We start from the raw sequence: 57,671 nt of genomic DNA, 5'->3' as shown, positions 1-57,671 counted from the left end.
TTGATGCTCTATGGAAAGGCGTACAAGATGGTGCAATTAATGTAATTGCTACTGATCATTGTTCATTTAATCTAAAAGGCGATAAACAAAAGGGGATTAACGATTTTACAAAATGCCCTAATGGAGCTCCTGGCGTTGCTGAACGAGTAAGGGTGATTTTCTCTGAAGGCGTTATGAAAAAGAAAATTTCAATTAATCGTTTTGTAGAACTTTTATGTACAAAGCCTGCAAAGATTTATGGACTTTATCCTAAAAAGGGTTATTTGATTCCAGGTGGGGATGCTGATATTACTATAATTGACCCAAATTCTGAGTATACTCTTACAAGAAGTATGCTTCATGGAGCCGTAGATTACACATGCTTTGAAGGCATGACAATAAAGGGAGATATTGATATTGTAATACAGAGTGGTAAAGTAGCTTATAAAAATAATAAGTTTTTAGGGAAAAAAGGTGATGGAAAATTTATCAAGAGAAAAGTAATTGAATAAGATTAGATTGTTTATTTAATATATTAAGCACATCAGCCATAAGAGTTGGTTGCATGCTTTGAATTATTAACAGAGGCATATTTGCATTGTAATGTAAATATAAGACGATAAGGGAGATTTTAATATGAATGTATATGATGATTTGGATTTTTTTAAAAGGCTTATTAAAGGGATTGCGGAAGAGTTTGGGCCAAATTGTGAAGTTGCGATTCATGATCTAAAAGCAGGATATGAACATAGCATTATAGCGATTGAAAATGGTCATGTTACAGGACGTAAAGTTGGGGATGTTGCATCGCGAATTGCAATGGAAACAATTCACTCAAATCTTCAGCATAAAGACCATTATAGTTATAGTACCCGTACAAATGATGGACGTATTTTGAAATCTACTACTATATGTATTCCAGATGAAAATGGTAAAGCGAAAGCACTTCTTTGTATTAATTATGATATCACTCAGCTAATGGTATCTAATAAGATTATAGAAGATTTTGTTTCAATAAAGGAAGTAGAACGCAGTGATGAAGGTGATGTTACAATTCCAACTGATGTTAATCAACTTCTTAAAGATTTAATTGAGGAATCATATCAATTAATTGGCAAACCTGTTGCAGTTATGACTAAAGAAGATAAAATGAAAGCCATTAAATATTTAGAGAGTAAAGGTGCGCTTTTAATTAAAAGATCGGGAGATAAAATTTCAAAGTTCTATGATATTTCAAAATATTCACTTTACAGCTATTTAAATAACAATGAGGATTAAATATATTACTGTAAAATATTTAAAAGGATTAATAAAAAATTGAACAATTAGTCTTTCATCCTGTAGATTATTAATTTAATAAGTAATAATTCTGTACAAATCAGATATATATAATAATAGAACTCATATGTAAAATAAATAAGCTTAGATGAAATATATTACTGGCATATATAAATTGATTGAAAATACCAATATATGGAATATAATTGGAATTGATCAACTAGTCAGTTAGTGATAATAAAAATAATAAATGACTAGTTTGTCAAATTAACAATATAGTAAACGTTTCCTTAGAGATTTATATTTAATTTATAAAAGTGACCCTTTGATCATTAGTAATGTATATTTTGGGTACATGAAAGAAAATTACATTTTTGAATGTGCCTTATTAGGAGGTCTTGTGATGCAAGATGAGTATATTGTTAAAGGCAATATTATTTTTACTAAAGAGTTAGGTAAATATGAAATATTTGAAAGTGGATATATTATTATTGATGGTAAATTTGTTAAAGGTGTTTATAAAGAGCTGCCTGAAAAATTCAGTAAACTAAAGATTTTAGATTATGGACATGCACTTATAATACCAGGATTTATTGACATCCATTCACATGCACCACAGTTTCCAAATCTAGGATTAGGACTAGATAAGGAACTTATGCCATGGTTAGATTCATATACCTTCCCAGAAGAAAAAAAATATTCAGATATAGACTATGCAAAAAAAGTGTATTCTGCTTTTGTAAAAAGTTTATGGAAATATGGCACTACAAGATCTTGCGTTTTTGCTACCATTCATAAGAATTCAACAAAGTTATTAATGGATTTGTTTGCAGAAGCAGGATTAGGTGCATATGTAGGAAAGGTTAATATGAATAGAAATGCACCAGAATATTTATTAGAAAGTACGGAGGAATCCATTCATAATACCAAAGAACTATTAGATGAATATGGGCAAAAATATGAATTAGTGAAACCTATTATTACACCAAGATTTGTTCCAACATGCAGCTTTGAGCTCTTAAAAAGTCTTGGGGAATTATCAAAAAAATATAATGTTCCAGTGCAATCTCATTTGAGTGAAAATTTGAGCGAAATTAGTTTTGTGAAAAAACTACATCCCAAATTAAAAAACTATGCAAGTGTCTATAATGAAGCGGGATTGCTTGGTGATCTTCCTACTATAATGGCCCATTGTATTTGGTTAGAAGAAGAAGAAATTGAACTAATGGTGAAAAAAGAAGCTTTCATTGCCCACTGTCCTAATTCAAATAACAATTTATCAAGTGGTATTGCACCTATTCGAAAATTGATGAAAAAAGGGTTAAACATAGGACTTGGAACAGATATATCAGGTGGACATAGTGTATCGATGGCGAATGTAATTGCTAGTTGTGCTCAGGTGTCAAAGTTAAAATGGCTAGAAAGTAATAAAGAAGACAAGCCTTTGACCACAGCAGAATTATTATATTTGGCAACAAAGGGCGGAGGAAAATTTTTTGGTAAAGTGGGAAGTTTTGAAGAAGGATATGAATTTGATGCCTTAATTATTGACGATAGCAGTCTATCCATCTTCAAGCCATTATCAATAGAAGAAAGACTTGAAAAATTTATTTACACCGGTGATGACAGAAATATTAAGGAAAGATATGTAGCAGGTAAAAAGATAGAAGAGCCCAAACAATATTGAATATTTTTATACTAAAATTTGATTAACTAGTCAATAAGTATTGACTTATATTCATTTCGGTGAGACATACGCATAAGTTCAGGTCTTAGCTGGGGTATCTATAATTTAAACAGAAAAAAATAGAAAATAGGGGGATTATTTATGAGTGATAAAATGCAACGCATTCCTTTTGAAAAAATGTTAACTTGGATTACTAGAGAGTTAAAAGAAAAAGAATCTATTTTTGGCGTGCATAAAGATAAATTTTATTATAATGAAACTGGAAAATCAATTACTTTATTTAATGAGAAACTTTCATCACCAATTGGACCGGCAGCAGGTCCCAATTCGCAATTAACACAAAATATTGTTTGTGCATATTTAACTGGAAGTCGTTTTATTGAATTAAAAACAGTACAAGTTATCGATGGAGAAGATATTACAGTGTCTAAACCTTGCATCAATGCACAAGATGAGGGGTACAACGTAGAGTGGTCTACAGAATTAAAAGTGTCAGAAGCCTTTGATGAATATGTAAAAGCCTGGTTTTTACTTCATGTCTTAATGAAAGAGCTCAAATTCGCAAAGGAAAGAGATTTTATGTTCAATATGAGCGTTGGATATGACTTGAAAGGCATAAAATCTTCTAAAATTGATACTTATATTAAAGGGATGCAAGACGCTTCGTCTACAAAAATTTGGACAGAATGTCAAGAAACACTTCTTTCTCATATAGATATGTTTTCTGAATTTACAAAGGAAGATTTGGAAAAAATTTCACCAACTATTTGTTCATCTATTACTATCTCAACACTTCATGGTTGTCCTGCTAATGAAATTGAAAGCATTGCTAGCTATTTTCTTGAAGAAAAGAAATTAAATACTTATATTAAAATGAATCCTACATTACTAGGAGAAAAGTTTGTTAAAGAAACTTTAACAGCTATGGGATATGACTATATAGTTCTTAATGGACATCATTTTACAAATGATTTGCAGTACTCAGATGGAGTTGCAATGCTAAAACGTTTGAAGGCGGTCGCAAATAACTTAAATTTAGAAATAGGAGTTAAACTAACTAACACACTGCCAGCTAAAATAATTAATAATGAATTACCAGGGGAAGAAATGTATATGTCAGGACGTGCATTATTCCCACTATCTATATCTTTAGCAAGTAAATTAGCTAAAGAATTTAATGGTGATTTACAAATTTCTTATTCAGGTGGGGCTGATTTCTTTAATATTGATAAAATATTATCTACAGAAATTAGTCCAATAACATTTGCTACATCTATCTTAAAGCCAGGTGGTTACGAAAGAATAACTCAAATGGCTAAAAAAGTTGAGAAGCAGCTTAATGGTAAAATTTCTGGAATTAATGTAGAAATTCTGGAGGACATAGTCAAGGAAACTATTAATGATAAACATTATCGAAAAGAACTACGACTTGTTAATAGCAGAAAACTTAATTCTAACCTTGAATTTTATGATTGTGCAGTTGCACCTTGCTCTGTAGGATGTCCAATTAATCAGCAAATCCCACAATATACAGCTTTAGTAGGACAAAAAAAATATGATGAGGCTTTTTCAATAATTGCCATAGATAACGCGTTACCGGCTATTACATCAACTATTTGTAATCATAAATGCCAGACTAAATGTACTAGACTTGATTATGATGAATCTGTTTCAATCAGAGATTTAAAACAAATTGCAGTTTTAAATGCACAGGATAAATTTATTGAGTCTATTGAACCAACAGATATTAGAACTGGGAAAAAAGTTGTTATTATTGGAGCTGGTCCTGCAGGTCTTTCATTAGCTCTTTTCTTAAGGAGAAATGGTGTAGATGTTACTGTAAGGGATAAAAAGGAGAGTGCATTGGGTGTCGTAGAACATGCTATACCTGAGTTTAGAATTTCTTCTGAAATGATTAAAAAAGACTTGGAAATGGTTAAAAAGCAAGGAGTAAAATTTCAATTTTGTGTAGATGAAAATATTAATTTGAAGGAATTAAAAAAGGAATATGATTATGTAGTGTTAGCCATAGGAGCATGGAAACCTGGAAAAGTTTCACTAAGCGATTGCGATAATAAAGCAATTAATGCTATTTCATTTTTAGAAAAATATAAGAAACAAAAAGGAAATATTGCTTTAGGTAAAAAAGTTTGTGTTATTGGAGGAGGAGATGTTGCCATGGATGCAGCACGCTCAGCTAAAAGAGTGAGTGGTGTTGAAGAGGTTTCTATTATATATAGAAGAACTAAAAAATATATGCCAGCGGATAATGAAGAAATAGAACTTGCTATTTCTGAAGGTATTTTACTTAAAGAACTCCTTACGCCAATTTCTATTAATGATGGAAAACTTACTTGTGAAAAAATGATCTTAGGTGATAGAGATGCATCCTTAAGAAGAAGTTCTGTAGGTACTGGAGAAATAACAACATTAGATGCAGATACAGTCATTATAGCAACAGGTGAAAAAATTGATAGTAATTTGTTAAGACAAAATGAAATAAATTTGGATTCTAATGAGTTTCCTATTGTTAACGAAAAATTAGAAACAAATATTGAAAATGTATATATTATTGGCGATTTAAAAAAAGGTCCATCTACAATTGTTAATGCAATAGCAGATGCAAAAATAGTTACAAAAGATATTCTAGCAAAAGAAGATTTGAGTTCTGATTTTAAGCAAAAAGGTTATTGTACTGATGAAAAGATATTATATGGAAGGAAGGGAATATTAGGAGATTTAAAGTCTTGCGAGGAAGAGGCTGATAGATGTTTAGGGTGCAAGAACATTTGTGAATTATGCGTTGATGTTTGTCCTAATAGAGCAAACGTAATGATTAATGTAAACAGTGATTTTGTTTCTAATCATCAGGTTATACATTTAGATGGTATGTGTAATGAGTGCGGTAATTGTGGTATTTTTTGTCCTCATAAAGGAAATCCATATAAGGATAAAATAACAGTTTTTTGGAGTAAAGAAGATTTTGAAAATAGTGATAACAAAGGATTCTTTATTGAAAATTTAGAAAAAGGAATTTGTCTAGTAAGAACTGAAGAAAGCGATATTATAAGTTATACTGCTTCGCAGCAATCAAAAGTTTCAAAAGAAATGGCTAGTCTAATTCAAACGTGTATAGATAAGTATGATTATATCCTTTAGTATTAAAAATTAAATAGATAGCAAGCGAAGAGGTTATGTACCATTACAAGAGGGGGAGTGTATGGCAAGGATTTAGAAAATTGAAACAACAATAAGGCACATGAATTTGTTATTTATTTGATTGTGCCTAACACTAGCTATAATTTTAAGGAGGACATTTCATGAAAAAAGATGTAACCAAACAAAAACCATCATTTTTGGAGAGTTATTTTCACTTGGAAGAAAATAACTCAAATGTAAAGACAGAAATACTTGCTGGAATTACTACTTTTGTTACAATGGCATACATTATATTTGTTAATCCTAATATATTAAAAATAGCTGGTATGAATTCTGCAAATGCAGTAGGAGATGCAGCAGCACAGTTTAGTGTAGGCTCTGATCCAATAGTATCATCAGTTTTCGTAGCTACTTGTCTCGCAGCTGCCATTGGCACATTAATAATGGGGCTGTATGCAAATCTTCCTTTTGCTCAGGCTCCTGGTATGGGTCTTAATGCATTTTTTACGTATACTGTATGTTTAACCTTAGGTTTTACATGGCATCAGGCTTTATCATGCGTATTCATGTCAGGGGTATTATTTATACTTATTACAGTAACATCCATACGAGAAAAGATAGTTGATGCAATACCTCAAAATCTAAAATATGCAATTTCTGGAGGTATTGGTCTCTATATAGCTCTTATTGGATTGAAATCTGGTGGTGTAGTAGTGTCAAATCCAGCAACACTAGTTGGATTCGGAAACTTTGCAAATCCAGGAACACTGCTTACTATAATAGGAATCATAATAACTGCTGTTTTAATGGCTAGGGGGATTAAGGGTTCAATTTTAATTGGAATAATTGCAACTACAATAATAGGAATTCCATTCAAAATCACATCACTTGAAAATTTACATGTTTTCAGTGCACCACCATCACTTGCTCCTACATTTGCAGCATTTGATTTTGCAGGACTTTTTTCAAAAGGCGGCACATCAATAGGAGGCGCATTTCTTAGCGTTATAATGGTTGTTATAACTATTTGTTTAGTTGATCTTTTTGATACTATCGGAACTCTTGTAGGTACAGCTACAAAAGCAGGAATGGTTGACGAAAACGGTAAGGTTTTAAGAATGAAAAAAGCATTGATTTGTGATGCAGTAGCAACAACTGCTGGTTCAGTTTTAGGTACAAGTACCATTTCAACATATATTGAATCTACAGCCGGTGTTTCAGAAGGAGGAAGAACTGGACTTACTTCAACAGTAGTTGGAATATTATTTATTTTATCATTATTCTTCTCAGGCCTTGTTGGTATAGTTCCAGGACAAGCAACAGCTCCAGCCCTTGTAATAGTAGGTGTTTTAATGATGTCAGCAATTGTTAATATAGATTTCAGCGATTTTACAGAAGCAGTTCCAGCTTTTTTTGCTATATCATTAATGGCTTTTTCTTATAGTATAGCTAATGGAATTGCAGCTGCTATGATTTTTTATCCAATAACCAAAATAGCTACAGGCAGACCAAAAGAAATCCATCCAATAGTATATATACTTGCAGTATTATTCATTCTTAGGTATATTTTACTTCCATTTGAATAAAATCATGGAATAGTAACTTATATACAAGTTAATGATTATTAGGAAGTATATTATGAGTTAAAACATTAGTAATCACAAAACTTGCGAGATAAGTTAAAATGCCTATTCAAAACAAGGTAACTAGGTGTTTAGATTTAATAAGTCACATTCAAAAAATAATCATGGCAACTTTGGATTTGTTATTTATTTTCAGTGTCTAAAACAAACTATATCACCTAGTTCAGCCAATATGATATTTTCTATTAAAGATAGAACAAGTATCTGTAAGTTTGAAATATTCACTATTGGGAGAGTTTACGAATGCTAGTTATCGGATAAGAGGAAAATCAATTGGATAAACATAAATTTCTACATAATAAAATGTTACAAGAAAGATGGGATTAATTATGTCTGGTGACGTTAAAGAAAAAATACTAAAGGCTACAATGAAAGTGGTTTCAAAAGAGAAAATTAGTGGTACTCGTATGCATATGATTGCCAATGAAGCGCATATGAGTCAAGCAAATTTACATTATCATTTCTCATCTAAAAATGATATATTGATTTCTCTTTTAGATAAGATACAAGAAGAATTTTCTAATGATCGAAAGAATTATATTAATTTGGAAAATAAAAGTGTAGTTGAAAATATCAGAGGTTTTTTTGATCAAAAAAAGAATGATATTCTCAACAAAAAGGAATTTGATTATACCCAGATTGATTATTGGGTGCAAGGAACAGTAAATGAAGAAATAAAACTAAAATTTAAAAATACATTTGAAATTTGGCGTGACAATATTCGTGAAGTTTTATATAAAGGTGATCAAATCGAAGATAAAGATATGATGAATTTGGACATGTTACCGTACTTAGCAGTGTCTTTAATGCTAGGTGCTTCACTGCAATATTTAATTGATGAGGGGAAATTTGATTTAGATCAATATTTTGATCTAGCAGAAGAAGTGATATTTGGGCAAATTCAAAAAAATAACAAGCTAATTTGGCTTAGCATAAAGTAATTAAACTTTTAGTAAGATAAGAATTAATTTAATAGGAGGAATTATAATGGAAAAAATATTATGGAAAGAAAATACATTGCCTAAAACTGATAAAGAAGAAAGTGTAAAATTTCTTAATAAAGAAGAAGTATCAAAGGCAAAGAAATTTCATGAAAGTTTTTTAGAATATGATGAAACACCATTAATAGATTTAAAAGAGTTAGCTGAAAAGATTGGATTGGGAGGAATATATTTAAAGGATGAATCTTATAGATTTGGATTAAATGCATTTAAAGTGTTAGGTGGCTCATTTGCTATGGGGAAATATTTAGCAGAAAAGTTAGGTGAGGATATAGACGATTTACCATATGAAAAAATGACTTGTAAGGAAGTTAAAGATAAGCTTGGAGATATAACTTTCGTAACAGCAACAGATGGTAATCATGGAAGAGGTGTTGCATGGACAGCTAATAGATTGAAACAAAAATCAGTAGTTTTCATGCCAAAGGGCTCTTCAATTAAAAGATTAAATAACATAAAGGCAGAAGGTGCAGAAGCTAGTATTACAGAACTAAACTATGATGATGCCGTAAGACTCGCAAATAAATATGCAGAAGAACATAACGGTGTAATTATTCAAGATACTGCATGGGAAGGCTATGAGAAAATACCTGTATGGATAATGCAAGGGTATGGAACAATGGCTTTAGAAGCAAGTGAACAATTAAAAGCACTTGATGTTTTAAAGCCTACTCACATTTTTGTACAAGCTGGTGTTGGTTCACTCGCAGGAGCTGTTCAAGGTTTCTTTGCTTCGCAATATGGAGACGACTGCCCCAAAACTGTAGTAGTAGAATCAAATCTTGCTGATTGTTACTATAAATCAGCAATAGCAAATGATGGGGAAGCAAGAGCAGTTGGTGGAGATATGCAAACAATTATGGCTGGACTTGCTTGTGGAGAAGTTAACACAATTGGTTTTACCATACTAAAGAATTATTCAAAGGCATTTATTTCATGCCCTGATTGGGTAGCTGCTAAAGGAATGAGGATTCTTGGAAATCCATTAAAGGGAGATACAGGCGTAATTTCAGGTGAATCAGGAGCAGTAACGACTGGTGCTTTATATGAAATTATGACTAATGATGAGTATAAAGATTTAAAAGAAGCTTTAGAGTTAGATGAAAATTCTAAAGTGCTTTTATTTAGCACAGAAGGAGATACAGATCCAGAGAAATATAGAGAAATAGTTTGGGATGGTAGATATTAATAATTAGATCACAATGAATGTTCTATAAATAACCAAGTAGTTGTTCAAAATTTAAAAAGGCGAAAGCTGGTATAAAAAGGTATGGAGGAGTTTTTATGAAAATTGTAGGTAATGGAAGACTAATAACTCAAAACAAGGAAAATCCATTTTTTGAAAATGGTGCATTAGTTATAAATGATGGTAAGATAATTGATTATGGAAATACTGGTGATATCTTAGATAAATATAATGAGGCAGAATATATAGATGCAAAAGGAAAAGTTATCATGCCAGGTCTTATAAATACTCATGGACATATATATAGTGCATTTGCAAGAGGTATGAACTTAGATGGTCCAACATCTAAAAACTTCTTAGATATATTAAATAATTTATGGTGGAGATTAGATAAAAACTTATCTTTAGAAGATATAAAGTATAGTGCTTACACAACATTAATGGATAGTTTAAAGTTTGGAGTAACAACATTTTTTGATCATCATGCAAGTCCAAATGCTGTTAAAGACAGCCTTTTTACAATTGGAAAGGTAGCAGAAGAACTTGGGATAAGAACTTCGCTTTGTTATGAAGTATCTGATAGGGATGGAGAAGAAGTCTTAGAAAAGGGAATTAAAGAAAATGTAGATTATATAAATTATTGCAATGAAAAGCATGATAATATGAAGTCTGCAATGTTTGGTATGCACGCAAGCTTTACGTTATCTGATGAATCCTTAAAAAAATGTGTAAAGGAAGCTGAAAAGCTAAATTGTGGATATCATATTCATGTAGCTGAAGGATTAGCAGATGAAGAGCAATGTATAGAAAAGCATGGCAAGAGAATAGTAGAGAGACTAAATGATTTTAATATATTGGGAGAAAAAACAATTGCAGTACATTGTGTACATGCAAATGAAAATGAGCAAGAATTACTTTTAAATACAAATACATCTGTAGTGCATAATCCAGAATCAAATATGGGCAATGCAGTAGGTGTATCACCAGCGCTTGACCTTATAAAGAAAGGTGTAACTGTGGGACTTGGAACAGATGGTTATACTCAAGATATGTTTGAATCTATGAAGGTTGCCAATATAATTCATAAGCATAATTTAAAAGATCCATCAGTAGCTTGGGGGGAAGTACCTTTAATGCTATTTGAAAATAATAGAAGTATTGCGGAAAGGCATTTTGCAGGAAAATTTGGGATTATTGAAAAAGGAGCTAATGGAGATGTGATAATAGTAGATTACAATCCATTAACGCCAATGAATGAAAGCAATTGCAATTCACATATCTTATTTGGAATGATGGGAAAATCTGTGGATACAACTATAGTAAATGGAAATGTTTTAGTCAGAGATGGTAAGCTTCTTAATGTTAATGAAGATGAAATATTAAATGAAGCTAGAAAAGTAAGTCAAAAGCTATGGGATAGAATTTAATCAAAAAATATTTTGGAAATGAATATCTTTGTTAAAAGTAAGTGTAATGAAAATAAAATATAACAAGATTAGGAGAATTAAAATTGAAAAAAATAATCAATACACAAAAGGCACCAGCAGCAATAGGACCATACTCCCAAGGAGTAGTGGTTCAAGGATTAGTATATACTTCAGGTCAACTACCATTAAATCCGGAAACAAAAGTTTTAGAAACTGAAATAAAAACAGCGACTAAACAAAGTTTAGAAAATTGTAAAGCCATATTGGAAGAAGCAGGAACAAGTATGGATAAAGTATTTAAAACAACTGTATTTGTAAAAGACTTAAATGATTTTGCAGCAGTAAATGAAGTTTATGGAACATATTTTAAAGAAAATCCACCAGCAAGAAGTTGTGTCCAAATTGCTAAATTACCAATGGATGCAATTATTGAAATAGAAGTCATTGCAACAATGGAATAATATTACGATAGATTTGTAAAAAGTGATAAGAGAATGGTGAGAATATTATTAAGAGAATATTTACGGTAGAAGGTGAAAAAATGTTTGAAGACATATACAAGCAAATATTAATTGAAGTTAACAACTGTAATCAGTGCGTAATGTTAACTTATCTTGATTTGCATAGTGAGAGACAAGGTTCCATTGTCAGAAAAGTTATTTTAACAAAGGAAGATATAGAAAAAAAGTCTCTTTCACTTAGCGATTATATTTACGAAAAAATATGTAGTTGTTTAGAAAGTGGGAAACTTGAATCTTTTAATATAGAAGAAAATGAGACTATTTTAATTGAACCATTCATCCCTAAACCACGTTTAATTGTTTTTGGTGGCGGTCACATAGCAAAACCTTTATCAGAATTTGCATCAAGAGCAGGTTTCTCTATTATGGTTATAGATGATAGACCTTCCTTTGCTAATACAGTGCGATTTCCTGAAGCAGAAAAAGTTATTTGTGAAAGTTTCGAGAAATCCTTTGATTTAATTAACTTAAAGAAGTCCGATTATGTAGTTATTATAACAAGAGGGCATAGATATGATGGAGTTGTTTTGCGTCAAGTCTTAAATCATGACCTTAGTTATGTTGGAATGATAGGCTCAAGGCGCAGAGTAAATGCTATGAGAAGCGAGCTATTAGAGGAGGGCTTTTCTAAAGAAAAGCTGGAATTGGTTAATGCTCCAATAGGTATAGAGATATATGCTATTACTCCAGATGAAATAGCTATTTCTATAGTAGCTCAGCTTATAAGCTTTAAAAATAAGGGGGCTATGAGTAAGTTTGGTAAAAATTTTGCCATTCCAGAGTTTGATGCAGAAATATTAGAAAATATATCTAAAAAATCATCAGAACCTAAAGCACTTATAACTATACTGTCTTCTAAAGGATCAGTTCCTAGAAAAGCGGGAGCTAAAATGTTGACTTATCCTGATGGCAGAACTATCGGAAGTATAGGCGGAGGATGTAGTGAATCTGGTGTATTGCAAAAGGCAAGAGAAATTATGCGAGAAAAAGGTTTTTATATAGAGAAAGTTGACATGACCGGTGATGTGGCCGAATCTGAAGGTATGGCATGTGGTGGAACTATGGAAGTGCTAATTGAAATAATTTAGGGAAAGTTAATTTTTTAACATTAATTAATACTAAATTTTATTGAGGAGGTTGATTATGTCACAAAATAATATTAAAAAAGATGACAAAGTAAATGAGATGCTACCAGTAAGTCAGCTTGCTATTTTAGGATTACAACATGTACTAGCAATGTATGCAGGTGCAGTTGCAGTACCATTAATAATTGGCGGTGCTGTAGGTTTAACACCCGAGCAATTAGCATTTTTGGTGGCTGCAGACTTATTTACTTGTGGTATTGCAACTTTAATACAGGCAATTGGGATAGGTCCGTATGTTGGTATTAAGTTGCCAGCAATTTTAGGTTGTACATTTGCTGCAGTTGGTCCACTAATTATTATTGGTAAAAGTTTAGGAATGCAAACAGCGTATGGTTCTATAATAGTAGCTGCAATTATTGTTGTATTAGTAGCGCCATTGTATGGAAAGATATTAAAGTTTTTCCCTACTGTTGTAACAGGAACAGTAGTTACAATGATAGGTCTTTCTTTAGTAAATGTAGGGGTTACTAGTATTGGTGGCGGTTCAGGAGCTAAAGATTTTGGAAGTGTAGACAACCTTATACTAGGATCATTTGTAATGATAATTGTTTTAATATCTAATAAATTTCTAAGGGGATTTTTTCAAGCAATTTCTGTTTTAAATGGTATTATTTTAGGAACAATAGTTGCAGCATTTATGGGAAAAGTAGATTTTTCAGTAGTAACAAATGCAAAATTGATAAGTATTGTTCATCCTTTTAATTTTGGATTACCTAAATTTGATATTGGTTCAATAATTATGATGACATTCGTTATGTTAACAGTAATGATTGAATCAACAGGTACATTTCTTGGAATTGGCAAGGTTTGTGAAAAGGTTATCACTGAAAAAGATATTGTACGTGGACTTAGAGCAGAAGCAATTTCAACATTTTTAGGAGGTATCTTTAATTCATTCCCATATACAACATTCAATCAGAACCTAGGACTTTTAGCTTTAAGTAAAGTAAAAAGCCGTTTTGTTGTTATAGCATCTGGTATTATTCTTATTTCACTAGGATTGATTCCTAAATTTGCAGCATTAGCTACTATTATTCCTCAGCCTGTTATAGGCGGAGCTACAACAATAATGTTTGCAATGGTTGCAGTCGCAGGTTTTCAGATGCTTCAAAGTGTAGATTTTAATAATAATGCAAATATGATGATTGTTGCTTGCTCTATTGGTATAGGTCTTGGAATTACTGCTGTACCTACTTTACTTGACCAAACACCAACGTTTTTCAAGTCCATTTTTAGTAGTGGTATAGTTTCGGCATCAGTAACTGCCGTAATTCTAAATGCATTTTTGAATCATGGCAATAGGAATATTGAAAGCAATATAAAGCAAAATTCAGTTTCAGAATGAATCTTACAGATATCTGGCATACAACTTAGAGTTATTTGATAACTTACCAAAATCAAATACATTTTTGTTTCTCAGGACTATGAAAATTTAAATGGAAGCTTACACTAACATTAGCTTGATCCCAATTTCATTGTGAAAAGCTAATGCAAACAAGCTTCCATTAAGTACTTATATAAGCTTATTTTCAAATGCCTGCTCCACAAAAATGTACTTGATTTCTAGTGAAGATATGAACTTAAAGTTTTAGCAACGTTGCAAATATGTTCATCTAATAAGTTGAATTCACAAGTTATTTATCTATATATTAAAATGTTAGAAACTATACTTAGCAAGTTCTTTTGAGAAATAATTTGCTAGAATTTATTTACAGATTTATACTATTTATAGTAAATACTGTTAAAAGATATGAAATGGGAGGTTATTTATGTTTAGATTAAATATAAATGGTAAGGATGAAGTATCTGAAATTGATAAATCTTTAATGTCATTTTTAAGAGATGATTTGAGAATCACTTCTGTAAAAGATGGTTGCAGCGAAGGGGCATGTGGAGCATGTACCGTTTTAGTAGATGGGAAAAAAGTAAAGGCTTGCCTCCAAAAGATATCAAAATTTGAAGGAAAAAAGATTTTAACTGTTGAAGGATTAAGCTCTAGAGAAAAGGAAGTTTATGAACATTGTTTTGCAGAAGCAGGTGCAGTTCAATGTGGTTTTTGTATTCCTGGAATGGTAATCTCCGCAAAATCATTATTAGATATTAATCTTAAACCAACAAGAATAGATGTGAAAAGAGCAATTAATGGAAACCTTTGTAGATGTACAGGCTATAAGAAAATTGAAGAAGCTATTTTAATGGCGGCAGAATATTTTAGGGACAATCTTAAAATTCCAACTGCTCCTACTGAATTGAAAATGGCACAGAAATTTAAACGTGTTGATGCAGCTGAAAAAATAAATGGGACAGGTATTTTCGTAGATGATATCGAAATACCTGGAATGTTATATGTAAAAGCAGTACGTACAAAATATCCAAGAGCTATTATAAATAAAATTGATATAAAGAAAGCAGAAGCGCACCCAGACTGCGCAAAAGTCTTACTTGCAAAAGATGTTCCAAACAATAAAATTGGGCATATAAAGCAGGACTGGGATGTAATGATTGCTGAAGGAGATACAACTAGATATGTAGGGGATGCATTGGCATTAGTAGCAACTTACCATAAAGACAAACTTGATGAAGTATGTCAATTAGTTGAAATTGACTATACTGAATTGGAACCCATTACTTGTCCGACAGATGCTTTAAAGGCAGATGCACCTCTAATCCATTCTGATGGAAATATTATGAGCCGTGATATTCTAAAACGGGGTAATGCTAATGAAGCAATTAAAAATTCTAAATATGTTGTAACAAGAAAATATAAGACACCATTTCAGGAACATGGATTTATGGAGCCAGAATGTGCAATCGCCATGCCTGAAGGAGAAGATGGCATATTGTTGTATTCTGGTTCTCAATCTGTTTATGATGAGCAACGTGAGATTTCAAATATGCTTAAAATTCCAATAGAAAAGGTACATTGTCATGCACAACTTGTTGGAGGCGGATTTGGTGGTAAAGAAGACATGAGTGTTCAGCATCATGCAGCATTAATGGCTTGGTATACGAAAAAACCATGTAAAGTAAAATTCTCGAGACAGGAAAGTCTGGATTATCATACTAAACGTCATCCAATGGAAATGGAGTTTACAACAGCTTGCGATGAAAATGGTTATTTGACAGCTATGAAAGGTGTTATTATTGCCGATACAGGTGCGTATGCATCTCTTGGTGGGCCTGTATTACAAAGAGCATGTACTCACGCACCTGGACCATATAATTATCAGAATATTGATATCCTAGGAATGTCAGTTTACACAAACAATGTTGTATCTGGCGCATTTAGAGGCTTTGGTGTAATACAAAGTTGCTTTGCTACTGAAAATAACATTAATTTACTTGCTGAAATGGTCGGAATTTCACCATGGGAAATTCGTTATCGTAATGCAATTCGTCCTGGTCAGGTTTTGCCAAATGGTCAGATAGCAGATGAAAGTGTTGCTATGGCAGAGTGTTTGGAAGCCGTTAAGGATGTATATGAATCAAATCCATATGCAGGTATTGCTATTGGATTCAAAAATAGCGGAACTGGTGTAGGTAATAAAGACATTGGGCGTTGTATTTTATCAATTGAAGATGGAAAAGTTCATATTCGAACTTCTGCAGCATGCATGGGGCAAGGAATTGCAACAATGTGTACTACTGTATTATGTGAGACAACTGGGTTAGATCCGGTTCTTATAATACACGAAAGACCAGATACTATTCGTACACCTAACTCAGGAACTAGTACAGCTTCTAGACAAACTGTAGTAACTGGAGAAGCTGTAAGACGAGCATCTGAAAAATTGAAAGCAGAATTAGATAAAGGCTTAGGACTTGATGATTTAGAAGGCAGAGAATTTTATGGAGAGTATTCTGCAAAGACAGACCCAATGGGATCTATAAAAGAAAATCCAATTAGTCATGTGAGCTATAGCTATGGAGCTCAAGTTGTTATCTTAAATGAAGAAGGAAAAGTTGAAAAAGTAGTTGCAGCATATGATGTTGGAACACCTGTTAATATTCAGTCTGTTGAAGGTCAGATTGAAGGTGGTATGGTTATGGGATTAGGTTATGCTTTGACAGAAGAATTTAAAATTGAAGGAAGTTATCCTAAAACAAAACTAGGCACGCTAGGACTTATTAGAGCTACTGAGGCCCCTGAGCTTGAAGTTATTCTTGTTCAGAGCAAAAATAAAATTCCAGAGACTTATGGTGCCAAAGGTTGTGGAGAACTATGCTTGATTCCAACAGCTCCAGCTTGTTCTCTTGCTTATTACAGATTAGACGGAAAATTCCGATCTCAGTTGCCACTAAAAGATACATTTTATAAAAAACAAAAGAATAAATAATATATAAAAAGAAGTATTTATTCTTTTGTTTTTAAGAAAGGGAGATTCTTAGATGAAAACTAATGGCATTATAGTGGCTGCTGGTTTATCTAGCCGCATGAAGGCATTTAAACCACTCCTGAAATTGAAAGAAAAAACTATAATTGAGTGCAGTATTGATAGTATGTTTCATGCTGGGGTAAATAAAATTGTTGTAGTTTTGGGATTTAATGCTGAAGAAGTTGAGAATTTACTACGTAATAAATATGATTGTTCACAATTAACATTTATATACAATGAAAAATATGCTGAAACGGATATGCTTGCTTCTGTTAAGCTTGGAGTATTAGCATTGGATAACTGTGATGCCTTTTATCTTCTTCCAGGAGATATGCCAGCAATTAAAACAAAAACTTTCCTTATGGTGAAAGAGTCCATAAGCAGAACAGGTGCTATGGTGGCTTTTCCTACTATTAATGGACAACGAAAACATCCACCTTTGATTTCTTGGAAATGCATAGATTTTATTATTAATTTTCATGGAGATGGGGGGCTTAGAGAATTATGGAATCAGCTTGAAGACCAAATAGTAACAGTTCCTGTTGAGGATTTTGGGTGTACGATAGATGCAGATACAAAGGAAGATTACAATAGGTTGGTACATTATATGGATGAAAAGAATTGAGATTTTAATATATTAAAATTGGATTTTAAGTAAGGAAATACATCGCAAATATTTTTGTAAGATAACATAAAGTTAAAGACTTTGAAATTTTGCAGAAAATAATTAGTAGATATATGGGAGGCGCTATGCATGGAAAAAATAAGTGAATCTGTAAAGAAAAAGGATCATGAAACTAAAATAAGGGGTAGTGCTCTTTTCGTGGATGATCGTGTGATGGATGGTATGCTTTATGGTAAACTACTGCATTCAGCAAAGGCAAAAGCACGAATCACCAATATTTCGATTCCTAAATTACCGGAAGGTTATTTTGTTGTTGATAAGAAAGATGTAACAGGTGTAAACCGTGTCCATATTGTTGAGGATGATACTCCAGTTTATGCTGAAGATACTGTAGAGTATGTTGGAGAACCGATTTTAATGGTTGTTGGACCTGAGTTTAAAGAAGTTGAAAGAATTTTAAATGAGATTATTGTAGCATACGAAGAAGAAGTTCCTATTTTGGATATGCGTAAGTCTGATACAGTTTTTTTCCATTACAACTATGCAAAAGGGGATATAGATAAGACGTTAAAAGAAGCTGATCATGTTTTCATAGAAACATTTCAGACTGGATATCAAGAACAAGCTTACCTTGAAACTCAGGGGATGATTGCTTATCCCCATGATGGAAGAATGACTGTACGAGGTTCTATGCAATGTCCATATTATGTTTATGGAGCAGTTTCAAAAGCATTGGGTTATGAATCAAAGGATATACAAATAATTCAAGATGTTACTGGTGGAGGATTTGGAGGAAAAGAAGCATTTCCTTCAATACTTGCCTGCCAGGTTGCAGTTGCTGCTAAAAAGGCCAATAGACCTGTTAAGGTTATATTTGATAGAAGAGAAGACATGGAGTTTACTTCAAAACGTCATCCATCTATATCTACCTATAAGGTGGCTATTAAGAACGGCAAGATTACTGGCATGGACATTGATGTTTTATTTAATAGTGGTGCATACACTACACTTTCTCCAGTTGTTTTACAGCGTGGCTTAATTTGTGCAAACGGCGTATACCGTGTAGATAATCTCCGCGTTGAGGGACGTGCTGTTAAGACCAATACTGTACCTTGTGGCGCATACCGTGGATTTGGTGCACCACAGACGTTCTTTGCAGTAGAAATGATTATGGATCATATTGCAAAAGAAATGGGTGTTGATTCCCTTAAGCTTAAGGAAGAATATATTGTTAAACAAGGTGATTCTACATCTACTAGTGGTAAATATCATTTCCATGTACCTCTACCTGAAATGATTGAACAGATTGATAAACTTTGCAATTACCGTGCAAAACGAGACCAGTATAAGATTCAGAATGGCAGATATCGTAAAGGTATTGGAATGTCTTTATTTTTCCATGGATGTGGTTTTACTGGCAGTGGAGAACGTGATTTCATTAAAGCAGTTGCAAAAATAAGGAAAAATTCAGATGATACTGTAGATATTCTTGCAAGTAATTCAGATATAGGTCAAGGTCTTAAAACTACTTTCTCTAAAATTGTTGCGGATACCCTTGGTATTTCATATGAACAAGTATTTATCAATAATCCAGACACAGATATTGTTCCTGATTCAGGTCCAACTGTTGCAAGTCGTTCGCTTATGACAGTTGGAGAATTATTAAGGCGTGCAGCAGAGAGACTTAAGAAAGAATGGAAAGCAGGAGAAGTTCAAGTTATAGAAGAACATTTCGTTGAACCTGATTTTGTGATTCCATTTAGTCTTGATGAATTTAAGGGAGATGCATATCCAACATATTCTTGGGGAGTAAATGCTATTGAAGTGGAAGTAGATACACTTACTGCTACCACAAAGATACTAGGAGCATGGGGCAGCTTTGATGTTGGTGTTCCTATTGACATGAATATTATACAAGGACAGATGCAGGGAGGATTTCTTCAAGGGATTGGATATGCATCTATGGAACAGATGGATTACAACGATAAAGGTGTGATTCGAAATAATAGTTTTAGTGATTACATTATTCCTACAGCAGTAGATGTACCAAATCTAGTTACTGAAATAATCAATAATCCATATACACATGGTCCATATGGAGCAAAGGGTGCAGGTGAGCTACCTCTAGTAGGTGCAGCTCCAGCTTATGTTGAAGCTATGGAAAATGCCATTGGTGGAAATCTAAATAAAGTTCCATTCACAACAGAAGATACAATGATGGTTTTGCAGGAGGTGCATAAATAATGATAAAATTTATTCTTAATGGCAAAGAGGTCACATCAAATTCCAAAGCAAATGAGCGCTTACTAGATGTACTTAGAAATGAATTTCGTATTACTGGCGTAAAGTGCGGTTGTAAAGAAGGTGAATGTGGAGCTTGTTCTATAATCCTTGATGGCAGGTTAGTTAATTCTTGTATGGTGGCTATGGGCAGTATTGAAGGCAGTACAGTTGTCACTATTGAAGGCTATAGAGAAACTGAACGTTTTGCAGTTATTGATAAGGCATATGCATCAGTTAGTGCGGTGCAGTGTGGTTTTTGTATTCCAGGCATGATTCTTGCATCTGAATGTATCCTTAACAAGAATCCAAATCCTACAGAAGCAGAGATTCGCGAAGGCATTTCTGGAAATCTTTGTAGATGTACTGGTTATAATGCCATAGTTAAGGCTATTGGCATTGCAGCAAAGGAGGGGAAAGGATTATGGTAGATTGTTATAAACCAACATCTTTAAAAGAAGCATTGGACATCCTAGCAAAGGAAAGTGTTACACCTTATGCTGGAGGTACTGATTTAATGATTAAACCAGATGAAAATGCCACATATTTATTCCTTGATAAAGTAGCAGAAATGAAAAATATTGTAGAAGATAAAGAATATATTCGTATTGGTGCAGCATGTACTTATACTGATATTATTGAAAATAAACTTATTCCAGCAGTACTGAAAGAAGCAGTTTTACAGATTGCAGCACCAGCAATAAGAAACTTAGGTACTGTTGGTGGAAATATATGCAATGGTTCTCCAAAGGCTGATAGTGCACTGATCTTTTTTGCCACTGACTCTAAACTGCGTCTTGCAAATAACAGAGGGGAACGAGTAATTCCTATTTCTGACTTTTACCTTGGAAGAAAGAATACTGCGATTGAGAAAGATGAACTCCTTATTGAGATTCTAATGAATAAGAATAATTTAAATAATTACTATTACAAGAAGGTTGGTGAAAGAAATGCTTTAGCAATTTCAAGAGTTTCTTTTGTTGGCATAATTAATATAGTCGATGATAAGGTTTTTAACTTTAGAACAGCATTTGGTGCAGTAAGTGATGTTGTTATAAGCCGTTCAGATATTGATGCAATGCTTATAGGAAAGACTGTTGAAGAAGCTAAGGCTCTAAAGGATAAGTATCTAGCAGCATACGAAAAGGAAATTGTTCCAATAAGGGGTAGAGTATCTGCAAAATATAGAAAAACTGTGTGTATGAATTTATTACGTGATTTTCTTGAAAGTAATGGAATTTAACTTATATAAGATTCTGGCATTAAGTGGAATTTTATTTAGGCGGGATTTGATTCCCGTCTGAATCTTAGTGGCTAGAGATAAGATAAAGTTAAATAGAATATAAGCATTTAATCTCAACAGGATTGAATGCTTTTTATTATCATTATTAAAATTGTTGATAAATAAGGAGATATTCCAAACCGATATAATAATAATCCATAATATGTATTTTTAGGGTTTAATTATTTTATAAAAACGTGTAGAATAATATTGTATTAAAAGTAAAATATAACCAATTAATTTAAGGGATCAAATTGGAATCTAATAACCCAAATATAAGATACTAATCAATTTGTTAAAGTTTGAATGATATGTACAAGCCTATTTGAGTTTTGTGGAAGAATAAGATAATACTACTTAAGTAGAGCAAGAGGTATAGATATGAAGAGTAAAGAGAAGAGAACAACAGGCGGTATAATTGTTGCCGCAGGAAAAACATCAGAAAGAAATGGATTAAATCCATTATTGAAAATTGGTTCTATTACTGTAGTAAAAAGAATTGTTTTAACTTTTCAAAAAGCTGGAATTTCACCAATTGTGGTGATTACTGGATATAAAGCTGAAGAAATAGAACATCATTTAGCTGATTATGGAGTTGTATTTTTGCGAAATGATCAATATGAAAACTCGCGAAAGTTCGATTCTGCAAAGATAGGACTAGATTTTTTACAGAATAAATGCGACCAGGTATTATTCACTCCAGTTAATATTCCTATGTTTACACCAGAGACGCTTCAAATGATGATAGAATATGATGAAAAATTACTTTCACCAGCATATCGTGGAAAATCTGGGCATCCCCTTTTGATATCGTCTGAATTGATTCCTAAAATTCTAAAATATAATGGGAATATGGGATTACGAGGAGCCATTGAAAATATTGGAGTTAAAAGACAATGGATAGATGTAGAAGATGAAGGTATTCTATATGATACTGATTATATTGACCGATTAGATCAACTTTTAATAAAACATAATAAACATATACTTCATCCCTTTGTTAAAATCAGCATTGAAAAAGAATCCTTGTTTTTTGATTCGAGAACAAAATTGCTTCTAATTCTGATTCAGGATACCCACTCTGTACGAAGTGCATGCAAACATATGGCATTATCTTATAGTAAAGCATGGAGTATGTTAAATCAATTGGAACAAGAACTAGATTATGCAGTAGTTGAAAGAAAGCATGGTGGGAGCAATGGTGGGAAAACTTATCTTACAAAAGAAGGTACTGAATTTTTGGAAAAATATCAGCAATTTGAACAGAATGTACACCAGTATGCAAAGAATGAATTTGAAAGGTTATTTTAGAAGTTGCAATAGATATGTAACAAAATCTTTGAAAAAAATTTTACTTATAATTCGTTATACTTATACAAAATTACCAAATAATGATGGAGGAACAAAAATGAAAAAGATTAAAACTACAGAAGCTGTAGGTAATGTAATTTGTCATGATATTACACAAATTATCAAAGGAGAAAAAAAAGATGTTGCGTTTAAAAAAGGGCACATTGTTACTGAAGAAGATATTCCAGTTTTATTATCAATAGGTAAAGATAATCTTTATGTATGGGAAAAAAAGGAGGGGATGCTTCATGAAAATGAAGCAGCAGAAATTCTCTGTAAAATATGTAAAAGTGACTATATGAGTGCAACTAAGGTGAAGGAAGGCAAAATTGAATTAATTGCGGCAGAAGATGGTCTGTTTAAAATTGATATTGAAAAGCTTCGTAAAATAAATTCTCTTGGCGAAATGATGATTGCAACACGCCACAGTAATTTTCCTGTAAAAAAAGGTGATAAATTAGCAGGCACACGTATTATTCCTCTTGTAATTGAACAAAAGAAAATGGACGAGGCAGTTAAATTGGCAGGTGATAAACCATTAATGGAGATTCTTCCATTTATCCACAAAAAAGCAGGGATTGTAACTACGGGTAATGAGGTTTTCTATGGAAGAATTAAAGATACATTTGGGCCTGTTATTAGAGAAAAGCTTGCAGAATATAATGTTGAAGTTTTAGGGCAGAAGATTCTAAGTGATGATCCTAAATTAATTACAGAAGCTATAAAGGATTTTATTAAAGAAGGTGCAGAATTAATAATATGTACAGGTGGAATGAGTGTAGACCCTGATGATACAACCCCAACTGCAATTCAAAATACAGGCGCAAAGATTGTTTCCTATGGTGCTCCTGTGCTTCCAGGTGCAATGTTTTTACTAGCATATTACAATGGTACACTTCCAGTTATTGGACTTCCAGGCTGCGTAATGTATGCCAAGAGGACTATTTTTGATTTGGTTCTTCCAAGAGTTATGGTAGATGACAAAATAACTTTAGAGGATATTGCAAACCTTGGGCATGGTGGATTGTGTCTTTCATGCGATATTTGTACATTCCCTAATTGTGGTTTTGGGAAATAAGACTAACAAAGCTTAATCAAGTGAAACTTGATTAAGGTGGGGCTTGATCCCCATATGAATATTAGATAAATATTACAAGGTCAGCCTGAAAGTGTTCCTATGGCTCAATATCTTGGATAAGTATTTAAAAATTATCTGTGATAAACTTGGTTGATATGAGGTGAATAAAATGGTAGATAGTAGTGGTAGAAATATTGAATACCTTAGAATTTCTGTTACAGATAGATGTAATCTTAGATGTGTATATTGTATGCCGGAATGTGGAATTGAAAACTTAGAACATGACGAAATACTTACTTTTAAGGAGATTATGCTAATAGTTAAAACTGTTTCACAGCTTGGTATTCACAAGATCAAAATTACAGGAGGAGAACCCTTAGTACGAAAGGGGATTGTAAATTTAGTTAGAAGAATCAAAGATATTGATGGCATTGAAGAGATAACAATGACCACAAATGGCGTACTTTTTGGTGACATGGCAGATAGTTTAGCTGAAGCTGGTCTTGATAGTGTAAATATCAGTCTTGATACATTAAATAGTACAAACTTTAATAAAATTACTCGTAGAGACTGCTTAGATAAAGTGAAGTTTGGATTGAAAAAAGCAGTGGAGCTTGGGTTGAAAACAAAAATAAATTGTGTCCCAATATCTCAGTTAAATGGTGATGACTTAACAGATATATTGAAAATTGCTAAAGAAAATCCAATCGATGTGCGTTTTATAGAACTTATGCCTATTGGTTTTGGAAAAAGTTATTCACCTGTTTGTAATGAACAAATATTTGAGCAGATAGAACAGAATTTTGGAACTCTTCAGAACTCAAAAATTAAACATGGTAATGGACCAGCTGTGTATTATAATTTATCAGATTTTAAAGGAAGTATTGGCTTTATAAGTGCAATTTCAAATGAATTTTGCGACACTTGTAATCGTATTCGTTTGACTGCTGATGGAAATTTGAAATTATGTCTTCATTATAATAATGGAGTTGCATTAAAGTCTCTTCTACGTAGTGGAATAAGTAAAGAACAATTAAAAAGAGTTATTGAAAATGCAATATATAATAAACCAAGTCACCATGGCTTTAATAGCAGCAACACGGAAAATATAGAATTAAAAAACATGGTTCAAATAGGAGGATAAATACTGTTGGAAAAGTTATAGCAGTATGCATCAATAGAATGTAAAAACTTAGGAAGTATAAGATAGGAGAATAGGAAAAATGGAACTAACTCATATAAATGAAGAAGGAAGAGCAAGAATGGTTGATGTATCTGAAAAACTTGATACTGTGCGAGAAGCAGTAGCAATTGGAACAGTTTCCATGAAAAGAGAAACCATTGAAAGAATAAAAGAAGGTACTATTTCAAAAGGAGATGTATTATCAGTAGCGCAGGTAGGAGGTATAATGGGTGCTAAAAATACTCCACAAATAATACCAATGTGCCATCCTATAATGATATCTGGCTGTGATATAAGTTTTCGAATTGACGTTGAAAACAATAAAATTGAAATAACTGCAACTACTAAGACTGTAGGAAAGACAGGCATTGAGATGGAAGCCCTTACTGCTGTATCCACTGCAGCATTAACTATTTATGATATGTGTAAGGCTATTGATAGAGAAATGGTTATAAACAATATTATGCTTGTTAAAAAAAGTGGAGGGAAATCAGGCGTATTTGAAAGGAAGGGATTATGATGAGTAAGGTTATTGCAGTGAATATAAGTGAGAAAAAAGGTGTTATAAAACATCCTATAGAAAAAGGTTTTTTTAGAGTTAATCATGGTCTCGATGGGGATGCTCATGCAGGAGAGTGGCATAGGCAGGTAAGTTTGCTTGGAACTGAAAGTATTGATAAAATGAAATCATCAGGAGTCGAAGGACTTACTCCAGGAAAGTTTGCTGAAAACATCACTACTGAGGGAATAGTTTTATATGAACTTCCTATAGGAACAAAGCTTAAAATTGGGGATGTTACGCTAGAAGTTACGCAGATAGGAAAGGAATGTCATTTGGGCTGCGAAATTAGAAAATTGGTAGGAGATTGTGTAATGCCTAGGGAAGGAATATTTACTAAAGTACTAGAAGAGGGGTATATTAAAGCTGGAGATAATATTATAATAGTTTAAAATAAGAAAAATAACAATTCAAGTGATATTTTTGAATTGTTATTTTTTTCTACTGTCTTAAGCTATTCCATAACCATATTTTTCAAAGATCTTTTTACAAGTATCAGTAAATAAGAAATCTTCAAATGCTTTTGCGGCATCAGCATTTTTACTAGCCTTAATTATTCCGATTGGATATGTAATCGGTGAATGCTTGTCCTCTGCTATTGTTTCTATAATTTTAGCATCTTTACTGCTTAACGCATCACTTTTATATACAAATCCAACTTCAGCATTTCCAGAAGTCGACCAGGCAAGTACTTCTTTTACATCTTTTGCAAAAACAAGTTTTGATGAAATAGAATCTTTAATACCAAGCTTAGTGAAAACTTCATCAGCATATTGTCCAGCTGGTACACTTTTAGGTTCACCAACAGCTATCTTTTTAACCTTATCACTTGTTAGATCAGAAAGACCGGTTATAGTAGTGTCGCTAGGTCCGACTAAAACTAAATCATTTTTAACTAAGTCTTTTTTAGTATTTTCAAGTAATAAAGATTTGCTGTCTAATGCTTTCATTTGGATTTGACCAGCGGAAATGAAGATATCACAAGGAGCACCTTGTTCTATTTGTTGCTGTAGAGATCCAGAAGCACCATAGTTAACAGTTAAAGTAACATTTGGAGCAGTCTTTTTATATTCGTCTTGTATATCTGTTAATGCTTCTTTTAAACTAGCAGCAGCGGAAATATTTAATTCTATTGAAGCTTCAGTAGCAGATTCCTTTTGTGGAGTAGTTGATGCCTTTTGAGCTCCGCAACCAATAAGTGACGTTATTAATAAAACAGTTACTAAACTAAATAATCCTATTTTCTTTTTCATAAATAAAACCTCACATTCATAAAAATATTTCTATTATGATTATGTTTTGTTATGTTTGGATGTGTTTCATTACGTTTTGCTTGTTGCTTATTATACTAGCATTTATTCATAAGAAAAACAATATGTAATTGTAAAAATAAGTACTTGAATAGAAATATTGACAAAATTATTATCAAAAAATAATTCTTTACAATACTAGCATAGTGGTATATGTGCGTATATTTATGATACATTATGTTGTAGATATCTAATTTAAGAATTTAACTGACACTTGGAACATACCGATTTGGGCAGGTTTAGCATAAGTCTAAGTTTATATTTGTTTATCTATATTTAGAAAATATATTATTAAATGCTAGAAATTCTCAGCTCTAAATGTTAGAATAAATTATTATACGGAGGAGGGAAGTTCTATGAATAATGAAGAATCCCTAACGGCAGTAGATGTCGCTGAACTATTAAAGATAACTAAAAATACAGTGTATGAAATGGTCAAAAGAGGTGAATTACCTGGATACAAAGTAGGGAAAAAGCTTAGAATTGATAAAAAGGATGTTGAGAATTACATCAATAGTCAAAAGGTAACAAAAGGTAGCAATAATCAGATTAAGATATTAATAGATGAGCCAGTAATAGAAGAAAACCTAAGTAATATAAAAAAAGTGGAAAATTCAAATGATATTATAATATCAGGGCAAGATGTGATTTTAGATGTTTTAGCAGAAAAAATTATGGAAAAGGCAAATGATATAAGGGTACTTAGGTCTAATACAGGAAGCTATTCAGGTCTATATGACTTATATAATGATAAAATTTCTATATCGTCAGTACATTTATGGGATGGAGATACCAATGAATATAATACTGCTTTTGTAAGAAAACTAGTTCCAGGTATATCTTGTTTAATTATAAACCTTGCTTACAGGAATGTTGGCTTTTATGTTCCAAAAGGAAATCCAAATAAAATAATTAATTGGAAAGACTTGATTAAACAAGATATATCCATGATAAATAGGGAAAAAGGTTCTGGAATAAGAATTTTGCTTGACGAGAAATTAAGAGTTAATAATATAAATAGAGAACAAATTAAAGGATATAATATTGAAAAACAATCCCACTCTGCAGTAGCAAGAAGTATTGCAAGAGGGGAAGGTAATGTTGGGATAGGAAATGAAAAGGCAGCTAATCAGGTTGATGGGATTGATTTTATTAAAATTCAGGAAGAAAGATATGACTTAGTTATCAAGGAATCTGATTTAAAATATCCTATATATCAACTTATAATTGGAACTATTCAAAGTGAAGAGTTTAAGAGGGAAATTGAAAGTTTAGGCGGATATGATTTAAAAGATATAGGCAAAATACTTGATAAAACATAAATAATGATATAGTATAAGATTAATATTATAATTTTATGCAAAGGCGCAGTAATTTTACTGTGCCTTTTTGTTATTAAAAAATAAGGTATATGAAAGAAAATAATAGATGATGATTGATTATTTTTTGAATATATCTAAATAAAGGAGTGATGGTATATGGATAAAATAGGAGTATTTTTAAACGAAAAAGATCTTATAAGTTCTTTTGAAGAAGCACGATATGTAAAAATATTTGCAAAAGAAAAACATTTATGGAAAACAAAAAAAACTATTTTAATTAATAGGGCAGGTGGTGAAAAATCAATAAATGAAATCAGACAGGAATACAAAAATGTAATTAATGAAATGGATGATTGTAAAATTATAATAGTAACAAAGGCTTTTGGAATTCCGTATAGTGTATTTTATATGGGGGATTTTAGTGTTTGGGAATTGGAAGGAAACCCATTTGATTATTTTGATGAAATTATTAAAAATGAAATGGTACAAGAGGAGAATGAAAATAAAGAAGTTGAAATTGCTAAGAAACTTGGTGATGGATATTTCATGATAGATCTACAGGAATTAGAGCTGATAAATCCTGAAATAACTTCTAAAAAGGCAATAATTCCTTATTTAGAAAAAGAAGATGTAAAAAAAATAGAAGTACGCTGTTGTCATGTACCGCCTTGGCTGGTTGCAAAAATGGACAAGGGTGAAATCTTATTATCCATTAATGAGATAAAAAGAAATGATTATATGGTAACTGTACAGAAAAATGTTTGAGGCACATGAAAAAAATAATAGACTAGGAGGCGAATTTATGGAGAAAATAATAACTAAGTATGGTATTTTAAATGATGCTATTATTGCTGAGTATTATTCCACTGGGGAACCAGAAGCGTATAAGGTGGAAGAATACAGCGAATTAAAAGTTTTAGACTATAATTTAGTACCGTTGCATGGATTTGTAGATGAAAGAAGAAAAGAATTTCCACCAGTAAAGGTATTTAAGAATGGCAATATTAAGAGTATTTCATTAAATGATTTGACAGTAATAAATACTAGTATAGGTGTATTTGAAGTTGAAAAAATAACATTCTATGAAGATGGTGAAATAAATAGATTGTTTCCTTTGGATGGAAGATTGTCAGGGTATTGGACTGAAGATGATGAATATAAATTAGCAAAAGCTTATAAATTTAGTTTTGATTTTTCATCATTTGAAGCTAAGATTATGTCTCTTCATTTCTATGAAACACAAGAACTTAAAAGTATCACATTGTGGCCAAAAGAAAAAATTAAAATAAATGTTGGAGAATGTAATTTCGCAGGGAGAATAGGAGCCTCTTTATATAAAAGCGGAAAAATAAGCTCCTGTGAGCCATTAATTGCAACAAATATAAAAACACCAATTGGAAAAATCGAAGCTTATGACGTTAATGCAATGGGAATTCATGGGGATAGTAATTCTTTAGAATTTTATGAGGATGGAAGCATAAAATCTCTTATCACATCTACTAACACAATTACAATTAAAACATCGGAAGGTGACACGATTTTTCATTCTCCAAAAAAAATTAGATTGTATTCTAACAGTGAAGTTCTGGATACGATAACTTTAAAGGTGGAATTTATTGATGATAAGGTCATAATAGATAAACAATATGAATATGAGATTAAAGAAAATAAATTTGAGATTAAAGCATTTGGAGAAAGACACTTTACCCTTAATGGAGATAGAAATAAATAATTCTCATTAAATTTAACAAAACACGAATGATTTTGATAAATTGATAAAAATATATCGTTATCATTAAAAAAGTTATAGAAAATAAAAAAATAGTTTGCAATATCAGTTTTTTGTGATATTATAGTTTCAATAAATAAAACAAACAAATGAAAAACAAAAATTAATAAAAAAGTAATTTGTACACAAGTTTTTTTGAAACAATATAACTTAAATTAAAAAATAAATATTAACCTGTCATTAAGGCAATGGAGTCTAAGTGTTTAACTCAATGAGGAAGTTAACGACTTAGATTTTTTTATTCTCTAGGAATTTATATTCAAGTTAAATCTGTATATAAGTTATAGAAAAGACCAATTCAGAAGATTACGGTTTGTAAAGAGAATAAAAAAGAAAATATATTCGCCTGCCAAATTTTTCTCACATACGTTCAAAAAGGCAGATGCGTAAAAAAAATCTACGGCTCCACAGTCGCCTACGATTTTTTTATTACAATGAAAGGACAAAGGAGTCTATTTTATTATAACTATTAATAGTTAAATAAATTAGGCTTATTTTTTAAACTAATTTATTGTTATATTAATACAAATAAGTTATAACGACCCATTTGGGCTTATATAATCTATTTAATTAAGAGGAGGAAACTAATATGAGACAAGTAGCTATTTATGGAAAGGGTGGAATAGGAAAATCTACAACCACACAAAATTTAACTTCAGCTTTAGCTGAAATGGGAAAGAATATAATGATTGTAGGATGTGATCCTAAAGCAGATTCTACAAGATTAGTTCTTGGAGGTTTAGCACAAAAAACAGTTCTAGATACTTTAAGAGAAGAAGGAGACGATATTGAATTAGATGCAATCTTGAAAACAGGATATGGAAATATAAGATGCGTTGAATCAGGAGGACCAGAACCAGGAGTTGGATGTGCAGGAAGAGGTATTATCACTTCAATAGGAATGCTTGAGCAATTAGGAGCATATACACCTGATTTAGATTATGTATTTTATGATGTACTCGGAGACGTTGTATGCGGAGGTTTTGCAATGCCAATCAGAGAAGGTAAGGCACAAGAAATATACATCGTAGCATCTGGAGAAATGATGGCATTATATGCAGCTAACAATATTTCAAAAGGTATTCAAAAATATGCAAAAACTGGTGGAGTTAGATTAGGTGGAATCATTTGTAACAGTAGAAAAGTTGATAGAGAATACGAACTATTAGAAGCATTTGCAAAAGAGCTTGGAAGTCAACTTATTCACTTTGTACCTAGAGATAATATGGTTCAAAGAGCAGAAATACACAAACAAACAGTTATAGAATTTGATCCAAAGGCTGACCAAGCTGATGAATACAGAACATTAGCTAAAAATATAGAAAATAATAAAATGTTTGTTATTCCAAAACCAATGAAACAAGAAAGATTAGAAGAAATCTTAATGGAATATGGTTTAATGGATATCTAGGATCAATGCACAATTATTAATTAATGTTGAAGCTCATAAAGAAAGTTTTGTTAACCCAATAGAAGATTCCCACAAGGGGAAAGTTCTGCTATCCAAATACAAGATTTGGAGCATCACCTTTGGAGTATCACTTTTGGAACACCACTTTTCCATTCAGGATTTTTTGAATTCAATTATTTATAATGTGAAATTTAAGTTGAAAAATATATAAAACAAAATATTAAATAAAAGGAGATAGAGAGATATGTATATGATTCGCGCAATAATAAGACCAGAAAGAGTTAGTACTGTGCTTTCAGAATTATTGGATGCTGGATTTCCAGAAGTAACGAAGATGGCGGTTTATGGTAGAGGAAAACAAAAAGGAATCAAAGTTGGAGAAATATATTATGATGAACTTCCAAAAGAGATGCTTCTGATTGCAGTTAAAGATGAAGATAAAGACGATGTCATAAAAGTAATAATGAGAAATTCTAGAACTGGAGAAAAAGGTGCATTTGGAGATGGAAAAATATTCGTTGCACCAATTGATGAAGTATACACTGTAAGTAGTGGGAAATCAGGATTATAAAATTGAAATAGGAGGAATAGCTTTATGAAAGAAGTTATGTGTATTATTCGTTTGAATAAAGTTAATAAAACTAAAGAAGCACTCGCAGAAGCTGGCTTTCCATCCATTACTTGCAGAAAAGTACTTGGAAGAGGCAAGAAATCAATTGATATAGCTTTAGTTGAAGCTTATATGGAAACTGGTGAAGTGCCACCAACATCGTATGGTGAGAATTTATCAGAAAGAGGAAGATTAATACCTAAAAGATTTATAACTTTAGTAGTAAAAGATGACGAAGTAAAAACAGTAGTAGAGACTGTGATAAGTGTAAATTCAACTGGGACTCCAGGAGATGGAAAGATATTTGTATTACCAGTTGAAGAAGTATACAGAGTCAGAGATGGACAAATAGGTGAAGAGGCAATTTAAAGTGTGGAGGTGAAGTTAATGAGTAAAGTTGATAGTGTTTTGGACAAGTATAGTGCCAAAGTATATAAAAACAGAAAGAAACATATGCTTGAACTTGAGCAGGAAACTCAAGAAATAGATGCAAATAGAAGAACTATACCAGGAGTTATGACACATAGAGGATGTTGTTATGCTGGATGTAAAGGTGTTGTTCTTGGACCATTAAAAGATATAGTACTTTTAACTCATGGACCGATAGGATGTGGATATTATTCATGGGGTACTAGAAGAAATAAAGCAGTACCACAAAAAGGTGACGGAAACTTTATACAATATTGTTTTTCTACAAATTTAGGTGAAAGTGATATCGTATTTGGTGGAGAAAAGAAATTAAAGGCTGCTATAAAAGAAATTGTAGACATATTTAATCCAAAAGCAATATTTATCTGCGCGACATGTCCAGTTGGACTTATAGGTGATGACTTACCAGCGGTTGCAAATGAATCTAAAGAATTGTATGGAATTGATGTTATATCATTCCCTTGTGAAGGATATAAAGGTGTATCTCAATCAGCAGGACATCATATTGCAAATAATAAGCTGATAAAATCTGTAATCGGAACTATGGATTACACACCAAAAACTCATTCAGTTAATATCCTTGGTGAGTATAACATAGGTGGTGACGCTTGGGAAATAGAAAGAATTCTAAAGAAAATAGGCTATGAAGTTATATCAGTCATGACAGGTGATGCTAGCATTGACGATATAAGAAAAGCCCATACTGCAGATTTAAATCTAGTCCAATGTCACCGTTCCATTAATTATATCGCAGAAATGATGAAAATTCAATATGGTACTGCGTGGATAAAAGTTGATTTTATCGGGGTTGATTGTACTGTTAGAACTTTAAGAGATATTGCGAAATTCTTTAATGACCCAGAGTTTACAGAAAGAACTGAAGCAGTTATAGCTGAAGAGCTTGAAGATATTAAAGATGATATGGATTATTATAGAAGCAAGTTAACTGGTAAAAAAGCAGGTTTATATGTTGGAGGTTCAAGATCCCACCATTATCAAATGCTATTAAATGATTTAGGTGTAGAAACATTAGTTGCAGGATTTGAATTTGCACATAGAGACGATTATGAAGGTAGAGAAGTAATACCAACTATAATTGAAGATGCGGATTTAAAAAATATCGAAGTATTAGAAGTAGAAAAAATTGAAGGTAAATATAAACCAGTTAAAACAGATGAAGAATTAGAAGAATTAAAGAAAGAAATCATTAATTTAGAATATTATCCAGGTATGATGCGTGACATGAAAAAAGGTTCCATTGTAGTTGATGACTTGAATGAATTTGAAACAGAAGAATTTATTAAAAAGTTAAAACTTGACATGTTTTTCTCAGGCATTAAGGATAAATATATAATACAAAAAGGTGGAGTATTATCAAGACAATTGCACTCTTATGATTATAGTGGACCTTATGCAGGATTTAAGGGCGCTGCAAACTTTGGTAGAGATGTAACAATGAGTTTATATACTCCAGCATGGAAATACACTGTAGCTCCATGGAAAACAGAATCAATATTAGAAGGAACATTTGGAGGTGAGGTATAATGTTAGATTTAACTCCTAAAGAAATTAAGGAAAGAAAAGCGATTACTATTAATCCTAGTAAAACATGTCAACCTGTTGGTGCTATGTATGCAGCTCTTGGAGTTCATGGATGTATGCCCCACAGTCATGGTTCACAAGGTTGTTGCTCATATCATAGAACAGTTTTATCGAGACATTTCAAAGAACCAGCTATAGCAACTAGTTCATCATTTAGTGAAGGTGCTTGTGTATTTGGTGGTGGTAGCAATATTAAAACTGCTGTTAAAAATATCTTTGATATGTATGATCCAGAAATAATTGCAGTTCATACTACATGTTTATCAGAAACAATTGGTGATGATTTAAAAGGTTTTATTGATGCTATAGATATTCCAGAAGGAAAATATGTTTTACATGCAAATACCCCAAGTTATGTTGGATCACATATTACAGGATTCTCGAATATGGTTACTGGCTTTATTAAAGGTTTATCTAAAACAACTGGAGTAAAGAACGGAAAAATGTGCGTGATTCCTGGATTCGTTAACCCTGGCGATATGCGTGAAGTAAAGAGATTATTAAAGCTTATGGGTGTAGATTTCACAATGTTACCAGATACAACTGGAGTTTTTGATGCTCCGATGACTGGAAAATATGAAATGTATCCAAAAGGTGGTACAAAGATTCAAGATATTATTGAATTAGGTGACTGCGAAAAAACATTAGCACTAGGAAGTTTTGCTTCAGAAGCAGGAGCAGCTACTCTTGAAAAATCATTCAAGATTCCATACTCTACATTAAAAATGCCAATAGGTATTGGTTCTACAGATGAGTTAATTATGGAATTAAGTAAATTCAGCAAGCAGCAAGTTCCTTATGAACTTGAAGAAGAAAGAGGACAATTAGTTGATATAATGATTGACTCTCATCCATATTATGATGGAAAGAAAGTAGCTTTATATGGAGATCCAGATGTACTAATTGCTTTATCTAAATTCTTATTAGAGCTTGGAATGATTCCTAAGTATGTAATTACAGGAACTCCATCCAATGTATTTGAAAAGCAAATGCAAGCATTGTTTGATGAATTTGGTGTTGAAGGCTGCATAGCTAAACAAGATGCTGATCTTTTTGAATTACATCAATTAATTAAGAATGAATCTGTTGATTTACTAATGGGTGGAACTCATGGTAAATACATAGCAAGAGCTGAAGATATCCCACTAGTTAGAATTGGATTCCCAGTATTAGATAGATATGTTCATTCATATATGCCTAATGTTGGATATAGAGGTGCTATGAGATTATTAGAATTAATGCTTGGTGCATTAATGGATAGACAAGATAGAGACGTAAAAGATGAAGATTTTGAATTAGTAATGTAGATAAATATGTGGAATTTAGAGTTGTGTGGTGGTCTACCGAAAGTACAGGTACTCTGTTGTTTCGGTTGCTATAGAATATAGCTGTGAATTTCTAACATTAGAAGTTGTGCCCAAAATGCTAGCATCAAAGCATGCTTTGAACAAGCATATTTGGAACAACTTCTAATGAAGAAATATCTACAGCTATATTCTAAATGCAACACTGCACAAAAGAGTACCCATACTTTCTAGTGTAGTGTATACTCCAAAATTTAGATGTTGATTTATTTATCTAAAGGAGTGCGTGAAGTAAGTTGGAAAGTAATGCATTTGGACAAGCGAAAATGGAACAACTTTTACTGAAGAAATACCTACAACTATATTCTAAATGCAACACTGCACAAAAGAGTACCCATACTTTCTGGTGTAGTATATACTTCAAAACTTAAATTTACTTTTTAAATTTATTTATCTAAAAATAGTGTGTGAAGTTAGTGTTTAATAAGATGTGTATTTGGGATAAGTAATAATGGATAATTTATAATGAAGAAATCCTGTGGCAGTATTCTAAATGAAACGCTGTATATTATGAACCCTGTGATTACAAAAGGGTAATATCTCTTTTGGGATATAGTCTTCACTGCAAGTTAAGTTTAAATGTTGATTTATTTATTTATTTATTTATTTAAAAGAGTACCCACCATTTCTGGTGTAGTGTATATCTAAAATTTAAATTTGTTTTTTAAAATTTATTTATTTGGAAAGAGTGTGTGAAATAGTATAAACCAAATTATATTTGCCCCTATAAAAAAAGCAGCTATGCACGTATAAAAAGAGTGGCTTTGCCACAATACGGAACTTTGCTGCAATTAAGATTTAAGAAAGATATGTTAAATTCAAAAAAGTTAATAATTTCAATGATTGAGCAATTGAACATGGATAAAACATGTCAATTGCTCTATTTATTAATAGGGCTTTTAATTCTTATTAATATTGAAAATTGAGAATGTAGAATGAGTAATAAATTTTGTTATAAGGAATTTGTAAAAAATGTATTGTGTGCATTGTTTAAAGAAAAGTTAACTTTCATCCTTTATTCTCAATTCTCAATCTATAATTACAAATTTAAAAGGTGGTGTGTGACATTATGGAAAAAAGGATATCTAATTCACTTCTTGAAGAAAGAGAAGATTTTGTGTGTTTTAAAGAAGGTCATAATAAAAAATCTATGAAGTGCGATGGGGATAGTGTATCAGGATCAGTTAGTCAAAGAGCGTGTGTATATTGTGGAGCAAGAGTTGTATTAAATCCAATAACAGATGCATACCACATAGTTCATGGACCTATTGGGTGTGCTAGTTACACTTGGGATATAAGAGGAAGTCTTTCAAGTGGTGAAAATTTATATAGAAATAGTTTTTCAACAGATTTAAGTGAACAAGATGTTATTTTTGGTGGTGAAAAAAAATTAATTGCTGCTATAGAGGGAATAATGGAGAATCATAATCCTAAGTTGATTTTCGTTTATGCAACTTGCATTGTTGGTGTAATAGGCGATGATGTTAAAGCCGTATGCAAAATGGCTGAGGAAAAATATAATGTACCTGTTATTCCAGTTATGTCGCCAGGTTTTTCTGGAAATAAATCTAAAGGATATAAATTAGCTTGCAATGCATTAATGAATTTATTTTCTAGGAATATTCTGCCTAAGAGAAAAGGAATTAATATGTTAGGTGATTTCAATTTAGCTGGTGAAATATGGATTGTTAAAGAGTATCTAAAGAAAATTGGAGTAGATGTGATATCAACTATAACTGGAGACTCCAGTTATGCCAAATTAGTCAAAGCCAGCAGCGCAAGTTTTAATGTTGTTCAATGTGCTGGATCCATGACATATTTAGCAAAGAGAATGGAAGCAGAAATGGATATTCCTTTCGTTAAAATAAGTTTTGTGGGGCTTGAGGATACAAAAAATTCATTGCTCAGAATAGCAAGCTTATTTGGAGATGAAGAAATGCTAGCAAAAGCTAAGGCATTTGTTAAAGAAGAAGAAGAAAAAATAATGCCTATATTAGAGAAATATAAGGAAAATCTTAAGGGGAAAAAAGCTGCAATATATGTAGGCGGAGGATTTAAAGCAATCTCCTTAATCAAACAGTTTAATGAACTTGGAATAGATACAGTAATGGTTGGAACACAAACTGGAAAGAAAGATGATTATGAAGTTATAAATAGTTTAGTTAAGGATGGAACAGTAGTTTTGGACGATGCAAATCCTTCGGAATTAGAAAAATTTATGATTGAGCAGGATGTAGATATTTTAGTTGGAGGGGTTAAGGAAAGACCACTTGCTTATAAATTGGGAGTTGCCTTTTGTGACCATAATCATGAAAGAAAGCATCCACTTGGTGGATTTGTAGGAGCTGTTAATTTCGCAAAGGAAATTAATCTTTCAATTAATAGTCCTGTATGGAAGTATGTAAAGGAGAGTGAAGAGAATGAAGGAATCTAAAAGTTATGTAAATCTAACCGTAAATCCATGCAAAATGTGTATGCCTATGGGAGTTAGCAATGCTTTATATGGAATTAAAAATTGCATGACTATATTACATGGTTCGCAAGGTTGTAGTACATATATTAGAAGACATATGGCAACACACTATAATGAGCCTGTAGATATTGCTTCATCTTCACTAACTGAAGAAGGAACTGTTTATGGTGGTGAAAATAATTTGATTAAAGGATTAGAAAATTTAATTAAATTATATAATCCAGAAGTTATAGGTATTGCAACAACTTGCCTTGCAGAAACCATAGGAGAGGATGTAGTAAGGCTTTCAAAGATATTTTATGAAAAGCACCCAGATAGTAAAGTTAAATTAATACCAATACAATCACCTGGTTACGGTGGAACTCAATATGGCGGATATTTTACAGCTTTAAGGGCAGTTGTAGAAAATGTAGAAATGTATACAGATAAAAATGAAAAGGTAAATGTTATTGCTGGGCCAATGAGCAGTGCAGATATGAGAGAGATAAAAGAGATATTAGAGGATTTTAAAATTGATTATATATTGCTGCCTGATTTGTCTGAGAACTTAGATGGAGTTCATAGCAAAAAATATAATAGGCTGCCAAGCAATGGTACAAGTATAGAAGAAATTAAATTTATGGGTGGTGCAAAAGCTACTATTGAATTAACTACATTTATTAAAGAAGAATATTCCGTAGGAAGTTATTTAGAGGAGAATTTTGGAGTTAAGAATTTTAGAATTAATGTTCCAAGAGGTCTTAGAGATACTGATAATTTTTTAAAAGTGCTAGCTAAAATATCAGGAAATCCAATTCCAGAAAAATATAAAAAACAAAGAGGAAGATACTTAGACGCTATGATTGATTCTCATAAATATAATGCAGAAGCTAGAATAGCTATATTTGGAGAACCTGATTTTGTATATTCAACTGCAAGATTAGCTGTTGAAAACGGAGCTGTTCCAGTACTTATTGCAAGTGGAGATGTATGTAAAAAGCTTGAACCAAGCTTAAGGGAAGAAGTTAACGAACTTTCTGAGCAGCTGTTTGCAGGTGAATGCAAAATCATAGATGAGGCAGATTTTAAGGAAATAGAAAAATTCGCCTTAGATTTAAAGGTAAATGTAATGATTGGAAGCTCGGATGGAAGAAGAATAGAGGAGAAACATAAGATTCCATTAATTCGAATGTCATTTCCTATTCATGATAGGATTGGTGGACAGAGAATATTATCTATAGGCTATGAAGGATCTTTAAATTTAGGGGATCAAATTACTAATGTTATGCTTGCTAAGACTGAAATGACCTTTAGAAAGAATTTATACAATGAATATTATAAGGAAGAAGTTGAAATAAGTAATAAAGATATAGCAATTGAGGGGGAGAAAAAGATGGAAGCAAGAATTATCAGCAGAGAAGAAGTAGAAGAAAAAACAAAAACACATCCATGTTTTAGCTGTTCATCAGCTCACAAGTATGCGAGAATGCATCTTCCTATAGCACCAAAATGTAATATTAGCTGTAATTATTGTTTGAGAAAATTTGATTGCGTTAATGAGAGCAGACCTGGGGTAACAACTGAAGTATTATCTCCAGAAGAAGCTTTTGCTAAATACAAACTAGTAAAATCAAAAATGGACAACTTAAAAGTTGTTGGAATAGCAGGACCTGGCGATGCTCTTGCTAACTTTGATAATGTTAGGGAAACTTTGAAGCTTATAAGAGAACATGATCCAGAAGTTACATTTTGTCTATCAACAAATGGATTGATGCTTCCATTTTATGCTCAAGAGCTGATTAATTTAGGGGTAAGTCACGTAACTGTAACAATGAATGCTATTGATCCTAAAATAACTGCTAAAGTATATAAATTCGTAGATTACTTAGGGGTTACTTATACTGGTGAAGAGGCGGCTCAAATCCTTTTAACTAACCAATTATCAGGTATTAAGTATTTAGCTGATAGAGGAATTATGGTTAAGGTCAATATAGTAATGCTTAAGGGAATCAATGATCATCATATAGAAGAAGTAACAAAAAAAGCAAAGGAACTTGGAGCAGGAATAACAAATATAATGCAAATGATTCCTGTAAAAGGAAGTGTCTTTGAAAATATGCCGCTTACAAGTAATAAAGAGATAATGGATTTAAGAAAAAAATGTGGAGAGCATATTGAGCAGATGTATCATTGTAAGCAATGTAGGGCAGATGCTATTGGTTTACTTGGAGATGATCAATCTCAAAAATTTAATAAGCCATCAAATGTAAAGGAAGTTACAGAAGAAAAACCACTAAAGTTTGCTATTGCATCAAAAAGTGGAATAGGCGTGGACATGCATTTTGGACATGCATCTGAATTTTATATCTATGAATATAAAAATGGAGAGCCAAGATATTTGGAAAAAAGAAATGTTGAAAAATATTGTAATGGTAAAGAAGTTTGTGAGGAAGAGGAAGATAAGTTTGCTAAGCTCTCAAAAGTTGTTTCAGACTGTAATGGAGTACTTTGTCTTAGAATTGGTGATGAACCAAAAAGAAAATTTAAAAGCATGAATATAGAAGTTTTTATGACATGTGAAACCATTGAAACAGCTGTTGAAAAAGCAGCAGAAGCTATATTAAAAGGAACTGAAGTTAAAGAAATGCTAAGAGCTTAATGTGATATCCAGCGAAAGAACAGGTACTCTGTTGTTTCGGTTGCTAGATAATATATCTGTGGGAAATGAAACTTGACTCACATTCGTTCACTGAGTAAGTTCGAGTAACCAAATACAAGATTTGGACTCTTACTTAACAGTAGAAGTTGCACCCATTTCTGCATGCTCCTTAGGCAAGCTAAGGACAAGCAAAAATGGAACAATTTCTACTGAAGAAATGCCTACAGCCATATTATCAATGCAACACTATACAAAAGAGTACCTCTTCTTTCTGGTATGGAATATACATCAAAGTATAAATATTTAATAAAAATAGGAGATGAGTGAAATGATTGATATTAAACATCATATTTTTGTTTGTGCAAGTTGTAGAGTTAATGGAATGCAAAAAGGAATGTGCTATTCTAAAGATTCAGTAAAGGTTGTACAAAAGTTTATGGAGGAAGTTGAAGATAGGGATTTAATAAATGAAGTAATGGTGACTAATACAGGGTGTTTAGGCGTATGTAATAAAGGTCCTATTGTAGTTGTTTATCCTGAAGGAACTTGGTATGGAAATGTAAAAGTTGAAGATGTAGAAAGAATTGTGGAAGAACATATTGAAGGTGGAAAAGTAGTACAAGAATTAGTTATTTAAAAATTAATTTTATACTAGTCCATAAAAGTGAGCTGTCACACTATGAACTGCTTTGTGTTAAGCAACAGTGAAAAAATAAAAATATTTGATACCGCCAATTACAAAAGTATTGGCGGTATTTTATGCTACAGATTTGGATATTCTCGATGGTATAAGGTACCATATATTTTAGAATAGTATTGTTTTACTGCATTAACAATTCATGGTATAATACTATTAGGTCATATGACCCGGGGTAAGATATAATAATGTTAGCCGAAAGCTAACGAATGGAGGATTACCAAATGGGGATGATGGCAGTTGAAAGAATGGAGAGTAAGAATCCATACCAAGGTTTGTTTAATGAACTAAAAGAAGAATATGGACTAAGTCCTATCGAAGCGAAAGCGCTTGTTAAGAGAGTTGAGCTATTCAAAGAAGAAATGAGTAGTGGTGTAAGAGACCATAATCAGATAGTCAGACAGGTTGTTGTAAATGGTGAACCTGCAGGAAAGAGAATAAGAGACTGTAGGCTTATACCAGTAACTCTCACTATGAATTTTAATGGTGAAGAAAAGGTTGAGCAAAAAAATGGACTCAGCTACTTAAAGAAAATGAAAGTTCATCAATTAGCTTGGGAGGCTTATGAACAAGGTGGTCTTCTTAGTTATGAAGATATAGAAAGTATATTAGGAATAAGTATAAGCACAATAAAGCGTTATATTAAGCAGTATCGTATAGAAGGCGTAGTTGTTCCAACCAGGGGTCAGATTGAAGACATTGGACCGGGGATAACTCATAAAGAGAAAATTATTGAACTTCTTGTAAAAGGTTATACATATTCAGAGGTAATGATTCAGACAGCTCATACTGAGGCAAGTGTGGAAAACTATGAAAAGAAGTTTGTGAGAATAGCATATTTCCACAGGGAAGGTAAAAATAAGCTACTAATTAGGACTTTAACTGGATATTCAGAATACTTAATAGATAGTTATATAGAGTTATACACAAAATATAGCCAGGAATACCCTGATTCCTTAAATAAAATGCTAGAAAGATTTCACAAGTACATTGACTGTGAACAAGAAAAAAATTTTAGGAACTAATGGACGTATGATAAATAATTGCAAAAATGATTCAAGGCAGCACTACGTACCGGGAGCGAAGCTGACATATGCAACAATGTTAAAGCAAATGTTGAAACAAGAATTAGGATATCAGGGAAAGCCTAAAATACTTGATTTGTTAGCAACCGAAATTGAAAATATAACTAAAGAATGTTATGTGGATAAAAATGATATAGGCCTAGGACAGATAAAAGTTGTAGTACCAAGTATACATGATAAGCCAAGTTGGTCACAGAATATAGAAGATACTGCGCTTGTAACAGTAACACTAACGCTACATTCTTCAGAAGATACAGAAGCACTAAAGGCTAATAAGCCATCTAGACTTGTAACACAAGACAAGTTGATGAGGATAGCTAAAGAAGCCATAGAGCAAGAGGGCGTTTTAAGTAGCGCAGTTGCTGCAAGCCTGCTGAATATAAAGCAAACAACTGTTTCAAAGTATGTAAAAGAGTATTTTGAAAGAGAAGGTAGGATTGTACCGTTAAGAGGCTTTGTACATGATATGGGGAAAACTACAACACACAAACGATGGATAATAGAGCTTTATCTAAATGGTTACACAACCAAACAAATACAAAGTAGAACAGACCATAAGATAGTTAGTATAGATAGATATATAAAGAGATATAAAGCTGTTGAAAATATAATTGAAGAAATTAAAACTGTGGATTCAATAAAAATATCTCGATTACTTGATATAAGTGTGCATTCAGCACGGGAATATACAGCTATATATCTAGAATACAGAGATACAGCAAAGATAAAGAGATTAGATTTTTTCAAAGATATTGAGGCGATTACTCAAAAAACTATAAATTCTGTGGATAAGTATGAAAAATAAAGTTATTCACATACTTCTAAAATCAACCAAAGGGAATTGACAGAATTTTATGAATAAGACATTTCTATAGGTAAATTTGACCCACCTTTCTTTGACAAGTAAGTAGTAAAGCCATTTATCACTACTTGTATGTTATATAAAAATAGAATATAATTCTAAGAAAAAACGAGATAAACGTAGCTATTTAGAGCTAGTAATTTATCCCGGGGTCATATGAACCTATATGAAGAATAATTAATTGAAGCCATAGAGAGTAACTATCTCTATGGTTTTGATTTTAAGATAGCTCTGTCCATGTAAAAAAATTTAGATTTGTTTTTGTTTATGAATTTAAAAAATTGCTTAGATCATAACGAATCAATGATGTAAGGAGATTTGAAAATGATAAGTATAACTAAACTTTTATGTAATTCTAATAATTATGGAGATAGCTTAAGGTATGTAGAAGGCGCAGCCATAGAAAAGTATGGAGTTAGTCCAGGAAGAGGACCTGTAGTTGCTTGGAACTGTACAAAAACTTGTAATTTAAAATGTAAACACTGTTATGCAAGTTCAGATAATAAAAGATATGATGATGAACTTACGTTAGATGAATCAAAAAAGTTCATAGACGATTTAAAAGATTTTAACGTACCAGCATTATTGTTTTCTGGAGGAGAGCCTCTCATGAAGGAAAACATTTTGGAATTATTAGATTATGCAAGTCAAAGAAAAATAAGAAGTACAATATCAACTAATGGTACTCTTTTAGATAAAGATGTTTGCAAATCTTTAAAGAAAATAAACCTTGGATATGTAGGTGTAAGCCTTGATGGTATAGGATCAAATCATGATGCGTTTAGAGGTGTTAATGGTGCTTTTGACAGTGCTTTAAGAGGAATTAGAAACTGCATTGAAGTTAATCAAAAAGTAGGTCTTAGGTTTACTATAAATAAAAACAATTATAAAGAATTAGAAGATATATTTAAGCTAATAAAAGAAGAAAAGATACCTAGAGTGTGTTTCTATCATTTAGTATATTCGGGAAGAGGAAGTAAAATGGTAGATGAAGATATTACTAAGGAAGAAACAAGACAAGCTCTAGACTTAATCATAAGTAAGGCAATAGAATTTGGTCCGAGTGTTGAGATACTTACAGTTGATAATCATGCAGATGCTGTTTATACATATTTAAAGTCATTAGAAAAATTCAAAGATAAATCAGATAACATATTAAAACTTTTAAAGACTAATGGTGGAAATAGATCAGGAATGGCTTTTGCGAGTGTAGACTTTTTTGGAAATGTTCATCCAGATCAATTTACTTGGCAACATACTTTTGGAAATGTGAAAGAAGAAAAATTCGGATCTATATGGAGAAATTCTGAAAATGAAATATTAAATGGTCTTAGAAATAGAAAAGAATTATTAAAAGGTAGATGTTCTTCTTGTAAATGGTTAAATGTTTGTAATGGCAATTTCAGAACTAGAGCTGAAGCAGTTTATAATGATTTTTGGGCAGAGGATCCTGCTTGCTATCTTACAGATGATGAAATTAATATTATGAAATAAGAAATACAAAGGGTTAAACGAGATTTTATGTAAAGGTGAGTGAATGCAAATGATAATATCATGGAATACTACAAATAAATGCAATTTAAAGTGCAGTCATTGTTATAGAGATTCAGGCAAAGAAAGTCAAGGCGAATTAAATACAGAAGAAGCAAAGTTACTTATAGATCAAATTGCAAAAGCTAATTTTAAAATAATGATATTCTCTGGTGGAGAGCCATTAATGAGAGAGGATATTTTTGAATTAATAAATTATGCATCCAAAGCTGGCTTAAGACCTGTCCTTGGAACAAATGGCACTCTTATATCAAGGGAAATTGCAGAAAAATTAAAAGCTGCTGGTATTTCTGCAATAGGAATAAGTCTTGATAGTCTTGATTCAAAAAAACATAATAAATTTAGAGGAAATAATGAAGCCTTTAGAGATACTATTTATGCAATGAAAAATTGTAGAGATTTAGGTATTAGATTTCAAATTCACACAACTGTCATGGATTGGAATAAAGATGAGATAATTAGTTTGACTGACTTTTCAGTAGCTATGGGTGCAGCAGCTCATCATATATTCTTTCTTTTGCCTACAGGAAGAGGAAAAGATATAGAAGATGAATTATTAAGTTCAAAAGAGTATGAAGAGTTATTAACATCAATAATGAAAAAGCAAAGCGAAGTAAGCATAGAAATAAAACCAACTTGTGCTCCACAATTTGTTAGAATTGCAGAAGATTTAGGTGTAAATAGTAGATTTAAACGTGGATGTATTGCAGGAACAAGCTATTGTATTATTAATCCAAAAGGAGATGTTCAGGCTTGTGCTTATTTAACAGAAGTAGCTGGTAATATAAGAGAAATCCCATTTGATGAAATATGGAAAAATAGTGAATTACTCAATAACTTAAGAACTCAAGAATATAAAGGAACTTGTAACAGTTGTAAAGATAAAAAAAGTTGTGGAGGCTGCAGAGCAAGAGCTGCATATTATAATGACGGAGATTATATGGCATCAGATAAAATCTGCATTTTTAATAATTAAAGGCAAGGATTTTATTTGACATTCCAAAACTTTATGCTGGGAGGAACTGCTATGGATAAAACAGATAGAGAATTGCTTAATTTAATGCAAAATGAAATTCCAATAGATAAAAATCCTTTTAAAATACTAGGGGAAAGATTATTACTTACAGAAAATGAAGTATTAAAAAGAATAAGTAATTTAAAAAATGAAGGAATAATAAGAAGAATAGGTGGAATTTTTAATTCGAGAAAAATTGGATATACAAGTACTCTTTGTGCAGCTAAAGTTCCTGAAAATGAAATTGAAAGAGTTGCAGCATATATAAATATGTATGATGAAGTAACTCACAATTATATAAGAGAAGATGAGTATAATATGTGGTTTACCATGATAACGCGTTCAGAGGAGAATTTGATTAATATTCTTGAAGAAATAAAAAGAAATACTGGTTTGGAAGAAATAATGAGTTTACCTTCAGTTAAGTTATTTAAGATTAAAGTGGCTTTAAATCTTCAAGGGGATGATACAAATGATTAGTGATTTTGATAAGAAAATAATAAGTAGATTGCAAGAGGATATTCCTATAATAACTAATCCGTATAAGGATATAGCTAAAGAGCTTAGTATTGATGAAGATGTGCTTATAGATAAAATCAAAAATTATAGTGAAACTGGAATATTAAAAAGAATAGGAGCAATACTTTATCATAGAAAAGCTGGATTTAAAGCTAATGCAATGGTAGTTTGGAAGATTGATGATGAAAGATTAGATGAAATTGGAGAATATATGGCATCTATTTCTGTAGTTACACACTGTTATGAAAGGAAACCTTTTGGTTCGTGGGATTATAATCTATACACAATGATACACGAGAAAGATAAGGAAAGCTGTAACAAAATTATTAAGCAGATAGCTGATGATATAGGAATTGAAAATTACAAAATTTTGTATAGCACAAGAGAATTAAAAAAGACTAGCATGAGATATTTCAAATAAAAAATTAGATTAGGTATATATTTTATATATACAAATCATTGGTTATATGATAAGATGAGTATAAAATAGCATATTAACGAAGACAATGTGGTCTAAAACCAAACTAAAAAGTTTTGTTTTAGGCTATTTTTTGTTGGCAAAGGAGCCTGTTTAATATATATAGATATATTAAGTAGGCTCCTTTTAGGTAGATTATATTCACATGTAGAAAAAATTTGCAATTAAAAAGGGGTGGAATTATGGATGAAAGAAAAATCGAAATTATAGATAGGACAATAATTGTTTTGAGAGAAATATTTGGTGATAAGTTAAAAGAGAAAAGCGCACAGGTAAGAGAATTGATAAAATTACTATATATAATAGGAAGCGATTATATAGAAATTACTCAAGAGCTCTATGAAGAACTATCACCATTGCCTCAAGATGTAAAATTCATAATATCTAACAATAATAAAATTGAAATAGAAAGTGTTAATGTATTATTTGAGGTATTAAACAATAAGTTAAACATATATAACAAAAGTAATGCAAGAATAGTAGGACTTGATGACATTATCTTTTATGATTATCAGCAGATTTTTTTAGAGATAATAAAATTCTTTGGAAATAATATAGAGCTAAGTATAAAAAATAATTATAAATCAGCTACTGCGATGAGTTTAGAATGGGTTAAAGCTGGAGGGAAAAAAGTTGTAACGACTTTTGCAGGAATTGGCGGCTTTGCTCCTCTTCAAGAAATATTAGGAGGGTCTTCTTTTTTAGAAAAAATAAAGGATCATAGTAATTATAGGCTATTTCCGAAGGTATTAAGCATATTTGAAGATATTACTGAAAGTAAAATCAAAGGAAATGCACCTTTTATAGGAAAAGATATTTTCAATGTAGAATCAGGCATTCATGTAAATGGAATAGCTAAAGATTCAAGAACTTTTGAACCATATGATCCTAGTGAAATAGGAAGAAAAAGAAATATTATTATAGGTAAGCATTCAAGTGTAAATGCATTAGAAATAAAATTGGAAGAACTGAACATAAAATATGAGCATGATAATTTAACAATTATGTTGGAAGATGTAAGGAAATTGAGCACACAAAAGCGTGGTGGATTAAATAATGATGAAATAAAAAGATTATATAAGAAACTGTGCATCTAGATTTTATAAGGGGGTGATATATTGATTTGCAATGAAAAATTGGATAATGAAATATATATTGTAGATACAACTTTAAGAGATGGTGAACAATGCGCAGGAAAAGCTTTTTCAATTGATGAAAAAATTGAAATTGCAAAATATATGGATAAAATGAAGATTTATCAGATAGAGGCAGGCATACCTGCAATGGGAGATTTAGAAAAAGAATGCATTAAGCGGATATTAGAGATAAGAAAAAATTCACTGATTTCCACTTGGAATAGAATGAATAAAAATGATATATTTCACTCAATGGAGTGTAAGCCAGATATCATTCATATTAGTGTTCCTACATCAGATATACAAATATATTCGAATTTAGGAAAGGATAAAAAGTGGGTTGAAGAAAATCTTAAGGAATGTATATTTTTAGCAAGGGACAAAGGTTATGAAGTTACTATAGGTTTTGAAGATGCTTCTAGGGCAGACATTAGCTATCTTATAAATTTGTGTGAAATAATTATGAGTATGGGTGTAAAGCGGGCGAGATACGCAGATACCGTAGGAATATCCATGCCTTCACTTATAAAGGATTCAATTAAAACTTTAATTAATAATACTGGAATAGAAATAGAAATTCATGCTCATAATGATTTCGGAATGGCGATTCCAATTTCCCTAGAAGCAGTTAAAAGTGGTGCTAAATATGTGGACTGCACGTTGGGGGGAATAGGTGAAAGAACAGGAAATTGTAATTTGCAGGAGTTTTTGAAAATATCAAATGCATTTTTAAAAAGGAATAAAAAAATTGAGGGATTAGATATATGTTGCAATTCATAATGCACACTTTACAATTCACAATTATGGATAAAATTCTTGCAATATTTTTAGAATTATCATGAAGAATTATTTTTGTTTGCAATATATATATTGTAATAATAAATTCGTACGTAGAATTCCAATAAGACAATTGCCTAGATGAGAATAAAATTTAGAAACTCAATTACAACATATATAGCATAAAACATTTCTAAATACAATTATTAAAATTATATATAAATAAAAAGATGAGCTTGAAAATGTAGATATTATTTCAAGCTTATTTTATTGCGTGGGAAATTATAGATATTCAAGTTTAAAACTTACATTCATTGGCTGAATAATCGGTTCTCAGCAAATCAAAGATTTATGTTCTCTATGTATCATAACTATTGAAGCTACAAGAATATTTATAACATCTACTTATGATTGGTGTTATATTCAGCATTTACCATACTTAAGTGTATATCAAACCTAGAAATTGGATACATATTTGTGGAATAGGCATTGAAATAAGCTGTAGATGTTTCTTAATGGGAGGTTATTTCATTTGCTGCTTGTCATGAGCTTGTCTCAGGAGCATGCTGAAATGAGTGCAACCTTTTACTTAGAACTTTCTAGCGAAAATTTCTTAAGTCCTGTGGAATAAAAATATATGCAATTTCGGTATATATAGATAAACAATTTAAGCATTCGAATTATTAGAAGAGCATATTTGCAAAGTTGATAAAACTTTAAGTTCATGTCTTCATTAGAAATCATAATTATATTTGTGAAGAAAACATTTAAAAATGAGCTGTTAAAGGTTCTTAGTTGTAGGTTGTTCCACTTTAGCTTGTCACACTGAAAGTGGGAGCATGCTAGAGTGGATACAACCTGCTGCTTAGAACCTTCAGCGATATTTTCATAGCTTTTCGGAACAAAATATTTATGATTTCGGTAAGTTATCACATAAATCTAAGTTCAAAGCTAGATATTTATATAGATAAACAACTTATTGAGAATTTGATTTGCACTTTGCAATAAATACATACTAGAAAGCAGAAACATTTTTATGCAGCAGGCATTGAAAATGAGCTGCTAAAAGCTCTTAATTGTAGGTTGTTACACTAATGCTTGTCACAATGAAATTGGGAGCAAGCATTAGTGGTGCAACCTGCAATTTAGTACTTTCAGCGAAGTTTTCATAGTCCTGTGAAATAACAATGTTTCTACTTTCAGGGAGATATATGCATAAGTTCAGGTCTTAGAATCATCCATCATAATTTCCTTAGAAACTGGAACAACAGCATAATCCTTATTTCGGCGAGCTATACGCATAAATCTAAGTTCAAAGTTAAATATCTATATTGAAAAAATATAAGTTGCATAGTATTATTTATAAAGTCCAAAATAATAAATGTGTTTAAATAAAATTGTGTTATAATTTATTACATAAATTATTGTAAATTGGCGGGTGAACAAGATGAAGTTGGCAGATGAAAAAAAACAAATTATGAGCAAACTAAAAAGTGAAGAAGTAAATAATCTTCTAGAAAGATATGGCATTTCAAGTATGCTCACTTTTGGAAGTTTTAACAACGATGATTTCACTCAAGAGTCAGATATAGATATAGCAGTAATAGGTATAGAAAAGATACCTTTAGATAAAATATTAGATCTTGAATTATTTTTAGAAAGAACTTTAGGGAAAGAAATTGATGTTATAGATTTAAGAAGTAGAGAATTAACTATATTTTTAAAGATAAATGTATTAAATGAAGGTAAAATTATATATTCTAATGATAATAACATTATTTTAGAAAAGTATAAAGAAGAAGTTGATATAATATATAGAGAAAATGAAAATTTCTTTTGGTTTAGAAGAAGGGATGTGTTGTCATGAATCAAGAAAGACTTATAAAGATAGTTGAAGATTTTCAAGAGTGTATAAGTGATATCGATGAATGCATTGAGATATTAAAAAACAATAGTGATAACAAAATAATGATTAAGCTTGCAAAATCTAGTTTGAGACAATTATTTGTAAGTTTTAATACAATACTAGAAGACTTTACATCGGTAACTCTTAAGTCATTAAAAAAGTATAAAATAGGTATGACTTTAAATGATAGTTTGGAAGTTTTAAAAGAGGAAAAAGTACTAGATGCAGAATTGTTTAATTTCTTAGAGAAATCAAGACTGCTTAGAAATAGAATTTCACATAGATATAAAGAACCAGCACATGCAGAATTATTTGAGCATGTTGTAAAGTATAATGATGATTTTAAGAAAATTTTAAATATTGCAAAACAGTATTTAAAAGAGTAAGTAGGGGAAAAGATGCTAGAAGATTTAATCAGTGTTTTAGATAATGTAATATATTTAGATATAGAAACAACTGGACTTGATGAAACATGCTCAGAAATTATAGAAATTGGAGCTGTTAAAGTTAAGGATGGAGTTATAACTACTTATAATACATTAATAAGACCAAGAGGACGCGTGCCAATAAGTATTTACAGTCTCTGCAGTGATCTAAAGGAGGAAGATTTACTAAGTGCTAGAAGTTTGAATTCTATAAAAAAAGAAGTACTGGAGTTTTTAGAAGATTTACCTTTAATCTGCCATAATGCAAATTTTGAAAGAAAATTTTTATCCTTTTATATTCCTGAAATAAAAAATACAATAATGGATTCTATGGAGCTTGCAATAATTCTAGAACCATGGAGAAAAGAATATAATTTAAATTCTTTGATTAAAGAAATCACTAATTTAAATAAGGATGAGTTACATAGAGGACTATCAGATTCAATAGATACCTTAAAAGTAGTTAATTCACTACTTTTAAGGCAATGGAATAGAGAAGAAAACAGCAGAAAAAAGAATAAATCTCTGCATAATCTAATTGTTAAGGAATATCAGCATTTACAAAAATGGCCATGGACTAAGCATTTATTGAAGCCTCCTTTTTTCATTGAGGAAGGTTATACATATGTAAATTACCTAGAGAACAAAGAAGAGGAACTTAATCTAAAGAAAATTCCTATAGATTATTTGAAATATGAAGATTTACTTGAAAATGAAGAGATATGGAATAATGGCGGAGATTTTGGATACCAGTATAGAAAAGATCAAAAGGAATTTGCAAAAAAGATAAGAGAAAACTTCGAAAAAGGTGAGAGAATATTTATAGAGGCACCAACAGGAAGTGGTAAAACTTTTGCGTATGTAATAATAGCGGCTATTGAAACGTATCTAAATAAGCAGAAAAATAGAAAAGATGATGCTAGCTTTATTATATCTACCAATACAAAGGAATTACAAAATCAACTTATTGAGAGAGATATTCCTACTATACTTAAAAAATTAAGATTAGATGATAAATTAAATTATGGTGCTATGAAAGGGAAAGGAAATTATCTTTGCATAGAAAGAATAAATAAATGTGAAGAATTTCAGATGGATGAAAAAGGGAATCTAGCATTACTTTTTCTAAGGAGACTTTGTGAAAATGGTAATTATGGAGATATAGAAAATATAAATTATCTAGTGCAAAAACATCTGGAATTGGACAAGTACATAAGGGAAGTTAATTGTGATAGTGAACAATGTAAGCTTGATAAATGTACAAGGGCTTGTTTTTTAAGAAAAAGGTATAATGAGCTGCCTGAGGAAAACATTACAGTTATTAATCATTCTCTTTTAGCATGCTGGCCATATACTGAAAAGAAAAAAATTAACCACATAATTATTGATGAGGGTCATAACTTAATGGAAAAGTGTTATGATTTTTTTGCTGAGGAATTTTCTTCAGCTGAATTTATACAATTGCTAGATCTTATAGATAAAGGTCATCCAAGTATTATAGCTATGCTTTTAACTTTAAATGCCAGCTTTGGTTATAGGGAAACCATAGAAAAAGATAAAATTATGTATTTAGCAAATGATATTATAGTGAATATAAACATATTGTTAAATGATTTTAGAAGCTTAAGGCTTGTTAGCGGGGAATATAATTTTACTACTGAATTTTTCCTTCCAAGAGAAGATTTAAAAGGAATAACAAATGCCGTAGGATCTGAGATATCAGTTTTGAAAGAAAGTATATATCCACTATATAAGATGTTAAATGATTATATTTATAATATAACTTTAGATGACGAAATAGATGGAGATATTGACCACAAGAATTTATCTGATTTCATAGCAAAGCTTAAAGGTGCATTTGATGTTTTAGATAAGTTTTTAGAAAGCTCAGTATTCTATGCAAAAATATTAGAAGTAGACTCAGAATATAAATCATTCACACTTAAAAATGTTCCTTTAAATGTTGGAGAGCTAGTTAATGAACATATGTTAAAAGATGTTAAAAGTACAACGTTCTTATCGGCAACATTGAGAATAGAAAATTCTTTTAATAAAATGAAAAAGCATTTAGGACAGGAAAAGGCAAAGGAATTTATAATTCCACCAACTTTTGATTTAAAGAAAAGGACTAAAATCTTTGCTTTAAAAGATGTTGGGAGGTATGATGAACCATCATATATAAAAAATGTTTCCAAATTTATTTATAATACCGCATTAAAAATAAATGGTCATATTCTTGTTTTATTCAATAATAATGCAAGGAGAACTGCTGTGAGTGAAGAACTTGAGCTGCTTACTAGAGGAACAAAAATAGAAGTACATATGAGCAAAAAATCAGTAAGAGCTTTAAATGATAAAAATAGGCAGGTTATAATACTTGGAAGCAAGGGCTTTTTTGAGGGGATAGATGTACCTGGAGATGCATTAAGCTGTGTTATGTTAGATAAAATTCCTAACTATAGTCCAGAATATCCTATTTTAAGAGCAATTACTACATACCAGAAGAAGGGGTATCAGGATGTGAATTATCCGCAGGTATGTATTAAAGCTAAGCAAATATATGGTAGACTTATTAGAAGCACTTTTGATTATGGATACTTTATAATTTTAGATCCAGGGCAAAACTCATATACTATAAGAAATCTTGAAAGAGATCTAAATGGGCCAAGTATAGAATTTTCAACGACTACTAAAGTACTTTCAGAGATGGAGTTTGATTATAACAATTGGAGAAGAAACAATATTAATATAATCATAAACAACATTAAAAAGAATAATAGAAGTATTGAAGATGAATTTAACAATGAAGCAAAGAAGCATAAATTATTTTGGGAATTACTAAAAGTTGAAAATGGTATGTATTATTTTGAAAACATTAATTTTAAATTAAATGGTAAGATTTAAAATTAAATTTAAGTGATAACTTACCGAAATCATAAATATTTTGATTCCGAAAAGCTATGAAAATATCGCTGAAGGTTCTAAGCAGTAGGTTGTATCCACAAATATATTTATGATTTCTAGTTAAGATATGAACTTAAGGGGTTAGCAATTTTGTAAATATGTGAATCTAATAAATAGAGTTCTTAAATCAGTTATATATATTACAATTATAGGATGTTTTTGGTGAATTATTTTGATAATGGTAAAATTTTTAGAAAAAATATAAGATTTAAATGTAATATATGCTATAATAAACGTATATAAATATAAAGTTGAAAATTTATTATATTTTTATACGGAGGTGGTAATAATATAAATAAAGTAATTTATTTTACAAAATAAGAAAATAAGAAAATAAGAAAATTATAATTTAGAGATTGAATAAAGAGAGGGATGTTAAGGGTATGGTAGAAAATGTAACACAATTATTACAAGAATATAAGAGTACAAAGGAATGTTTAGAATGTGGGTTGAAGTCGATGCCTAAAAATGAGTATGCTAAGTCTAAAATAGAAGTTATAAATATGGTCATAAGTGATCTAGAACAATTAGAACAACAACTTAGTTAATAAATTAAAAGTATTAAAGTGAAAATTATAACTTTAAAGTATAAAAAAAGTTATTAACATATAATAAAACTGCCTCAAAACTGTATTTTGAGGCAGTTTTATTTATATATGTTGAAATTCACAATTCACAATGTACAATGTACATTTTACAATGCACAATGCACAATTCACAATTTACAAATAATGAAGGGTGAACTATATCATAGGTGAAGACTTACTTATCATTATTCATAAATCCATTAGGTTAATAATACGAATTTGAGACATTAGACATATTAAAATATCCTAGTAAAGCTTATTTATGCCTTACTAGGATATTTTACTGTTACCTTTAAAAATATTAAAGTTGCTAAAATTTTTATGCTTACCATAGAAAAGCACTATCACCTTTTTGTATTATTATAATTAGTATATCTTTAGTTTATAATAATTAAATTCGTTGATTATTTATTTTAAAAGATCCAATATTTCGTTCTCTGAAAGTGAAGAATCGCAGCGAACCTCTATTTCTCCCTTTTTACTAACAATAAATCCTGGTACAGTTACAATATTATATTTTTCTCTAAATGAGGCAATTAAATTATCTGAAAAATTAGAACTATCTACATAGTAAATTGTTGTGTTAATTTTATTAGTCAAGGCACTTAATTTTTTTGCAAATTTACGGCAGAATGGGCATGTTGCACGACCAATATAGATAACAGCTAAGTCTTTATTAGATAATAATTCTTCTGCTTGTGTAGAAATTACTTTTTCAAATAACTTTACATTCTCTTCATAGTTATCTTCTTCAAACATATGTATTCTCCTCCTAGTTTTTTATAACAGTATATCAAAGCTAAATTATTTAATCAATCTAGTTGACTTTTCTAGCAGTTGTTTTGTGAAATTATAGAAAGTATTATAAAAGAAAATTCTAGGTTAAGGGATGTAAAAAAAGAAAATTCTAGATTAAGAGATGTAAAAATGGTTTAAAAAGTTTCATAATTCAATCAAATGTTTCTTTAAGAATTATTGTATTAATTAAAGCAAGTGACCTATAATAAGCCAATTTATAGAATAATTATGGTATTTAAGTGGAAATAATAAGTTAAGCACTATAGTAAATTAAAATTAACAATAATTGAATTTAGTAATGATATATTTGATATAATAAAGAGGTGAGGAATTGATTGTGAGCAAAAATATTGCTGAAGAGTACATTACTTATAAAACTAAGCATATTAAATACTTAAAAAAAGGGAGGAAAATAACATGAAACTAACAATGTATGGGGCAGCAATCTGTCCAGATTGTGTTGAAGCAAAAGTTATTTTAGAAAAACATAAAGATATAGAATTAGATTATAAGAATATTACTGAGAGTACTAAAATATTAAAGGAATTTCTATCTTATCGTGATAATGATAAAATGTTTACTAATGTTGTTAAAGAGAGGAAAATAGGTATCCCATTTTTTATTTTAGAAGACGGAACAAAAACTTTAGACATATTTGATTATTTGGATATAGAAAAGCCTAAGAAGGTTGTAAATAGTTGCTCTATAGATGGTAGTGGTAAGTGTTAATAGATGTTAACTTATAGTGAATTTTAAAGGTCAGGTTTCGCTTTACCAAGTTAAGACGGTAGCAAAGATGCCATTTAAAGAGAAGTAAGAAATTTTAAAAGGTTTGAAATAAAGGGATTTTCGGGATTTGAGTATAGAAGCACAAGTCTTGAAAATCCCTTTTTATACTTTGCTTAAATTACAAAATTGAGCAGTTAATATTTTTCGTTTTATTTAAACCTTAATTTCAACTTCAATAATTCTATTGGTACATTAAGCTGTGCAGCTATTTGTTCAAAAGTCATACTTTCAAAATTATCACTTTTTAAATCTTCATTATCAATAGCTAAATTAGCTGAAAAGTAATCGGCTTCATTTTCGAGTTTACTTTTAATAACAAAAGTATTTTTCTCTAAAAACAATATGTTAAGTTTATTATGAAAGAGAGCATGTCCTAACTCGTGCGAACATGTAAAATATCTTGAATATTCATCTAAATTGATATTAATGTGAATTATTTTATTACGTGGAGCAGCTTGGAAAAATCCATTTATATTTTTACCAAGGTTCTCATATAAAATTTTTATTCCAAGATATTCACAAAGTTCAAATGGATTTTTCGTATGATATTTTTTCTTTAGCTCCGCGACTTTTTTATCTATAATTTTATTCAAATAAATACCCCCAATTATTGACCATTATAATCATTAAGTAAAACTTGATTCAGTTGGAGTTTGATCTTAATCTGAACCATAGTTGAACTTATAAGTGGATAGACATCAGAAAATCTTATTTTTTGAATTTATTAGGCGTAAATTTCTTTTTGTTTACCTTTTTGGCATATTCAAGTCCATTTTGAATGGCAGCTTTAATTAATTCAAAATCATCTTCATCTATAAGTTCTCCAGATAGCATTAGACCTTCTTGCTTTTCTAACATTTCAAGAGTTTTATTTAAAGTTTTTTCTATATCTTTTTCATCTTTTTTAGTTAATTCTGGCTCCAATCCATCAGCAGAAGGGGGAGATGCAATATCTGTTTTTCCTAAAAGAAAGTCAACAGATACTGAAAACAAATCACTTAGCTTGGATAACGTTTCAGCATCAGGGGTTCTATTTCCATTTTCCCAGTTAGAAACAGTTTGTTTGCTAACGTTCATTATAGCAGCTAATTCTGGTTGATTATATCCTAACAACAATCTTCTTTCTTTAATTCTTTCATTAAGAGTACTACTCATATTTCTCACTCCTATCTTTTATTTATTTATTTATTTATTTATTTATGTTGCAATTCACAATGCACATTTCAGAATTCACAATTACGGCTAAAATTCTTGCAGTAGTTTTAGAATCATGATGAAGAATTATTTTTGCAATATATATATTTGAGCAAATTTCATATTTGCTAAATAGCTAATTTTCTAGTTTTAAGTTATTTAAAAAAGGAAAATCACCCCA

Annotated in this window: 49 protein-coding genes (1 of these 49 running past the window's edge); 45 read left to right on the top strand and 4 right to left on the bottom strand. The window is 31.1% G+C overall.

Translation table 11 applies throughout. The features are described 5' to 3' along the window. The 21 genes from hydA to ACJDTP_RS18760 all read left to right on the top strand — a co-directional run. A protein-coding gene (gene hydA, locus ACJDTP_RS18860) for a dihydropyrimidinase (protein WP_406762111.1) crosses the window boundary here: on the top strand, window positions 1–491 show its 3' end. 886 nt of this gene lie to the left of the window's left edge; only the last 491 of its 1,377 coding nucleotides appear in the window; its start codon lies off the left edge, out of view; its stop codon occupies window positions 489–491. 124 nt (window positions 492–615) lie between these two features. After that, window positions 616–1,257, top strand: a complete 642-nt coding sequence (locus ACJDTP_RS18855) for a helix-turn-helix transcriptional regulator (RefSeq protein ID WP_012058202.1) — start codon at window positions 616–618, stop codon at window positions 1,255–1,257. A 403-nt stretch (window positions 1,258–1,660) separates the two neighbouring features. Beyond that, window positions 1,661–2,944, top strand: coding sequence for a guanine deaminase (gene guaD, locus ACJDTP_RS18850; protein ID WP_406762110.1), 1,284 nt, complete (start codon window positions 1,661–1,663; stop codon window positions 2,942–2,944). Window positions 2,945–3,085: 141 nt separating this feature from the next. Next, the gene (ygfK, locus tag ACJDTP_RS18845) at window positions 3,086–6,103 is read left to right on the top strand and encodes a putative selenate reductase subunit YgfK (RefSeq protein WP_406762109.1); all 3,018 of its coding nucleotides are present in this window, start codon (window positions 3,086–3,088) and stop codon (window positions 6,101–6,103) included. A 161-nt stretch (window positions 6,104–6,264) separates the two neighbouring features. Continuing rightward, window positions 6,265–7,689 (top strand): NCS2 family permease, encoded by a 1,425-nt coding sequence (locus ACJDTP_RS18840; RefSeq protein WP_406762108.1) that lies wholly within the window; start codon window positions 6,265–6,267, stop codon window positions 7,687–7,689. Between the two features lie 386 nt (window positions 7,690–8,075). After that, window positions 8,076–8,687, top strand: a complete 612-nt coding sequence (locus ACJDTP_RS18835) for a TetR/AcrR family transcriptional regulator (RefSeq protein ID WP_406762107.1) — start codon at window positions 8,076–8,078, stop codon at window positions 8,685–8,687. 46 nt (window positions 8,688–8,733) lie between these two features. Next, on the top strand, window positions 8,734–9,936 hold the full coding sequence (gene dpaL / locus ACJDTP_RS18830) for a diaminopropionate ammonia-lyase (protein ID WP_406762106.1): 1,203 nt from the start codon (window positions 8,734–8,736) through the stop codon (window positions 9,934–9,936). A 95-nt stretch (window positions 9,937–10,031) separates the two neighbouring features. Further along, entirely contained in the window at window positions 10,032–11,360 is a 1,329-nt protein-coding gene (ssnA, locus tag ACJDTP_RS18825; RefSeq protein ID WP_406762105.1) for a putative aminohydrolase SsnA, read from the top strand. 83 nt (window positions 11,361–11,443) lie between these two features. Further along, window positions 11,444–11,821 carry a RidA family protein gene (locus tag ACJDTP_RS18820; protein ID WP_406762104.1) on the top strand — a complete coding sequence of 126 codons (378 nt, stop codon included), beginning with the start codon at window positions 11,444–11,446 and terminating at the stop codon, window positions 11,819–11,821. A gap of 80 nt (window positions 11,822–11,901) precedes the next feature. Next, entirely contained in the window at window positions 11,902–12,969 is a 1,068-nt protein-coding gene (locus ACJDTP_RS18815) for an XdhC family protein (RefSeq protein WP_406762103.1), read from the top strand. A gap of 55 nt (window positions 12,970–13,024) precedes the next feature. Continuing rightward, window positions 13,025–14,371 carry a nucleobase:cation symporter-2 family protein gene (locus ACJDTP_RS18810; RefSeq protein ID WP_406762102.1) on the top strand — a complete coding sequence of 449 codons (1,347 nt, stop codon included), beginning with the start codon at window positions 13,025–13,027 and terminating at the stop codon, window positions 14,369–14,371. A gap of 424 nt (window positions 14,372–14,795) precedes the next feature. Further along, the gene (xdh, locus tag ACJDTP_RS18805; RefSeq protein WP_406762101.1) at window positions 14,796–17,363 is read left to right on the top strand and encodes a selenium-dependent xanthine dehydrogenase; all 2,568 of its coding nucleotides are present in this window, start codon (window positions 14,796–14,798) and stop codon (window positions 17,361–17,363) included. Window positions 17,364–17,415: 52 nt separating this feature from the next. Further along, window positions 17,416–18,027: a nucleotidyltransferase family protein gene (locus tag ACJDTP_RS18800; protein ID WP_077855895.1), complete on the top strand. Its 612-nt coding sequence runs from the start codon at window positions 17,416–17,418 to the stop codon at window positions 18,025–18,027. A 129-nt stretch (window positions 18,028–18,156) separates the two neighbouring features. After that, window positions 18,157–20,271 carry a xanthine dehydrogenase family protein molybdopterin-binding subunit gene (locus ACJDTP_RS18795; protein WP_406762100.1) on the top strand — a complete coding sequence of 705 codons (2,115 nt, stop codon included), beginning with the start codon at window positions 18,157–18,159 and terminating at the stop codon, window positions 20,269–20,271. Further along, entirely contained in the window at window positions 20,271–20,738 is a 468-nt protein-coding gene (locus tag ACJDTP_RS18790; RefSeq protein ID WP_406762099.1) for a (2Fe-2S)-binding protein, read from the top strand. Before ACJDTP_RS18795 ends, ACJDTP_RS18790 begins: the two co-directional genes overlap by 1 nt. Beyond that, the gene (locus tag ACJDTP_RS18785; RefSeq protein WP_406762098.1) at window positions 20,732–21,550 is read left to right on the top strand and encodes an FAD binding domain-containing protein; all 819 of its coding nucleotides are present in this window, start codon (window positions 20,732–20,734) and stop codon (window positions 21,548–21,550) included. Before ACJDTP_RS18790 ends, ACJDTP_RS18785 begins: the two co-directional genes overlap by 7 nt. Window positions 21,551–21,970: 420 nt before the next feature. Continuing rightward, window positions 21,971–22,900 (top strand): NTP transferase domain-containing protein, encoded by a 930-nt coding sequence (locus ACJDTP_RS18780; protein ID WP_077855899.1) that lies wholly within the window; start codon window positions 21,971–21,973, stop codon window positions 22,898–22,900. 97 nt (window positions 22,901–22,997) lie between these two features. Beyond that, window positions 22,998–24,017, top strand: coding sequence for a molybdopterin-binding protein (locus tag ACJDTP_RS18775; RefSeq protein WP_077855900.1), 1,020 nt, complete (start codon window positions 22,998–23,000; stop codon window positions 24,015–24,017). 169 nt (window positions 24,018–24,186) lie between these two features. Then, window positions 24,187–25,161, top strand: a complete 975-nt coding sequence (moaA, locus tag ACJDTP_RS18770; RefSeq protein ID WP_406762097.1) for a GTP 3',8-cyclase MoaA — start codon at window positions 24,187–24,189, stop codon at window positions 25,159–25,161. Window positions 25,162–25,240: 79 nt separating this feature from the next. Continuing rightward, entirely contained in the window at window positions 25,241–25,720 is a 480-nt protein-coding gene (gene moaC / locus ACJDTP_RS18765) for a cyclic pyranopterin monophosphate synthase MoaC (RefSeq protein WP_041896031.1), read from the top strand. Next, the gene (locus tag ACJDTP_RS18760; protein WP_238901066.1) at window positions 25,720–26,151 is read left to right on the top strand and encodes an MOSC domain-containing protein; all 432 of its coding nucleotides are present in this window, start codon (window positions 25,720–25,722) and stop codon (window positions 26,149–26,151) included. The genes moaC and ACJDTP_RS18760 overlap by 1 nt, the downstream gene beginning before the upstream one ends. Window positions 26,152–26,208: 57 nt before the next feature. Here ACJDTP_RS18760 and modA read toward each other — a convergent pair whose 3' ends face one another. Beyond that, window positions 26,209–27,012, bottom strand: coding sequence for a molybdate ABC transporter substrate-binding protein (modA, locus tag ACJDTP_RS18755; protein WP_406762096.1), 804 nt, complete (start codon window positions 27,010–27,012; stop codon window positions 26,209–26,211). A gap of 413 nt (window positions 27,013–27,425) precedes the next feature. Here modA and ACJDTP_RS18750 point away from each other — a divergent pair, with 413 nt between their 5' ends. The 23 genes from ACJDTP_RS18750 (at window position 27,426) to ACJDTP_RS18640 (ending at window position 54,670) form a co-directional block, all read left to right on the top strand. Then, complete coding sequence (locus ACJDTP_RS18750) at window positions 27,426–28,391, top strand: substrate-binding domain-containing protein (protein WP_406762095.1); 966 nt, start codon at window positions 27,426–27,428, stop codon at window positions 28,389–28,391. A gap of 156 nt (window positions 28,392–28,547) precedes the next feature. Beyond that, window positions 28,548–29,156, top strand: a complete 609-nt coding sequence (locus tag ACJDTP_RS18745; RefSeq protein ID WP_406762094.1) for a Fe-only nitrogenase accessory AnfO family protein — start codon at window positions 28,548–28,550, stop codon at window positions 29,154–29,156. A 37-nt stretch (window positions 29,157–29,193) separates the two neighbouring features. Next, complete coding sequence (locus ACJDTP_RS18740) at window positions 29,194–30,123, top strand: hypothetical protein (RefSeq protein WP_241395425.1); 930 nt, start codon at window positions 29,194–29,196, stop codon at window positions 30,121–30,123. Window positions 30,124–30,769: 646 nt separating this feature from the next. After that, window positions 30,770–31,591, top strand: a complete 822-nt coding sequence (nifH, locus tag ACJDTP_RS18735; protein ID WP_077839355.1) for a nitrogenase iron protein — start codon at window positions 30,770–30,772, stop codon at window positions 31,589–31,591. Window positions 31,592–31,835: 244 nt separating this feature from the next. Then, on the top strand, window positions 31,836–32,162 hold the full coding sequence (locus tag ACJDTP_RS18730; RefSeq protein WP_017212870.1) for a P-II family nitrogen regulator: 327 nt from the start codon (window positions 31,836–31,838) through the stop codon (window positions 32,160–32,162). Window positions 32,163–32,186: 24 nt separating this feature from the next. Next, window positions 32,187–32,570, top strand: coding sequence for a P-II family nitrogen regulator (locus ACJDTP_RS18725; RefSeq protein ID WP_041896047.1), 384 nt, complete (start codon window positions 32,187–32,189; stop codon window positions 32,568–32,570). A gap of 18 nt (window positions 32,571–32,588) precedes the next feature. Then, window positions 32,589–34,175 (top strand): nitrogenase component I subunit alpha, encoded by a 1,587-nt coding sequence (locus ACJDTP_RS18720; RefSeq protein WP_017212869.1) that lies wholly within the window; start codon window positions 32,589–32,591, stop codon window positions 34,173–34,175. Beyond that, complete coding sequence (gene nifK, locus ACJDTP_RS18715) at window positions 34,175–35,539, top strand: nitrogenase molybdenum-iron protein subunit beta (protein ID WP_077839356.1); 1,365 nt, start codon at window positions 34,175–34,177, stop codon at window positions 35,537–35,539. Before ACJDTP_RS18720 ends, nifK begins: the two co-directional genes overlap by 1 nt. Before the next feature lie 1,126 nt (window positions 35,540–36,665). After that, complete coding sequence (gene nifE, locus ACJDTP_RS18710; RefSeq protein ID WP_077844806.1) at window positions 36,666–38,030, top strand: nitrogenase iron-molybdenum cofactor biosynthesis protein NifE; 1,365 nt, start codon at window positions 36,666–36,668, stop codon at window positions 38,028–38,030. Next, complete coding sequence (gene nifB, locus ACJDTP_RS18705) at window positions 38,017–40,707, top strand: nitrogenase cofactor biosynthesis protein NifB (RefSeq protein WP_406762093.1); 2,691 nt, start codon at window positions 38,017–38,019, stop codon at window positions 40,705–40,707. The genes nifE and nifB overlap by 14 nt, the downstream gene beginning before the upstream one ends. Window positions 40,708–41,035: 328 nt before the next feature. Beyond that, entirely contained in the window at window positions 41,036–41,344 is a 309-nt protein-coding gene (locus ACJDTP_RS18700; RefSeq protein WP_012058237.1) for a 2Fe-2S ferredoxin, read from the top strand. A gap of 284 nt (window positions 41,345–41,628) precedes the next feature. Continuing rightward, window positions 41,629–42,429 (top strand): DUF1670 domain-containing protein, encoded by an 801-nt coding sequence (locus tag ACJDTP_RS18695; protein ID WP_406762092.1) that lies wholly within the window; start codon window positions 41,629–41,631, stop codon window positions 42,427–42,429. Further along, a complete protein-coding gene (locus tag ACJDTP_RS18690) occupies window positions 42,401–43,294 on the top strand; it encodes a DUF1670 domain-containing protein (RefSeq protein WP_406762091.1) in 894 nt (297 codons plus the stop codon). Before ACJDTP_RS18695 ends, ACJDTP_RS18690 begins: the two co-directional genes overlap by 29 nt. A 381-nt stretch (window positions 43,295–43,675) precedes the next feature. Continuing rightward, a complete protein-coding gene (gene nirJ1 / locus ACJDTP_RS18685; RefSeq protein ID WP_406762090.1) occupies window positions 43,676–44,845 on the top strand; it encodes a putative heme d1 biosynthesis radical SAM protein NirJ1 in 1,170 nt (389 codons plus the stop codon). Window positions 44,846–44,894: 49 nt separating this feature from the next. Continuing rightward, window positions 44,895–45,878, top strand: coding sequence for a putative heme d1 biosynthesis radical SAM protein NirJ2 (gene nirJ2, locus ACJDTP_RS18680; RefSeq protein ID WP_406762089.1), 984 nt, complete (start codon window positions 44,895–44,897; stop codon window positions 45,876–45,878). Between the two features lie 51 nt (window positions 45,879–45,929). Then, window positions 45,930–46,397 carry a siroheme decarboxylase subunit alpha gene (gene ahbA / locus ACJDTP_RS18675; RefSeq protein WP_406762088.1) on the top strand — a complete coding sequence of 156 codons (468 nt, stop codon included), beginning with the start codon at window positions 45,930–45,932 and terminating at the stop codon, window positions 46,395–46,397. Then, window positions 46,390–46,857: a siroheme decarboxylase subunit beta gene (ahbB, locus tag ACJDTP_RS18670; protein ID WP_406762087.1), complete on the top strand. Its 468-nt coding sequence runs from the start codon at window positions 46,390–46,392 to the stop codon at window positions 46,855–46,857. The genes ahbA and ahbB overlap by 8 nt, the downstream gene beginning before the upstream one ends. Window positions 46,858–47,096: 239 nt before the next feature. After that, complete coding sequence (locus ACJDTP_RS18665) at window positions 47,097–48,011, top strand: homocitrate synthase/isopropylmalate synthase family protein (protein WP_406762086.1); 915 nt, start codon at window positions 47,097–47,099, stop codon at window positions 48,009–48,011. 21 nt (window positions 48,012–48,032) lie between these two features. Then, window positions 48,033–48,830 (top strand): beta/alpha barrel domain-containing protein, encoded by a 798-nt coding sequence (locus ACJDTP_RS18660; RefSeq protein ID WP_406762085.1) that lies wholly within the window; start codon window positions 48,033–48,035, stop codon window positions 48,828–48,830. Window positions 48,831–50,274: 1,444 nt separating this feature from the next. Next, window positions 50,275–50,694: a nucleotidyltransferase family protein gene (locus tag ACJDTP_RS18655; protein ID WP_041896060.1), complete on the top strand. Its 420-nt coding sequence runs from the start codon at window positions 50,275–50,277 to the stop codon at window positions 50,692–50,694. Further along, entirely contained in the window at window positions 50,691–51,119 is a 429-nt protein-coding gene (locus ACJDTP_RS18650) for a HepT-like ribonuclease domain-containing protein (RefSeq protein ID WP_077841059.1), read from the top strand. Before ACJDTP_RS18655 ends, ACJDTP_RS18650 begins: the two co-directional genes overlap by 4 nt. 12 nt (window positions 51,120–51,131) lie before the next feature. After that, the gene (locus tag ACJDTP_RS18645) at window positions 51,132–54,062 is read left to right on the top strand and encodes a helicase C-terminal domain-containing protein (RefSeq protein WP_406762084.1); all 2,931 of its coding nucleotides are present in this window, start codon (window positions 51,132–51,134) and stop codon (window positions 54,060–54,062) included. Between the two features lie 443 nt (window positions 54,063–54,505). Continuing rightward, the gene (locus ACJDTP_RS18640; RefSeq protein ID WP_181006005.1) at window positions 54,506–54,670 is read left to right on the top strand and encodes a hypothetical protein; all 165 of its coding nucleotides are present in this window, start codon (window positions 54,506–54,508) and stop codon (window positions 54,668–54,670) included. 447 nt (window positions 54,671–55,117) lie between these two features. Here ACJDTP_RS18640 and ACJDTP_RS18635 read toward each other — a convergent pair whose 3' ends face one another. Further along, entirely contained in the window at window positions 55,118–55,468 is a 351-nt protein-coding gene (locus ACJDTP_RS18635) for a DUF6568 family protein (RefSeq protein WP_406762083.1), read from the bottom strand. A 456-nt stretch (window positions 55,469–55,924) separates the two neighbouring features. Between ACJDTP_RS18635 and ACJDTP_RS18630 the strand changes: the two genes are divergently transcribed. Beyond that, window positions 55,925–56,236 (top strand): glutaredoxin, encoded by a 312-nt coding sequence (locus ACJDTP_RS18630; RefSeq protein WP_406762082.1) that lies wholly within the window; start codon window positions 55,925–55,927, stop codon window positions 56,234–56,236. 209 nt (window positions 56,237–56,445) lie between these two features. On the opposite strand, the gene ACJDTP_RS18625 is transcribed toward ACJDTP_RS18630, so the two are convergent. Together ACJDTP_RS18625 and ACJDTP_RS18620 are read right to left on the bottom strand one after the other, a co-directional pair. Further along, complete coding sequence (locus tag ACJDTP_RS18625) at window positions 56,446–56,889, bottom strand: ImmA/IrrE family metallo-endopeptidase (protein WP_406762081.1); 444 nt, start codon at window positions 56,887–56,889, stop codon at window positions 56,446–56,448. Window positions 56,890–57,004: 115 nt separating this feature from the next. Next, window positions 57,005–57,451, bottom strand: coding sequence for a helix-turn-helix domain-containing protein (locus ACJDTP_RS18620; protein WP_406762080.1), 447 nt, complete (start codon window positions 57,449–57,451; stop codon window positions 57,005–57,007). Window positions 57,452–57,671: the final 220 nt, after the last annotated feature.

Source organism: Candidatus Clostridium helianthi (genome assembly GCF_045310795.1).
Lineage (GTDB): Bacteria > Bacillota > Clostridia > Clostridiales > Clostridiaceae > Clostridium > Clostridium helianthi.
Note: the sequence above shows the minus strand (reverse complement) of the source record. Positions and strands in the feature narration are given on the sequence as shown.

What these genes read in the sequence shown, in the direction of transcription:
- ahbB (WP_406762087.1), top strand. Translation starts at nt 46,390, where the DNA reads ATGATTAGTGATTTTGATAAGAAAATAATAAGTAGATTGCAAGAGGAT.
- nirJ1 (WP_406762090.1), top strand. Translation starts at nt 43,676, where the DNA reads ATGATAAGTATAACTAAACTTTTATGTAATTCTAATAATTATGGAGAT.
- nifB (WP_406762093.1), top strand. Translation starts at nt 38,017, where the DNA reads ATGAAGGAATCTAAAAGTTATGTAAATCTAACCGTAAATCCATGCAAA.
- ACJDTP_RS18695 (WP_406762092.1), top strand. Translation starts at nt 41,629, where the DNA reads ATGGGGATGATGGCAGTTGAAAGAATGGAGAGTAAGAATCCATACCAA.
- ACJDTP_RS18630 (WP_406762082.1), top strand. Translation starts at nt 55,925, where the DNA reads ATGAAACTAACAATGTATGGGGCAGCAATCTGTCCAGATTGTGTTGAA.
- ACJDTP_RS18740 (WP_241395425.1), top strand. Translation starts at nt 29,194, where the DNA reads ATGGAGAAAATAATAACTAAGTATGGTATTTTAAATGATGCTATTATT.
- moaC (WP_041896031.1), top strand. Translation starts at nt 25,241, where the DNA reads ATGGAACTAACTCATATAAATGAAGAAGGAAGAGCAAGAATGGTTGAT.
- ACJDTP_RS18640 (WP_181006005.1), top strand. Translation starts at nt 54,506, where the DNA reads ATGGTAGAAAATGTAACACAATTATTACAAGAATATAAGAGTACAAAG.
- ACJDTP_RS18645 (WP_406762084.1), top strand. Translation starts at nt 51,132, where the DNA reads ATGCTAGAAGATTTAATCAGTGTTTTAGATAATGTAATATATTTAGAT.
- ACJDTP_RS18790 (WP_406762099.1), top strand. Translation starts at nt 20,271, where the DNA reads ATGATAAAATTTATTCTTAATGGCAAAGAGGTCACATCAAATTCCAAA.
- ACJDTP_RS18700 (WP_012058237.1), top strand. Translation starts at nt 41,036, where the DNA reads ATGATTGATATTAAACATCATATTTTTGTTTGTGCAAGTTGTAGAGTT.
- nifH (WP_077839355.1), top strand. Translation starts at nt 30,770, where the DNA reads ATGAGACAAGTAGCTATTTATGGAAAGGGTGGAATAGGAAAATCTACA.
- ACJDTP_RS18720 (WP_017212869.1), top strand. Translation starts at nt 32,589, where the DNA reads ATGAGTAAAGTTGATAGTGTTTTGGACAAGTATAGTGCCAAAGTATAT.
- ssnA (WP_406762105.1), top strand. Translation starts at nt 10,032, where the DNA reads ATGAAAATTGTAGGTAATGGAAGACTAATAACTCAAAACAAGGAAAAT.
- nifK (WP_077839356.1), top strand. Translation starts at nt 34,175, where the DNA reads ATGTTAGATTTAACTCCTAAAGAAATTAAGGAAAGAAAAGCGATTACT.
- ACJDTP_RS18665 (WP_406762086.1), top strand. Translation starts at nt 47,097, where the DNA reads ATGGATGAAAGAAAAATCGAAATTATAGATAGGACAATAATTGTTTTG.
- modA (WP_406762096.1), bottom strand. Translation starts at nt 27,012, where the DNA reads ATGAAAAAGAAAATAGGATTATTTAGTTTAGTAACTGTTTTATTAATA.
- ACJDTP_RS18855 (WP_012058202.1), top strand. Translation starts at nt 616, where the DNA reads ATGAATGTATATGATGATTTGGATTTTTTTAAAAGGCTTATTAAAGGG.
- ACJDTP_RS18795 (WP_406762100.1), top strand. Translation starts at nt 18,157, where the DNA reads ATGGAAAAAATAAGTGAATCTGTAAAGAAAAAGGATCATGAAACTAAA.
- xdh (WP_406762101.1), top strand. Translation starts at nt 14,796, where the DNA reads ATGTTTAGATTAAATATAAATGGTAAGGATGAAGTATCTGAAATTGAT.
- ACJDTP_RS18725 (WP_041896047.1), top strand. Translation starts at nt 32,187, where the DNA reads ATGAAAGAAGTTATGTGTATTATTCGTTTGAATAAAGTTAATAAAACT.
- ACJDTP_RS18760 (WP_238901066.1), top strand. Translation starts at nt 25,720, where the DNA reads ATGAGTAAGGTTATTGCAGTGAATATAAGTGAGAAAAAAGGTGTTATA.
- guaD (WP_406762110.1), top strand. Translation starts at nt 1,661, where the DNA reads ATGCAAGATGAGTATATTGTTAAAGGCAATATTATTTTTACTAAAGAG.
- ACJDTP_RS18775 (WP_077855900.1), top strand. Translation starts at nt 22,998, where the DNA reads ATGAAAAAGATTAAAACTACAGAAGCTGTAGGTAATGTAATTTGTCAT.
- ACJDTP_RS18730 (WP_017212870.1), top strand. Translation starts at nt 31,836, where the DNA reads ATGTATATGATTCGCGCAATAATAAGACCAGAAAGAGTTAGTACTGTG.
- ahbA (WP_406762088.1), top strand. Translation starts at nt 45,930, where the DNA reads ATGGATAAAACAGATAGAGAATTGCTTAATTTAATGCAAAATGAAATT.
- moaA (WP_406762097.1), top strand. Translation starts at nt 24,187, where the DNA reads ATGGTAGATAGTAGTGGTAGAAATATTGAATACCTTAGAATTTCTGTT.
- nirJ2 (WP_406762089.1), top strand. Translation starts at nt 44,895, where the DNA reads ATGATAATATCATGGAATACTACAAATAAATGCAATTTAAAGTGCAGT.
- ACJDTP_RS18745 (WP_406762094.1), top strand. Translation starts at nt 28,548, where the DNA reads ATGGATAAAATAGGAGTATTTTTAAACGAAAAAGATCTTATAAGTTCT.
- ACJDTP_RS18835 (WP_406762107.1), top strand. Translation starts at nt 8,076, where the DNA reads ATGTCTGGTGACGTTAAAGAAAAAATACTAAAGGCTACAATGAAAGTG.
- ACJDTP_RS18620 (WP_406762080.1), bottom strand. Translation starts at nt 57,451, where the DNA reads ATGAGTAGTACTCTTAATGAAAGAATTAAAGAAAGAAGATTGTTGTTA.
- dpaL (WP_406762106.1), top strand. Translation starts at nt 8,734, where the DNA reads ATGGAAAAAATATTATGGAAAGAAAATACATTGCCTAAAACTGATAAA.
- ACJDTP_RS18650 (WP_077841059.1), top strand. Translation starts at nt 50,691, where the DNA reads ATGAATCAAGAAAGACTTATAAAGATAGTTGAAGATTTTCAAGAGTGT.
- ACJDTP_RS18750 (WP_406762095.1), top strand. Translation starts at nt 27,426, where the DNA reads ATGAATAATGAAGAATCCCTAACGGCAGTAGATGTCGCTGAACTATTA.
- nifE (WP_077844806.1), top strand. Translation starts at nt 36,666, where the DNA reads ATGGAAAAAAGGATATCTAATTCACTTCTTGAAGAAAGAGAAGATTTT.
- ACJDTP_RS18635 (WP_406762083.1), bottom strand. Translation starts at nt 55,468, where the DNA reads ATGTTTGAAGAAGATAACTATGAAGAGAATGTAAAGTTATTTGAAAAA.
- ACJDTP_RS18785 (WP_406762098.1), top strand. Translation starts at nt 20,732, where the DNA reads ATGGTAGATTGTTATAAACCAACATCTTTAAAAGAAGCATTGGACATC.
- ACJDTP_RS18815 (WP_406762103.1), top strand. Translation starts at nt 11,902, where the DNA reads ATGTTTGAAGACATATACAAGCAAATATTAATTGAAGTTAACAACTGT.
- ACJDTP_RS18840 (WP_406762108.1), top strand. Translation starts at nt 6,265, where the DNA reads ATGAAAAAAGATGTAACCAAACAAAAACCATCATTTTTGGAGAGTTAT.
- ACJDTP_RS18810 (WP_406762102.1), top strand. Translation starts at nt 13,025, where the DNA reads ATGTCACAAAATAATATTAAAAAAGATGACAAAGTAAATGAGATGCTA.
- ACJDTP_RS18655 (WP_041896060.1), top strand. Translation starts at nt 50,275, where the DNA reads ATGAAGTTGGCAGATGAAAAAAAACAAATTATGAGCAAACTAAAAAGT.
- ygfK (WP_406762109.1), top strand. Translation starts at nt 3,086, where the DNA reads ATGAGTGATAAAATGCAACGCATTCCTTTTGAAAAAATGTTAACTTGG.
- ACJDTP_RS18780 (WP_077855899.1), top strand. Translation starts at nt 21,971, where the DNA reads ATGAAGAGTAAAGAGAAGAGAACAACAGGCGGTATAATTGTTGCCGCA.
- ACJDTP_RS18800 (WP_077855895.1), top strand. Translation starts at nt 17,416, where the DNA reads ATGAAAACTAATGGCATTATAGTGGCTGCTGGTTTATCTAGCCGCATG.